At 71.1% G+C, this 56,279-nt stretch carries 53 protein-coding genes, 1 tRNA gene and 4 pseudogenes (2 of these 58 only partly in view); 21 read left to right on the plus strand and 37 right to left on the minus strand.

From position 1 onward, the window contains the following. Positions 1–392, minus strand: partial view of a dCTP deaminase gene (dcd, locus tag Sri02f_RS24335; RefSeq protein ID WP_109003417.1) — the 5' portion only. It extends 184 nt beyond the left edge of the window; the window shows 392 of its 576 coding nt (coding positions 1–392); it begins with the start codon at positions 390–392; its stop codon lies off the left edge, out of view. A gap of 104 nt (positions 393–496) precedes the next feature. Next, a complete protein-coding gene (locus Sri02f_RS43005; RefSeq protein ID WP_109003418.1) occupies positions 497–688 on the minus strand; it encodes a hypothetical protein in 192 nt (63 codons plus the stop codon). Between the two features lie 275 nt (positions 689–963). On the opposite strand from Sri02f_RS43005, the gene Sri02f_RS24345 reads away from it, so the two are divergent. Then, a tRNA-Gly gene (locus tag Sri02f_RS24345) sits at positions 964–1,034 on the plus strand. Between the two features lie 299 nt (positions 1,035–1,333). On the opposite strand, the gene Sri02f_RS24350 is transcribed toward Sri02f_RS24345, so the two are convergent. Further along, positions 1,334–2,524, minus strand: a complete 1,191-nt coding sequence (locus tag Sri02f_RS24350; RefSeq protein ID WP_245970773.1) for a serine hydrolase domain-containing protein — start codon at positions 2,522–2,524, stop codon at positions 1,334–1,336. A gap of 528 nt (positions 2,525–3,052) precedes the next feature. Between Sri02f_RS24350 and Sri02f_RS24355 the strand changes: the two genes are divergently transcribed. Continuing rightward, positions 3,053–4,030 carry a TolB family protein gene (locus tag Sri02f_RS24355; RefSeq protein WP_109003419.1) on the plus strand — a complete coding sequence of 326 codons (978 nt, stop codon included), beginning with the start codon at positions 3,053–3,055 and terminating at the stop codon, positions 4,028–4,030. On the opposite strand, the gene Sri02f_RS24360 is transcribed toward Sri02f_RS24355, so the two are convergent. The 4 genes from Sri02f_RS24360 to Sri02f_RS24375 form a co-directional block, all read right to left on the minus strand. Continuing rightward, entirely contained in the window at positions 4,018–4,605 is a 588-nt protein-coding gene (locus Sri02f_RS24360) for a hypothetical protein (protein ID WP_109003420.1), read from the minus strand. The genes Sri02f_RS24355 and Sri02f_RS24360 overlap by 13 nt on opposite strands. A gap of 634 nt (positions 4,606–5,239) precedes the next feature. Further along, positions 5,240–5,518, minus strand: coding sequence for a hypothetical protein (locus Sri02f_RS24365; RefSeq protein ID WP_109003421.1), 279 nt, complete (start codon positions 5,516–5,518; stop codon positions 5,240–5,242). A 251-nt stretch (positions 5,519–5,769) separates the two neighbouring features. Continuing rightward, on the minus strand, positions 5,770–5,961 hold the full coding sequence (locus Sri02f_RS24370; protein ID WP_307721052.1) for an ANTAR domain-containing protein: 192 nt from the start codon (positions 5,959–5,961) through the stop codon (positions 5,770–5,772). Positions 5,962–5,970: 9 nt separating this feature from the next. Beyond that, the gene (locus Sri02f_RS24375; RefSeq protein WP_109003422.1) at positions 5,971–6,396 is read right to left on the minus strand and encodes an STAS domain-containing protein; all 426 of its coding nucleotides are present in this window, start codon (positions 6,394–6,396) and stop codon (positions 5,971–5,973) included. Positions 6,397–6,866: 470 nt separating this feature from the next. On the opposite strand from Sri02f_RS24375, the gene Sri02f_RS24380 reads away from it, so the two are divergent. Continuing rightward, entirely contained in the window at positions 6,867–7,532 is a 666-nt protein-coding gene (locus Sri02f_RS24380) for a GAF and ANTAR domain-containing protein (protein ID WP_109003423.1), read from the plus strand. Between the two features lie 51 nt (positions 7,533–7,583). Here Sri02f_RS24380 and Sri02f_RS41790 read toward each other — a convergent pair whose 3' ends face one another. From Sri02f_RS41790 to Sri02f_RS24395, 4 genes and pseudogenes are all read right to left on the minus strand, one after another. After that, positions 7,584–7,754: a hypothetical protein gene (locus Sri02f_RS41790; protein ID WP_167467605.1), complete on the minus strand. Its 171-nt coding sequence runs from the start codon at positions 7,752–7,754 to the stop codon at positions 7,584–7,586. A 154-nt stretch (positions 7,755–7,908) separates the two neighbouring features. Next, positions 7,909–8,502, minus strand: coding sequence for an alkaline shock response membrane anchor protein AmaP (gene amaP, locus Sri02f_RS24385; RefSeq protein ID WP_109003485.1), 594 nt, complete (start codon positions 8,500–8,502; stop codon positions 7,909–7,911). 10 nt (positions 8,503–8,512) lie between these two features. Further along, positions 8,513–9,204: pseudogene (locus tag Sri02f_RS24390) on the minus strand (DUF6286 domain-containing protein). After that, the gene (locus Sri02f_RS24395; protein ID WP_109003424.1) at positions 9,201–9,647 is read right to left on the minus strand and encodes a hypothetical protein; all 447 of its coding nucleotides are present in this window, start codon (positions 9,645–9,647) and stop codon (positions 9,201–9,203) included. Before Sri02f_RS24395 ends, Sri02f_RS24390 begins: the two are co-directional and overlap by 4 nt. A gap of 141 nt (positions 9,648–9,788) precedes the next feature. Between Sri02f_RS24395 and Sri02f_RS24405 the strand changes: the two are divergent. Continuing rightward, a pseudogene (locus tag Sri02f_RS24405) lies at positions 9,789–10,406 on the plus strand (fatty acid desaturase); the annotation flags it as partial. A 185-nt stretch (positions 10,407–10,591) separates the two neighbouring features. Here the strand turns inward: Sri02f_RS24405 and Sri02f_RS24415 are convergent. The 6 genes and pseudogenes from Sri02f_RS24415 to Sri02f_RS24435 form a co-directional block, all read right to left on the minus strand. Then, the gene (locus Sri02f_RS24415; protein ID WP_109003425.1) at positions 10,592–11,731 is read right to left on the minus strand and encodes an HTTM domain-containing protein; all 1,140 of its coding nucleotides are present in this window, start codon (positions 11,729–11,731) and stop codon (positions 10,592–10,594) included. Continuing rightward, positions 11,721–12,257 (minus strand): DUF5819 family protein, encoded by a 537-nt coding sequence (locus tag Sri02f_RS24420; RefSeq protein WP_307721051.1) that lies wholly within the window; start codon positions 12,255–12,257, stop codon positions 11,721–11,723. The genes Sri02f_RS24415 and Sri02f_RS24420 overlap by 11 nt, the downstream gene beginning before the upstream one ends. Positions 12,258–12,570: 313 nt before the next feature. Beyond that, positions 12,571–13,890 carry an ice-binding family protein gene (locus Sri02f_RS24425; protein WP_109003426.1) on the minus strand — a complete coding sequence of 440 codons (1,320 nt, stop codon included), beginning with the start codon at positions 13,888–13,890 and terminating at the stop codon, positions 12,571–12,573. A gap of 172 nt (positions 13,891–14,062) precedes the next feature. Next, the gene (locus Sri02f_RS42080) at positions 14,063–14,764 is read right to left on the minus strand and encodes a hypothetical protein (RefSeq protein ID WP_174855694.1); all 702 of its coding nucleotides are present in this window, start codon (positions 14,762–14,764) and stop codon (positions 14,063–14,065) included. 98 nt (positions 14,765–14,862) lie between these two features. Next, positions 14,863–15,036, minus strand: a pseudogene (locus Sri02f_RS43890) (hypothetical protein); the annotation flags it as partial. Positions 15,037–15,321: 285 nt separating this feature from the next. Beyond that, the gene (locus tag Sri02f_RS24435) at positions 15,322–15,957 is read right to left on the minus strand and encodes a DUF5994 family protein (RefSeq protein ID WP_109003427.1); all 636 of its coding nucleotides are present in this window, start codon (positions 15,955–15,957) and stop codon (positions 15,322–15,324) included. Positions 15,958–16,549: 592 nt separating this feature from the next. On the opposite strand from Sri02f_RS24435, the gene Sri02f_RS24440 reads away from it, so the two are divergent. Further along, the gene (locus tag Sri02f_RS24440; RefSeq protein WP_109003428.1) at positions 16,550–17,797 is read left to right on the plus strand and encodes a PP2C family protein-serine/threonine phosphatase; all 1,248 of its coding nucleotides are present in this window, start codon (positions 16,550–16,552) and stop codon (positions 17,795–17,797) included. Positions 17,798–17,913: 116 nt separating this feature from the next. Here Sri02f_RS24440 and Sri02f_RS24445 read toward each other — a convergent pair whose 3' ends face one another. Further along, a complete protein-coding gene (locus Sri02f_RS24445) occupies positions 17,914–18,834 on the minus strand; it encodes a helix-turn-helix domain-containing protein (RefSeq protein ID WP_109003429.1) in 921 nt (306 codons plus the stop codon). 821 nt (positions 18,835–19,655) lie between these two features. Between Sri02f_RS24445 and Sri02f_RS24450 the strand changes: the two genes are divergently transcribed. After that, on the plus strand, positions 19,656–20,456 hold the full coding sequence (locus Sri02f_RS24450) for an FkbM family methyltransferase (protein WP_109003430.1): 801 nt from the start codon (positions 19,656–19,658) through the stop codon (positions 20,454–20,456). Positions 20,457–20,988: 532 nt separating this feature from the next. Here Sri02f_RS24450 and Sri02f_RS24455 read toward each other — a convergent pair. From Sri02f_RS24455 to Sri02f_RS24470, 4 genes and pseudogenes are all read right to left on the minus strand, one after another. Beyond that, entirely contained in the window at positions 20,989–21,399 is a 411-nt protein-coding gene (locus Sri02f_RS24455; protein ID WP_109003431.1) for a PIN domain-containing protein, read from the minus strand. Beyond that, entirely contained in the window at positions 21,396–21,617 is a 222-nt protein-coding gene (locus Sri02f_RS24460; protein WP_174855695.1) for a type II toxin-antitoxin system VapB family antitoxin, read from the minus strand. The genes Sri02f_RS24455 and Sri02f_RS24460 overlap by 4 nt, the downstream gene beginning before the upstream one ends. 161 nt (positions 21,618–21,778) lie before the next feature. Beyond that, positions 21,779–22,249: pseudogene (locus tag Sri02f_RS24465) on the minus strand (tyrosine-type recombinase/integrase); the annotation flags it as partial. 48 nt (positions 22,250–22,297) lie between these two features. Continuing rightward, a complete protein-coding gene (locus Sri02f_RS24470) occupies positions 22,298–23,269 on the minus strand; it encodes a hypothetical protein (RefSeq protein ID WP_109003432.1) in 972 nt (323 codons plus the stop codon). Positions 23,270–23,541: 272 nt separating this feature from the next. Between Sri02f_RS24470 and Sri02f_RS24475 the strand changes: the two genes are divergently transcribed. The 6 genes from Sri02f_RS24475 (at position 23,542) to Sri02f_RS24500 (ending at position 29,129) form a co-directional block, all read left to right on the plus strand. Then, entirely contained in the window at positions 23,542–24,051 is a 510-nt protein-coding gene (locus Sri02f_RS24475) for an SRPBCC family protein (protein WP_109003433.1), read from the plus strand. Between the two features lie 119 nt (positions 24,052–24,170). Further along, positions 24,171–25,076 (plus strand): helix-turn-helix domain-containing protein, encoded by a 906-nt coding sequence (locus Sri02f_RS24480; RefSeq protein WP_109003488.1) that lies wholly within the window; start codon positions 24,171–24,173, stop codon positions 25,074–25,076. A 735-nt stretch (positions 25,077–25,811) separates the two neighbouring features. Continuing rightward, positions 25,812–26,315 carry a hypothetical protein gene (locus Sri02f_RS24485; protein WP_109003434.1) on the plus strand — a complete coding sequence of 168 codons (504 nt, stop codon included), beginning with the start codon at positions 25,812–25,814 and terminating at the stop codon, positions 26,313–26,315. Positions 26,316–26,482: 167 nt separating this feature from the next. Beyond that, complete coding sequence (locus Sri02f_RS24490) at positions 26,483–26,836, plus strand: hypothetical protein (protein WP_109003435.1); 354 nt, start codon at positions 26,483–26,485, stop codon at positions 26,834–26,836. A gap of 100 nt (positions 26,837–26,936) precedes the next feature. Further along, positions 26,937–27,461, plus strand: a complete 525-nt coding sequence (locus tag Sri02f_RS24495) for a hypothetical protein (RefSeq protein ID WP_109003436.1) — start codon at positions 26,937–26,939, stop codon at positions 27,459–27,461. 273 nt (positions 27,462–27,734) lie between these two features. Beyond that, positions 27,735–29,129 (plus strand): hypothetical protein, encoded by a 1,395-nt coding sequence (locus tag Sri02f_RS24500; protein WP_109003437.1) that lies wholly within the window; start codon positions 27,735–27,737, stop codon positions 29,127–29,129. Between the two features lie 103 nt (positions 29,130–29,232). Here Sri02f_RS24500 and Sri02f_RS24505 read toward each other — a convergent pair whose 3' ends face one another. Together Sri02f_RS24505 and Sri02f_RS24515 are read right to left on the minus strand one after the other, a co-directional pair. Continuing rightward, complete coding sequence (locus tag Sri02f_RS24505; protein ID WP_245970761.1) at positions 29,233–29,451, minus strand: TetR/AcrR family transcriptional regulator C-terminal domain-containing protein; 219 nt, start codon at positions 29,449–29,451, stop codon at positions 29,233–29,235. A 73-nt stretch (positions 29,452–29,524) separates the two neighbouring features. Then, positions 29,525–29,920, minus strand: coding sequence for an MmcQ/YjbR family DNA-binding protein (locus tag Sri02f_RS24515; protein ID WP_109003439.1), 396 nt, complete (start codon positions 29,918–29,920; stop codon positions 29,525–29,527). A gap of 287 nt (positions 29,921–30,207) precedes the next feature. Here Sri02f_RS24515 and Sri02f_RS24520 point away from each other — a divergent pair, with 287 nt between their 5' ends. Then, positions 30,208–31,029, plus strand: a complete 822-nt coding sequence (locus Sri02f_RS24520; RefSeq protein ID WP_218029893.1) for a helix-turn-helix domain-containing protein — start codon at positions 30,208–30,210, stop codon at positions 31,027–31,029. Positions 31,030–31,147: 118 nt separating this feature from the next. Here the strand turns inward: Sri02f_RS24520 and Sri02f_RS24525 are convergent, their stop codons facing one another. Then, positions 31,148–32,194: a saccharopine dehydrogenase family protein gene (locus tag Sri02f_RS24525; protein WP_109003440.1), complete on the minus strand. Its 1,047-nt coding sequence runs from the start codon at positions 32,192–32,194 to the stop codon at positions 31,148–31,150. Between the two features lie 200 nt (positions 32,195–32,394). Here Sri02f_RS24525 and Sri02f_RS24530 point away from each other — a divergent pair, with 200 nt between their 5' ends. The 3 genes from Sri02f_RS24530 (at position 32,395) to Sri02f_RS41345 (ending at position 34,585) form a co-directional block, all read left to right on the plus strand. Continuing rightward, positions 32,395–33,375, plus strand: coding sequence for a helix-turn-helix domain-containing protein (locus Sri02f_RS24530; RefSeq protein WP_109003441.1), 981 nt, complete (start codon positions 32,395–32,397; stop codon positions 33,373–33,375). Between the two features lie 172 nt (positions 33,376–33,547). After that, the gene (locus tag Sri02f_RS24535) at positions 33,548–34,216 is read left to right on the plus strand and encodes a Type 1 glutamine amidotransferase-like domain-containing protein (protein WP_109003442.1); all 669 of its coding nucleotides are present in this window, start codon (positions 33,548–33,550) and stop codon (positions 34,214–34,216) included. 204 nt (positions 34,217–34,420) lie between these two features. After that, positions 34,421–34,585, plus strand: a complete 165-nt coding sequence (locus Sri02f_RS41345) for a hypothetical protein (protein WP_159106775.1) — start codon at positions 34,421–34,423, stop codon at positions 34,583–34,585. Positions 34,586–34,622: 37 nt separating this feature from the next. Here the strand turns inward: Sri02f_RS41345 and Sri02f_RS24540 are convergent, their stop codons facing one another. Further along, positions 34,623–35,894, minus strand: a complete 1,272-nt coding sequence (locus tag Sri02f_RS24540; protein WP_109003490.1) for a hypothetical protein — start codon at positions 35,892–35,894, stop codon at positions 34,623–34,625. Between the two features lie 364 nt (positions 35,895–36,258). Here Sri02f_RS24540 and Sri02f_RS24545 point away from each other — a divergent pair, with 364 nt between their 5' ends. After that, on the plus strand, positions 36,259–36,738 hold the full coding sequence (locus Sri02f_RS24545) for an SHOCT domain-containing protein (RefSeq protein WP_109003443.1): 480 nt from the start codon (positions 36,259–36,261) through the stop codon (positions 36,736–36,738). Between the two features lie 242 nt (positions 36,739–36,980). Further along, positions 36,981–39,635, plus strand: coding sequence for an RICIN domain-containing protein (locus tag Sri02f_RS24550; protein WP_109003444.1), 2,655 nt, complete (start codon positions 36,981–36,983; stop codon positions 39,633–39,635). Positions 39,636–39,735: 100 nt separating this feature from the next. Here Sri02f_RS24550 and Sri02f_RS24555 read toward each other — a convergent pair whose 3' ends face one another. From Sri02f_RS24555 to Sri02f_RS24570, 3 genes are all read right to left on the minus strand, one after another. Beyond that, positions 39,736–40,479 (minus strand): hypothetical protein, encoded by a 744-nt coding sequence (locus tag Sri02f_RS24555; protein WP_109003445.1) that lies wholly within the window; start codon positions 40,477–40,479, stop codon positions 39,736–39,738. Next, positions 40,476–44,744 carry a CHAT domain-containing protein gene (locus Sri02f_RS24560; protein ID WP_159106776.1) on the minus strand — a complete coding sequence of 1,423 codons (4,269 nt, stop codon included), beginning with the start codon at positions 44,742–44,744 and terminating at the stop codon, positions 40,476–40,478. The genes Sri02f_RS24555 and Sri02f_RS24560 overlap by 4 nt, the downstream gene beginning before the upstream one ends. A 107-nt stretch (positions 44,745–44,851) precedes the next feature. Then, on the minus strand, positions 44,852–45,430 hold the full coding sequence (locus tag Sri02f_RS24570) for a TetR/AcrR family transcriptional regulator (protein ID WP_109003448.1): 579 nt from the start codon (positions 45,428–45,430) through the stop codon (positions 44,852–44,854). A gap of 91 nt (positions 45,431–45,521) precedes the next feature. On the opposite strand from Sri02f_RS24570, the gene Sri02f_RS24575 reads away from it, so the two are divergent. Beyond that, a complete protein-coding gene (locus Sri02f_RS24575; RefSeq protein WP_109003449.1) occupies positions 45,522–45,968 on the plus strand; it encodes an anthrone oxygenase family protein in 447 nt (148 codons plus the stop codon). A gap of 26 nt (positions 45,969–45,994) precedes the next feature. Then, complete coding sequence (locus tag Sri02f_RS24580) at positions 45,995–46,462, plus strand: DUF5990 family protein (RefSeq protein ID WP_245970763.1); 468 nt, start codon at positions 45,995–45,997, stop codon at positions 46,460–46,462. On the opposite strand, the gene Sri02f_RS24585 is transcribed toward Sri02f_RS24580, so the two are convergent. Then, on the minus strand, positions 46,459–47,844 hold the full coding sequence (locus Sri02f_RS24585) for a transcriptional regulator (protein ID WP_245970764.1): 1,386 nt from the start codon (positions 47,842–47,844) through the stop codon (positions 46,459–46,461). The genes Sri02f_RS24580 and Sri02f_RS24585 overlap by 4 nt on opposite strands. A gap of 245 nt (positions 47,845–48,089) precedes the next feature. Between Sri02f_RS24585 and Sri02f_RS24590 the strand changes: the two genes are divergently transcribed. Further along, the gene (locus Sri02f_RS24590) at positions 48,090–48,638 is read left to right on the plus strand and encodes a DUF4232 domain-containing protein (protein ID WP_109003451.1); all 549 of its coding nucleotides are present in this window, start codon (positions 48,090–48,092) and stop codon (positions 48,636–48,638) included. A gap of 120 nt (positions 48,639–48,758) precedes the next feature. Here the strand turns inward: Sri02f_RS24590 and Sri02f_RS24595 are convergent, their stop codons facing one another. From Sri02f_RS24595 to Sri02f_RS24625, 7 genes are all read right to left on the minus strand, one after another. Further along, on the minus strand, positions 48,759–49,274 hold the full coding sequence (locus Sri02f_RS24595) for a DUF4760 domain-containing protein (RefSeq protein ID WP_109003452.1): 516 nt from the start codon (positions 49,272–49,274) through the stop codon (positions 48,759–48,761). A gap of 83 nt (positions 49,275–49,357) precedes the next feature. After that, a complete protein-coding gene (locus Sri02f_RS24600; protein ID WP_109003453.1) occupies positions 49,358–49,909 on the minus strand; it encodes a CGNR zinc finger domain-containing protein in 552 nt (183 codons plus the stop codon). A gap of 91 nt (positions 49,910–50,000) precedes the next feature. Then, positions 50,001–50,231: a hypothetical protein gene (locus Sri02f_RS24605; protein WP_109003454.1), complete on the minus strand. Its 231-nt coding sequence runs from the start codon at positions 50,229–50,231 to the stop codon at positions 50,001–50,003. Between the two features lie 134 nt (positions 50,232–50,365). Beyond that, positions 50,366–51,451 (minus strand): alpha/beta fold hydrolase, encoded by a 1,086-nt coding sequence (locus Sri02f_RS24610; protein ID WP_109003455.1) that lies wholly within the window; start codon positions 51,449–51,451, stop codon positions 50,366–50,368. 188 nt (positions 51,452–51,639) lie between these two features. Then, a complete protein-coding gene (locus Sri02f_RS24615; RefSeq protein WP_109003456.1) occupies positions 51,640–52,965 on the minus strand; it encodes a phosphatase PAP2 family protein in 1,326 nt (441 codons plus the stop codon). Between the two features lie 281 nt (positions 52,966–53,246). Beyond that, the gene (locus Sri02f_RS24620) at positions 53,247–54,599 is read right to left on the minus strand and encodes a COG1361 family protein (RefSeq protein WP_109003457.1); all 1,353 of its coding nucleotides are present in this window, start codon (positions 54,597–54,599) and stop codon (positions 53,247–53,249) included. Positions 54,600–54,800: 201 nt separating this feature from the next. Then, positions 54,801–56,279 carry the 3' portion of a sensor histidine kinase gene (locus Sri02f_RS24625; RefSeq protein WP_245970765.1) on the minus strand. Its footprint extends 93 nt past the window's final position, so the window shows 1,479 of its 1,572 coding nt (coding positions 94–1,572); the start codon falls outside the window, past its right edge; the stop codon is at positions 54,801–54,803.

The following is a 56,279-nucleotide window of genomic DNA, read 5'->3' on the forward strand; positions in this document are numbered from 1 at the left end:
GACAGTTCGAGCGTCACATGCCCGGAGAACCCGGGGTCGATGAACCCGGCGGTGGAGTGGGTGACCAGTCCGAGCCGTCCGAGCGAGCTCTTGCCCTCCAGTCGGGAGGCGAGGTCGTCGGGAAGCGAGATGACCTCGTACGTGGAGGCGAGCACGAACTCCCCGGGGTGGAGGATGAACGGCTCGTCGCCCTCGGGCTCCACGAGCCGGGTCAGGTCGCTCTGCTCGACGGAGGGGTCGATGTGCGGGTACCGGTGATTCTCGAACACCCGGAAGTACCGGTCGAGCCGGACATCGATGCTCGACGGCTGCACCATGGATTCGTCGTAGGGATCGATCCGTACGCGTCCGGAGTCGATCTCGGCCCGGATGTCCTTGTCTGAGAGAAGCACGCCCCGAGGATACGCAAGGCGCGCGGAGCCACCACAATCGGACGACTCCACGCGCCGAACCGCGAGTGCGTCGGTCCCCTGGCGGGGCGACCGCCGCCTGACGGCTACCGCTCCCCCGCGGCCACCGCTTCCTCGCGGTGATGCCGGTCGAGGGTCACCGGTACGGCGTTGCGCAACCGGGCGCAACGAGGACACCGTACGAGCCGCCCGGGACCGAGCCGCAAGGCCTGCTGCATCGGGAACGAAGCGGTGCTGAACACGTGCCCATCGGCACAACGGACGACGGTGCGCTCCATCAAGTCCTGTAGTCCCTTCCCCAAGAGCCGCGTCCGGCTGCTGCTCGCCGGACGCTGAAGGCCACATTACGGGACGAACAGGACGACCTCCCCGGCGGCACTCCGACCCCGCCCGACCCCGCTTCCACCGCACCACCGTACGCCCCAACTCCAGCCCCGTGTAGCCGGAATCCCTCCCCTTGAAACGCACTCAGGCCTCAGGGCTTCAACGCCCGAGGCCTGGCATGAGGTAGAGTGACGGAGCGTTCCGACACCGGCCGTGACCGGCGTCTTACGCGGGTGTAGTTTAATGGTAGAACATCAGCTTCCCAAGCTGAGAGCGCGAGTTCGATTCTCGTCACCCGCTCTTCTCGAAGCCCCAGGCCAGTGGCCTGGGGCTTATGTATTGGTGGGGTCTTTCGGCGCCGTTTCGGCAGGTGGAGCCTGGGAGGATCGGGCACGCGGAGGGCACGAACTCCCGGGGCATGTCGCAGAGCCGGCCGGCGGGAAGTCGCAGACCGCCGATGTTGCTCGAAGGGTCGGCACGCTCGCCGGTGAAGCCCTCAGCTTGCCGTTCACCCGACGAGACCGCTCGGCGTCGTGTGCCGACATCAGGAGGAGCGGCCGGGCGTGGGGTGGCCCGGCCGCGTGCCCGCACCGTTCGGGTCAGTTCGTGGCCGGGACCAAGGTGCCGAAGGAGGCGGCAGCGATCTGCTGGACGTAGCGAATCTCGGCGCCGTTGAGGTTGGTCGGATTGAGGGAGTAAACGATCTTACGGGAGAGGTCGCGGGTGGCGAACGCGCCGCTGGTGTAGCCGGGGCGGGAGCCGGTCTTGCCCCAGACCACGACACAGTTGGATGCCTTCACCCTCATGATGCCCATGGTCATGCAGGCACGGCCGGCGTCGGCCTCGGTGCGGCACTGGCTGCTGTGGAAGCTGGGGACGTCGGGGACGGTGAAGAGCTCGGCCTGCTGGGCCGGCGGGAGGAAACGGCCACGGAAGAGAGCGGTCATGAAACGGTCGAGGTCGGCTGGAGTGGAGATCATGCCGCCCTCGGCCCAGGGCCAGGGGCTCTGCTCCGTGACGTCCACCTGATGCACGGTGCCGTCCGAAGACGTGACCGTCAGGTAGCCGTGGGAGTGCGGGCCGGGCAGGCGCGGGTCGTCGGCATCGGGGACTCGGGTGTCGTGCAGTCCCAGGGGCTCGGTGATCCGAGACCGCACCTCGTGGGCGAAGGCGTGCCCTGTGATCTTCTCGACAAGGAGGCCGGCGACGTAGTAGTTCATCCCGTTGTACTGCTGCGCGGCGCCCGGCGCGAACTGCATCGGCTGCCCTGCCATCAGGTCGATCACCTGCTGCGGTGTGAAGCTCTTGAGACGGTTGGCGGCGAACCATTCGGGACTGCCGTCGCCGAAGTCGGGGCTGTCGGCAGCGCGAGGCAGGCCACTGGTGTGGTTGAGCAACTGGCCGACCGTGACCGGCGGTAGGCCGACGGGAAGGGCCCCCGGCAGGTACTGCTGGACCGGCTTGTCCAGGTCGATCCGGTGCTCGGCAGCGAGTTGGAGAACGATTGTGGCGGTGAAGACCTTGGAAATGCTGCCGATCCGGATGTGCGCGTCGGGTGGAACGCCCTGACGCGTCTCCAGGTCACCCACGCCGGAGGTGCCCGACCAGTGACCTGCGCGACCGGTGATCCGCAGTAGCGCACCGGTGACATCCGCGGCCGGCAGACCACCGATGGCTGCCCGAAGCTCGGCCGGGTCGAGCCGGGGAAGTGGCGCGGCGGACACAGGCGCCGGAGCCGCAGTGGCAGCAGAGGCCGGTACGGCCGTACTCGCGGCCAGGGCGACCAGCACAGCGCCGGACGCGACCAGGGCGGACCAACGGGGTCGAGAGAGGGAGCAGTTCACAGGGAGACTCTCCGAAGTGGTGGCGGTGAGACCGGCGATCGAACGGCCCTGCGACGAGTCTCTTCCGGCCCAGCAGCCCGGCTCATCAGGGAACGTCCCTGAGCGAACCCTGACCGCACCCCGACAGCTGAGGGGGGCAGGCGCGGGCGCGGACCGGCCGATGGTGCACGAAGACCGTCGGCGCGTCACGGTGCCCGGTTACCCGCCGGAGTGTGCGGCGTCTGCCCCCACCCCACCCCCACCGCAGGCCGGTTCGGTTTTCGGCGTCCGTCGCTGACGCCTTTTCATCTCATCCGACCCGTTATTGCACAGCTGTGACAGCGAGCGCACAGCTCCGTCATCCGCTGTGGGAAGACTCCTCTCATCGCGAGGGGCAGCGTGCCGAGCGGACCGGTTCGGTTCCGGTTCCGGGGACGGCAGGCGATTCCCGCGAGACTCTCATCGCAGCGACATGCACACCCTGGGGGAACCTCGATGTCCGCTCGTAACCGCCGGAGCACCGCAGCCGTCGTCACGGCGAGTGCCGCCGCACTCCTCACCCTGTGCGGCGCCGCCGCCACCGCCATGGCCGCTCCGTCCTCCGGCGGTGACGCCAAGGGTGGCGCCGCGATGGTCGCCGCGGCCGCGTCGGGCCACACGCTCACCGTGCCCAGGGGACTGACCATCAGCAACGGCACCCGCCACGTCGTCGTCAACGGCAGGTCCGTCGACTTCGGCACCGTCGTCCGTGACCTGGCCTGGAACCCCAACGGCAGCAAGGCCGCCTTCATCGACGGGCACGGCAACCTCGTCGTCTCCGACCCCGACGGCAGCCACCGCGTCACCGTCGCCGCCAACCCGGGCGGGCAGACCTGGTCCCACCCGACCTGGCAGGTGGCCGCCGCCGACCGGACCAACCAGATCCCCGCGAAGAACAACCTCATCTTCTCGGCCAAGATCCACGGCAGCACCGTCCTGGAGGGCGTCAAGGCCACCAGCAACCACGGCAGGCCGGCCAGGATCAGCCTGAACGGCGACCCGGGCGACGGCAACGTCCCCCAGACCGGCAATACCTGGCCGAATGTCGGCGGCGCCTACGGCTCGGCCGTCTACGAGAACACCGACACCGGCGAGGTCTACATCCGCGACGACTACCTGCGGCAGCAGGGCGGCGCGCTGACCAAGGGTTCCGAGCCCGCGCTCTCCCCCGACAACGAGGAGGTCGTCTTCGTCCGCTCCGTCCACGGACACGACCACCTCTTCGTCGAGGACTTCGGCGGCTCCACCGACATCGTCAAGGACGTCACCCCCAACGCCACCACCGACTACACCGAGCCCACCTGGTCGCCCAACGGCAAGACCATCGCCTTCCGCGCCCCCACCGGTACGTACACCATCACGAAGACCGCCCACGGCTTCGGCAAGCCGGTCAAGGTCTCCCAGCACACCGGCCTGCCCGCCTATCGCGGCTGACCGCCGCCCAACCGGCCGCCCAGGCGGGCGAGTTCCGCCTGGAGCTCCGGCAGGTGCTGGTCGGCGGTGTCGTGCGGCAGGTACTCGACCACGTCGAGAAAACGGAACAGGACCTGGGCCTTGGTGACGGCGAACTCGTAGTCGCCGTACCCCACCACGGCGCCCATCTCCCCCCGCACGGCGCCCCGGACGACATGCGCGGTCATGTCGTTCGGGCTTTGTGCCGTCAGCCCCCGCCGCGCGTTCGGGCGCGCCAGATACGGGCAGACCATCGAGGCGTAGAGCATGCACGCGCGGTGCCCCGGAGCCTCCAGGGTCGCCGCCATGTTGCGATACGGCCGCCCCGCGGAGAGCGCCTCGCGGATCGCGGCGCTCTCCGCGGCGCCCACCACCCGCCACACCGGCCCTTTGGGCATCAGGGTGTTGCAGACCGAACACAGCCGCTGTTGCGCGCACTCGGCGCTGCGTCCGTAGTCGGTGAGCGCGAACTGGGGGGCGTCGCCCTCCCACGGGGTGATGGCGGGTACGGGATAGCCACGGCTGTCACGAGGCCTGGCCTCGACGGTCGCCGGCATGGGAACGGAATCGAATCGCACACCTCATGTTCGCAGGAACTGCTTACGCGGCTTCCCGCTGATCATCTCGTCGAAGGCTCGTCCAGCCCAAGTCGGCGGAAGGCCGCCGGCGGCAGTGGAAAGAAGAGCCGGGCGGGGCTTGCATTCGCCCTGTGTGCTGGCGGCGTGCTGATCAGCCGGACATGGCGGAACGCCCATCCGGTGCTTCACGCCACCGCCATGCCGCAGGCCACTCCCGTGCAGTAGCCTCCCCACGGAGGGTGCCATGACTGGATGGGTCGCTTTGGGAGCCGGCTGCTTCGTCGTAGCCGTGGGCGTGTTGGCCTTGATCGGTCGGCAGGTCGCACCGCAAGCGCGGTCGCGTAGGTCTGGTTGGGGTCGGATCGCGATGGGGGGTGGCTTCGTTCTGGACGGCGGAGCCAGACTTCTCGGCGTTTCATCCGCAGTGGGGTTGGTCGTTTCCGCTGTTGCCCTGGGGCTCGTCGTGTTCGGTGCGGTGCTTCAGATCAGAGCAGGAGTGTTCGCCAAGGCTCGTCCTGCCGGCGACGTCGATTGAGCGGTGCCTCTCCCGCCGCCCCCTCTGGGCCCTCCGAGGTCGACGGGCGATGACCGACGACGATCGTCCGGACGCAGGTCAGCTGCGGTGTTCGTGGTCCCGGCGGTCCTCGCGCCTCCAGCGCGCCCGGTTCTGGCGGCTGTAGCGGCGGTCCCACCGGTCCTGACGGTCCCGGCGCTCCCGGTAGTCCCGGTAGTCCTGGAGATCGGAACCGTCGCTGCGGCTCCGGCCTCCGCCACGATCGCGGCCGTAGTGGGTCACGCCGTAGACCAGCAGCGCTGCGGCCACCCACCAGATGGGGTGAAGGAAGCCGAAGGCGAACAGGGCGCCGATCAGGACGAGGAGCAGAACGAACATGGCGGGCCTCCCCGGGAGTTGGACACAGCATCGGAACCGGGGTCTGGGGCCGCACACCCGAGCGTAGCCCTGACCGACGGTTGCGGATACCGTGCGACGTCAACGCGTCTGCCCGGCGTGTACGGCTGCTTGACACCTGTCTCGGGGAACTGCTGCGAGGGCTGGCGTGCGACATGCCGGCCCTGCCCCCGGCAGCGACCCCCTTTGTCCTGCTCGCCGCCGTGATGGCCCTGTAGCGAGCGCCAGGGTGGTCAGGCGACCAGCCCGGGGAGGGGTTCGGAGTCGTCGATGAAGGCGCGGGCCACATCGGACACTCGCCGGTTGTGCGCACGGGCGTAGCCGCGCAGGGCGGTGAAGGCCCGTTCCATGTCGACGCTCTGGCGTTCGGCGAGTCTGCCCTTGGCCTGTTCGATCAGTACGCGGCTGTTCAGCGCGGTCTGCAGCTGTTGCCTTCACCGCACCTCGCCCGAGAGGACAGCCACCAGCGGAGCACTCCGGTCCGGCAGGGCTGGAGGAACCGGGTCAGGGACGTCCCCGAGAGACGGTGGCAGATGTCCGAGCGGGGGGCCGAGAAGCAGGACGCCGCAGCCGGTGAGGTCGAGGATCCACCCGAATGACTGTGGCGGGTTGTGCAGTCGGAGGATCCCGCCGGCCTCCTTGGTCCGCTGCGCGGCGTAGAGGAAGGCGTTGAGGCCGCTGCAGTCGCAGAAGGTCACAGGGGTGAGGTCGACATCGACGACGCGGATGCCGTCGCTCAGGCATCGCGCCAGCGCTGCGCACACCAGCGGCGCCGATTCCAGGTCGATCTCACCAGCCAGGGTGATCAGTGCCCGTTTCCGTCGGTCATGACGATCGATGGTGAGCCGTGTGTGGGGCATGACGCCTCGGTTCAGAAGACCATCCGGCAGCGAACTGGGAACGCCCGGAGTCCCGGCTCGTCATGGCGCGCCGCCGACAGGGGCGTACGTGCGGCGGAGGCGGAACGACGGCCGGTCCGAGGGCCTGCGCAACAGGACATGGGACCCGCCCGGTTCTCCTCCAGGGAAGCGTCGGGAGACGGACGAGAGGTCCGCTCCGCGCAACCATCTGTGTCGTCGAACGACAAGCCACCGGGGTCTGGGACGCTTGTACGGCATGATAGTCCTGCCCCGGTGCGACAGTCGGCCCGAAGCCACTCCCTCTCAGTATGTGGACAATGCCGAAGGGCGAAGGTGCCCTCATACCCGGGGCCCTGCACGGTACTTGGACACCTGACGGGAAGGCCGCTGCTCGCGTCGGACTCAGGTCCGGATCTCGTGCGAGGGCTGTCGCGCCGTCCGTCGGCGGTCGGAGTCGGTTCGCGCAGCAGATGGCGTCGATGGCGCGGGATCTGCTGGCGCAGGAATCGGTGAACGCGACGCTCGCGCGGATCACCGCGTCGGCCACCGAGCTGATCGACGGCTGCGACGCGGCCGGCATCCTCGTCCTGCATGACACGAAGGTGGAGACCCTCGCTCCCACTGACCGGCTGGTCACCGACAGCGACCTGCTGCAGCAGCAGCTGGGGGAAGGGCCGTGTTTCGACATCGCTCGCCGTGCGCGGGGCGAGCGGATCTTCCGCATCGCCGACCTCACCGGCGAGCACCAGCGCCGGCCCGTCTTCGCCCCGCAGGCCCGCGCCCTCGGGGTGGGCAGCATGATGGGCTTCCTGCTGTTCACCGACGACGAGGAACTGGGCGTCGCGTTGAACCTCTTCTCCCGCGAGCCCGGCGCGTTCACCGAGGCCGGCGAGACGGCCGGCTGGATGCTGGCCTCGCACGCGGCGGTCGCCTTCTCCAGTGCCCGCGCCCACGCCCAGATGGAGCATGCCGTCGCCACCCGCCACGTGATCGGCGAGGCCATGGGCATCCTCATGGGCAGCCGCCACCTCACCGAAGACGAGGCGTTCGACGTGCTGCGCCGCTATTCCCAGGAGAGCAACGTCAAGCTCCGCGAGGTCGCCCGTCTCGTCTGTGAACAGGGCAGCCTGTACTGACCTCCACCCCCGGCGGCTCGCCCGGTTCCGTTCCGGGCATTCGGGAGCCGGTCAGCGGGCCGGGCGCCGGGTGGAGCGCCAGATGGAGCGGGTCGCCAGGTAGAGCAGATCGACGATCAGAAGCAGGACGCCGATGGACGTCAGGTAAAGCATGCCGTCGACGGCCGCGCCTACGGCGACCAGCGCGATTCCGGCGATGAGCAGGGTCACGAAGAGGAGCATGACGGCCTCCTGGAAGGGAACCGTGCGAGATCTGCGTGGTCTCCCGGCACGACACGCTGTGCGGCAGGATCAGCGCGAACTCGCCGCGGGCCGGCGCCTTCGCGCACCCCGCCGGCGAAACGAGTGCGCCGGGCAGCGTGCTGTCGGTTCGATCCTAGGCGGTGCGTTCGGCGCGGTGGCGGGCTTCCCGGAGTCGCACCTTCGAGGGAAGGCGGTCCAGGCCGGCCGAGTCTCGTGCGTGGGCGAGCGTCTCCCAACTCAGTCGCCCAAGAGTCGGCGCCGGATCGGCGTGAGGCTCCAACAGCAGCCGCACGCGTGCGGCCGGAGCGGTACGTCGGCCCGTCAGGCGGACATGAGCCCGCGAGACCCCCTCCAGAGCTTGTGCCTCTTCCTCGATGACCCTCTCCAGCGTGCGGCCGTCGAGTCGGGCAGGCGCGCCGTTTTCGCTGTCGACGAGGACATGGTCCAGGCGGTGTCTGCGTTGCGCGAGGAGCCACCACAGCAGCAGGCCCAGCAGCACGGCCAGCACCGCGATCACGGTCGGCCACCACCAGTCCTCTTCCCGCCACCGGGTGCGTCCCCAGGCGCCCAGCACCACGTCGTCCGGCCCGCGGAAGGGCCACCAGCCCGGCACGTCGAAATTCCAGTGGCGCTGCAGGTCCAGTGCGCCCAGCAGCACGCCGCCGCCCAGGGCGAAGAGTCCGAGGCCCAGAAGCCCGAGCAGCACCCGGTTCACCGTCTTGAGCATCAGGATCACCTCAGCCCTTCTTGGGGCGCCGGACGCGCACGGCCAGTGTGGCTGCCGGGCCAGGCCCAGGGACGCCACGGCTTCGCCCAGTTCGGCGTCCAGGTCCGCGCGGACCTCCTCGAGACCGCGGAAATGCGCCCGGGCCCGGGCCTTCACCTTCCGGCGGCCGACAGCGACCTGTGCCGACTGGACACCGGGCACCTGCATGGCCCGGTCGCGCAGAACCAGGGCGGCCGCGCGGCGGTCGAGCCCGGCTCGGACGTCCTCCGTCCCAGGAATGCCGGTGGGCCGCAGCATGGGCAGCAGCCGACGCAGTCCCGGCGTCACCGCCAGGAGGAAGAGCCACAGGCCGAGGACCATCGCCGCCGCGGCCCCGACGATCATCCAGACGTCGTCCAGGGGCCGTGTGGCCAGTTCCTCGGCGAGCCGCCGCCGCCATCCCATCGCGGCGCGGCCCGCCCGCACCGCGACCACGTCGTACAGGAGAAGTCCGACGGCCGCGGCGGACAGCAGGGCTGCCAGGGCCGCGGGAATCCGCCGCGACGACCAGAAGCGGTGCGCCGACCGGCCCGATCCGTCGATCGCCTTCGTCGCGCCCTCGGCCGCCCCGGGAGTGCCGTCGGCGGCCGGAGCCGCCGTCTGTCCCGGACCGGAGGAGAGGTCGCCGCCGCCGACCGGCTGCCGCGAGGTGTTCGCGCTCATCTCACCCTCTCCCGGTCCGTGTGTCGCGTATGAGCCGAGTGCAGGCGCTCGACCGATACCGCGAGGTCGGACACCTCCATGCCGGCCCAGCCCCTGATCCGTTCGGTGACCTCCCGGCGCACCGCGGCGCACTGCTCGCCGATGTCGGACGGGTAACCGAGCTCGACGGTGATGTGCAGCCGTGCCTCGCCGAGCACCGCCCGCGGTCCGGCGGCGGACTCGGCCTCCCGTCCCGCGCCGGTCCGTTCCGGCGCCCGCCGTACGGAAGTGCTCACGTGCGGCGGCCGGCGGCCGGGGGGTACGTGGCCGGCCGAGTCGGCGAACCGGCTCAGCGCCTCGCGCGCCACCCGGGCGGCGATCTTCGCGACGACCCGGTCGGTCACGGCGGTCGCCCCGCGCTCCTCGCGGGGGACGACCGGGCGCTCATCGGCTTCTCCGCTCACCGCCGCCAGTCTCCCCGAGACTGTCGCCGGTCGTCGCGGATCCCGGTCCTGCCGGTCCCGGCGGCGGACGAAGTCGCCCGGCTCGAGATCACCTTCAGTGAACCGCCCGATGACGAGACCGACGAGGCCCAGCACCAGCACCAGCACCAGCACCAGCACCAGCACCAGCAGGAAAGCCCAGAAGTCACCGAAATACGCGGCGAAACCCAGCGCCATTCCGGCCATCAAGCCCACCACGGCCCTGCTCATTTCGCGCTCCTTCACTCGGCGCTGGCCAACCGCTCGCTCAAACACCGAACGCTCGACGGCGCCCTGCTGTTCTCGCACTTCGCGGTCTACCTGGCCCTCCTGCTCTGGCTGCTGCCGCCCGGCATGGCGATCGCGTTCATCGCCGTCCACCAGGGCCTGTTCGGCGTCTACCTCGGCTCCCTCTTCGCTCCGAACCACAAGGGCATGCCGATCCTGACGGGCGACGACCGCCCGGACTTCCTCCGCCGCCAGGTGCTCACCTCACGCAACGTGCGCGGCGGCTGGTTCACGGACATCGCACTGGGCGGGCTGAACCACCAGATCGAGCACCACCTGTTCCCCAGCATGCCCAGCCCCAACCTGCGCAAGGCCCGGACCGTCGTCCGCCGCTACTGCGAGGAACTGGGCGTGGACTACGTCGAGACCGGGCTGATCACCTCCTACCGGCAGGCCCTCACCAGCCTCCATCAGGCGGGTGCACCGCTCAGGCACCCCGGCGTCTCCGCGTAGGTCCTGTCCGGCGGATCATGTCCGGAGCCGTAACCGGACGGCCGCCCATCACTCGCCCCGTGCCGGATCCGTGCCTGAAGGCTCGCCCGGCGCTCGCTTCGCTGCGGCGCCCCGCGCCTTCCGCACGGTGGCGTCGAGGCCGGCCGCGACTTCCTGCTGTCGCTCGTCGTCGGAGCGCCGGTGAATCAGCGCGGCCTTCCCGGGAGGCCGACCCGGTGCTTCGTGCCGGATGTGCCGCCCGGTCCGCCTTGCGCAGGCACGGCTTGGGGGCTTACTGCCTGTCCGGAGACCGGGCGTCCCCTGTCCGGCCGCCGCACCACGCGTCGGCAGAGGTGAGGCAGGAAGGCGTAGAAGCGGTCGGGAAGGAACACGGCGTCCGCGACGATCATCGCGCCGGAGAAGAGAGGCAGCCCCATCAGCACGGCGATGCCGATGTGCATGCCCAACAGCATGGCGAGGACGGGATATTTGAGCCTGCCGAAGAGCACGAACGGGAAGGCCACCTGCAAGAGCACGGTCAGGTAGCCGGCGACGGCTACCACGAGCGTGTGCTCGTCCACGAAGTGGGAGAGGGCGGGCCAAGGCCGGAAGAGTTCGAGGTTCAGGACGTAGTGCAACGCGGTTCCGCCGCCCCACAAAGCGCCCTGGACCTTGTACAGGCCGGCTGAACCATAGAGAAAGCAGACCTGTGCCGCGATCAGGAACATGCCGCAGTTGTGCACCACGGTGGTCAACGTGGTGCGGGCGTCGTGGAGTTCCCGCGCGAAGCGGCTCCTCGCCGAGGCCGGCGCGACGGCCGCACGCATGGTCCTCAGCCTTTCTCTGCGCGCATCCAGGGACCAGCGCCGGCCGCACGCGGTGAGGACGAGGTAGAGGGACATCAGCAGCACCAGGTTGTCACCCCCGTCCGTCATGAAGATCGCCCGGCTGTGGAACGAGATCACCACGACGGCGAAGAGGACCGACAGGACACGGGTACGCCAGCCCAGCAGGAACAGTCCGGACGCGACCAGCGCCAGCACATAGCAGAGCTCGAAGTAGACGTGACTGTCGGACAGGACCAGAACGCTGAACCAGCCCGTCTGCTCGAAGAGCTGCTGTGCCAGGGCGGGCGTCCATGGAGAGCCGGGGCCCCAGATCTCGTCACGGTGCGGGAACTCGCGCAGCAGAAAGACCAGATAGAGCAGTCCGTAGCCGATGCGCAGCACCGACGCCCCGTACAGGGACAGCGGGTGGCCGGTCAGCAGGTCCCACACGGCCGTGACCCGGTCGGCGAGCCACCGGACGGCGCCGGCGGACGCGGTCATCTGCGCCTCATTTTCCATGGCGGGTCACCTTCCACCAGGGCAGGAGCCGGTTCTCCACCGGCGTCGGCGGGTGATTGCCGACGGCCGGTCCGGGCACCGGGATCGGCAGCGTGACGACGCGGAGCTGAATGAAGTCGAAGACGCCGCCCTGGCGTGCGGCGGCCCGGTCCGCGGCGATGTTGCTCAAGTACTTCTGCATCATCAGGGCGCGCTCCGTGCGTGCCTTGTCGTCTCCTCCGTGCGAGTCGACGTAGCCGGCCCAGGCACGGCGCAGCATGTTCTGCGCGGTGTGGCTGGGGAAAGGGTGATGCTCGACCGCTGAACGGTCCGCGGTGGTGAGGTCGAACCAGGGACTCACGCGGACCGATCCGTCGGAGCCGGTGTGCGCGGTTCTCGCCAGAATCCGTCGGTTGACGGATTCGGGGTCCGGAGCGAAAAGCCGCCAATTCTGTTCGAAGAACGGATACACCCACGCGTTGACCAGCGGGCTGTAGCGTTTGGAGACGGTGTTGGTCGGCGCCACGTGAAGGAACACCAGAATCACGTGGACGACACTCGCCGCCAGACACAGAGCCACGGCGGTGTACAGCCCTGCTTTCAGTGCACGGGCGCTTCTCGGCTGCCCGGGGGGCACGGCCCTGGCGTCAGGACATTCCCGCGTGGCCGGACCGGAGTCGGACTGCTCGATTTCCTCCACGCCCGCTGAGTCGATTCCGCTCGACACCGCCCACCTGTCTTTCTCTATCAGCTGCTCGCGCCCGGCTTCTCGCTGACTGCCACCGACGGCGCGCGGCGGACTCGATGAGAATTCCGCCGCGCGCCGTCATCCGGTGAGCGGACCGACCGCGGTGCGCTGCCTAGCCCTCGTAGCTCTCGTGGCCCTTGGAGTGGTCGTCGCCCTCGTAGCCCTTGGGCGCACTGTCGTAGCCGTAGTTCTCGTCGGGCTGCTTGCCGTGGTCGTCCTGACCCTGGTCGTACTTGCCGTGCTCGTCCTGACCGTGGTCGTACTTGCCGTGCTCGTCCTGACCGTGGTCGTACTTGCCGTGCTCGTCCTGACCGTGGTCGTACTTGCCGTGGTGGGGCCCGCCGGGCTTGCCCTCGTGGTCGGGTCCGCCCGGCGCATGGTCGTGCCCGCCGGCGCCGTGGCCGCCAGTGGTGTTCCCGGCGGTGTTCCCCGCGGTGTTGCCGGTGTTTCCGGCAGTGTTGCCCGCGGTGTTCCCGGAGGTGTTGCCGGCGACGTTGCCCGAGGTGCCGCCGGTCCCGGCGATCGGTCCGCCCAGGAGGCCGCCGCTGACGAGACCGCCGCTGACGAGGCCGCCGCCGAGGAGCCCCCCGCTGGTGGTCGTTCCTGCGGTGGTTCCGGTCGTGGTGCCGGTGGTCGTTCCCGCGGTGGTGCCGGTGGTCGTCCCCGTCGTCGTTCCACCGGTGGTGGAAGTCGCGCACCCGCCGAGGAAGATACGGTTGTTGTCGAGCGTCACGGAGCCGTTACGGGCCAGCGCCCGCCCCTCGATGTTCGTTCCCGTCGTGACGCTGATCGAGGTCAGAGCCATGATGGTGCCCACGAAGGTGGACGTGGTACCGAGGGTGGCGGAACTCCCGATCTGCCAGAACACGTTGCACGCCGAGGCCCCGTTGGTGAGGAGCACTCGGCTGGAGGTCGCCGTCGTCAGGGCTTCGGGAATCTGGAACACCCAGACGGCGTTCGGGTTGCCCCCGGCGTCCAGGATCAGGTCACCGGTGAGTCCGACGCCGGAGACGGCGGTGTGGACGCCCGGAAGCAGTGTCTGGCCGTTGCCGATCCCCGCTGCGAGTGCGAAGTCCGTGGCCTGGCCGGCCGCGTTGTTGTACGCCGTGACCAGGTCGGACTTGGCCTGAAGCGCGACAGCGTCCGCGGCGTGCACGGCACCGAGTACCTGGCCGGGCGGGAATCCGGTGATGGACGGATTCGGGTGCGTTCCAAGGTCGTGGCTGATCAGCGAAGGGCCGGTGTTGGTGACTCCCTGCCCCGCCAGAACGGAGAAACTCGCGGCCGTGGCCAGCGGCACCGGCGTGGCGATTGCCAGTGCCTGAATTGGCGTCAGGGCGACCAGCACGACGGCAATGGTCGCGGCGAGGGCGGCAGCCAGCGCGCCGGACAAAGAGCGGCGGTCAGCCGCCTGAGGGATCTTCAGCTTCATCAAGGGGCCATTTCCTGTGGGGGCCGTGGCATGCCGGGCCCTACCGATCGCCCGGAAGCCTTGTCGCTGTCGCCGCATATTACGCAGCAATATCCCTACGCCAGCATATGCAGGGCAGGGGATATTCGCCGCTCATTCAAACAGCGCACAGCGCTGCGTAAATAATTTAAATTCACCATTCCGACTTTGCGGCAGGTTCTCGAATGGGCGACGCCCCGGGAACTGAACGCCCCCGCCAGACGTCGCACAGGCGGTGTTCGTCAGCCTGGCCGCGGGATGCGGTTTTTGCGGGCGAATCGGTCCGGGTGGGCGACTGTATGCGGCCGAGCCCGGGCAAGAGCACCAGGGCTCGGAGCGTCACGGGCTCCGACGACCGGAGAAGCTGCGGGTCCGACGGCCGAACCAGCCTGACGTCCTGCCGGCCCCACGACAGGAAGGCGTGGCAGACCGCCGAGTCGGCTTGTTCCACCGACATCGCCCCGAGCGAGGCGTGATGGTCGGCGAGCAGGCGATGCTGAAGGCGGCGGGCGAGGTCCTTGTCGTCCGTGTGCGGGTGAACCAGGTTCTCGACCTCGACGCCGTCACCTCCTGCGCCGCCGGCGGCCTCAACGCCTTCCTCATCGCATCCCGTCTTGCCACAGAGCCGGCACGTCGATACCGAGTTCGCCGTCGCACAGGCACTCGGCGAGCGCGTCGCACACCAGCGGCGCGTGGCCAGGTCGATCTCTCCCGCGAGGGTGAGGCCGCCGGCGCCGGAGTGCGCGGTCCGATGCGCTCCCAGCCGGGCAGTACACGCGTCCTGCCCGGCCGGGGTGACGCCGGTGGCGGCGCGAATCCGTTCGGCCGAGGCGTCGTTGCCGTCCCGTACGGCCATGGCCGTCGCGGCGCGAGCGAGCGCAGGAGCCGTCTGCGGAGGACCACCAGGAACAGGAAGCGGTCCTGGTCGCCCCAGGCGACGATCATGGTGTCGTCGCCGACGGTCGACCAGTCGACGCGGACGGTGTGTCCCTCGACGACCACGTGACCCGGCCGCTCGTCCCAGGCGCCCGCGTCGAGGCCGACACGGGCAAGGACCCAGCCGGGCTGTTCAATGCGGCGAGCAGCCCGGACAGTTGACGGTCGAAGTCGCGTGACCGCGGCCGTCACGCGCCGTCGAACGTCCCGGTGAGTTCGGGCGTCGTCTCCATCCGCAGGACCGCGGTACGGGGGAGCACCAGCTCCCTGCCGGTATCCGCCAAGAGCTTGGTGGCCATCATGGGGAATCACCTCGCTCGCTTCTGGGTGCCGCGTCCTCGCCAGGTCGCCCAGGAGCGGCCGCGTTCGAAGGCGGCCACGTGATCGCGTGCTGCCGATTGGCCAGGTGGATGAGGAGCACCCCCAGAGCGATCATCGCCATGACGGCGGCCACGGCCACGGTGGTCTCCGTGGTCCTCACATCCCCATCGGCCGGTTCGGGATCGTGGCGGGTGCGGCGCCTTGGTCTCCGTCCCCGGGAAGGGCTGCCGCGATCCGGGGCCGCGCGGCGGGATCGCGGGCCCCATGCCCGCCCTCGGAGTCCCAGACCGCTTCCACGGCACGGTCGGTCTCCGTCGCCGTCCGCAGACGCGCGACCTGCTCCATCAGCCGGCTCGCGGTCGACGTGCCCAGGGGGTCACTCGCGGCGGCCATCAACCACGCGGCCGAGGCGGCGTCCGTCCGCGGCGGGACCACCAGCAGGTTCCAGCGGCCCACACGGTACGAGAGCAGCAGCAGTTCGTGCGGATCCTGCTCAGGCAGGAACCAGCCCACCTTCACGACGTGCCCGGCGACGGGCACCGTCCGCGGGATGACCGGCCAGAGAGTGGGATTGACCGTGACCCGGGTGATCCGGCCCCACAGAGGGTCCAGTGCTGAGGCCAGGACCGGAAGTTCCGCTCCGAGATCGCGAGAGCGGGGCCACCATGCGCCGTCCAGCAGAGCCGGCCGGGTGCCGATGGGAGCCAGCGCCAGGCGGAGTGACGAAGAGGTGGGCGAGGACGACGGAAACCGGTCGTGGGGTGTCGGCGAGAGGGGGACGGTCGCAGTCATGACGCGGACCCTGCCCCGGGCCGACCTCGGTCGGCCCGGCCTATTCGTTCGCCGAAAACGACACGGGCATGGAGGCCGGTGCACGGAATGTCCTCGGTATCTCGAGCCTACTCCTCGGCCAAGCCGAGCGGACGGTTCCGTCGTCGGGTGAACTTCCCCGCACGCAGACCGACGAGGTCCGGGGCGCGAGACCCACTGACAACCAGGTGCCGGAAATGTCCGTCAGGCATACCATGAGAGCGGGTCGGCACACTCTCACGTGCGATCGGCCCGGAAGGGCGGCCCCGGTGTGTTGACGCCGGGGTCGTTGGAGCACGGCGGAGGCGGTCACCGAGAGCGGCGCGCCGTCCGGGTGCCGCCACCTCGCCGTCACGGCCCCGTCGGGAGGCATGAGCGGTATCCCGAACCCGGCTCGCTCATCGGCCGGCGGGCTCTCGACCTCTTGTGCCACGAGCCCCCTGCGGTGACCGGCCTCGAGGGGCGACATGGCGCCCATGGCGTGATCGGCACCGCCCTGCCTGTCGGGTACATCCTGTGGACGCAGCCGCCTCCGTCGGGTTGCCACAGCCGGGACGAAGGGAAGCGGACAGCGATGACGAACGCTGGGCGCAAGCCGGACCGGCTCGGGGTGGACCGGTCGGAGGGGTTCGGCGAACGACTGCTCGGTGTGCTGCTGGACCGCGCCCACGAGATGCCGCCGGAGCTGATCGCCCCACTCGTCGCGGAAGAGGTGGCCAGGGTCGGAGGGCGGGAGGTGTCGATCCTGCTGCAGGACTACGAGCAGGTGCTGCTGGTGCCACTGCCGGGCCGGAGACTGAGGGTCGGAGGTCCCGAGCCGGTCGAGAACTCCCCCGCCGGCGAGGCGTTCCTGAGCCACAGAACGGTAGAGGTGCCGGAGGAGGGCACAGGCAGCGTGCGGATGTACCTGCCGCTGCTGGACGGCAGCGACCAGATCGGGGCGATGGCCGTCACCATGGACAGCGTCGACGACGATGATCGGCGGTTGCTGCGCAGACTTGCCGGACTGGTCGCGGACATGATCGTCACGAAGGACGCCTACACCGACCAGTTCTTCCAGGCTCGCCGCAGTTCCCCGATGAGTGTGGCCGCGGAGATCCAGTGGTCGTTGCTGCCCCCGCTGACGATGACCGTTCCGCAGGTCGAGGTGGCCGGGATCCTGGAACCCGCCTACGACGTGGCCGGCGACAGCTTCGACTACGCCCTCAACGGCGACGTCCTGCATATGGCCATGCTCGACGCGATGGGGCACGGGCTGGACGCGGCGACCATGGCGACAGTGGCCGTCGGCGCCTATCGCCACACGCGGCGGGCCCACACGGACCTGTCCCAGGTCTACGCGTTCATGGACAGGGCCATCAACGAGCAGTTCGGCCACGACCACTTCGTCACCGCTCAGATAATGATCCTGGACATCACCTCAGGTCGGCTTCAGTGGGTCAACGCCGGCCACCCGGCTCCGCTCCTGATCCGTGACCGCGCGGTGGTGGACCGCCTGGAGAGCCCGACCACGTTGCCGGTCGGCTTCGGCGGTGAGGAGCCAGTGGTCAGCGAGCGGACGTTGCGACCCGGGGACCGGTTGTTGTGCTTCACCGACGGCCTGATCGAGGAACACCAGGCCGGCGGGGCACAGTTCGGGGAGGATCAGCTCATCGAGTGGACCGACCGGATCCTCCACGGACGCACCCAGATACGGGCGGTGGTACGAGCGCTCTCCCACGCTCTGAAGCAGGAACGCGGCGGCACCACGACCGACGACGCGACCATCTTCCTCGTCGAGTGGCGCGGCGGCGACGCCGATCACCTCGCCACCCTCGATTGAGCCCGCCTCCGACGCACCGGTCTCGGCCCGTCCACCGATGCCCGGCAGGGGCCCGGGACGCCCGGCACCGTGCACGTGTGTCTGAGGTCCCGTGTCCCGCACTGTGACGACGGCGCTCACGTCGGCAGAAGCCGTCCGGCAGAGATCCGCTCCCGCGGCGGCAAGCAGGGCTTGCTCGCCAGGGCGGTGTACGTCTTGGCGGTGTCGGTGATGACGTCGCGGCTACTGTCCGGGGTGAGGGCCCGGGCCTGAAGATGCTCGTGCATCACGCCGTAGTACTGCACGTCGGACGCCTTCTCCAGGTAGAGATCGCTGGTGAACCGTTCCAGGTACACGACCCCCGCCTCGGCGCCGTCGGCGAACCGCAGGACGGAGAACTGTCCTGCCAGGCCCGGGTGGGCGCCCGCCGTGTAGGGAAGGACCTGCACCGTGATGTGCGGCTCGGCGCTGAGCGCGTGCAGGTGCTCCAGTTGTTCACGCATGACATCCGGGCCGCCGACGACACGGTGCAGGGCCGATTCGTCGAGGATGGCCCACAGTCGCAGTGGGCAGGACGGGTCGTAGATCCGGTGCTGACGGCGCAGCCGCACCTTGAGGCGCGTGGCCGCCTGTGCGGGACTGAGCCGAGGGATCGTTTCCTCGATGACGGCCTGGGCGTACGCGGGGCTCTGCAGCAGGTCGGGCACCATCATGGGCGCGTGGGTGTGCAGGGAAGCGGCGTCTGTCTCCAGGCCGATGTAGACGCTGTCGGAGAGGTCGCCGTAGGGGTGCCACCAACCCCGCTGACCGGATTCCCTGGCCATCTCCGTCAGAGAGTCGATGACCTGCTGATCCGTCACCTCGTAGATCGCGCACAGGTCGCGCACGTCACGCGGGCTGATGGCGCGGTTGCCGTTCTCCAAATGACTGATCTTGGGCTGGGAGACCATGAGCCGCTCAGCCACTTCCGTGCTCTTCAGCCCACTGGCCATACGGAGCCGCCGAAGCTCGGCCCCGAGGCGGCGTCTCCTGACAGTGGGATTGGTCTTCGCCGCCACGCGCGGTGTACCTCCGGTCCAAATGGCAGTGTCAGCCCGCAGGTTGCCATGGCACAGAGGTTGTCGATCACACGCAATGCCGTCCCCGCCGCCGGCAGCCGAAACGGACTCTTACCTTGGCATTTGCCGTGGAGCGGCGATGAGGGCGATGGCGATCGCGCCGCCACCCACCGGCGGCAGGCAGTACGTACCGAGCGCGGAAAAGGGCGCGTTGCGCGAAGCCGTCGAATCGAAGCGGGAACGAAGAGCCCGGTCCGCAACGGCACTCCACGCGCGCCGCCCACGTGACCTGACAGATCCCTCCGCGCCCCCGCACAAAGACGTCGGGCATCCCTGTTCAGTCGCGACGGCTTCGCAAGGTCGGCCCTTGCTTCGACGAGCCCGAACACGAGCAGGGCCGCATCGCACGGGCCATGTCCTCCGCTCAGCGTCGTGCCCGTAGCGTGCCCTTCAGAGCGGCCAGCCACGGTCGGCAACGGTGCCACCAGCCACTCACACTTGCGATGACATAGCGAATCTGTGCAGGTCAGAGGCGATTCGGCCACCCAAGCGCCGTCGCTTCCCAAGCTGAGAGCGCGAGTTCGATTCTCGTCACCCGCTCCACCACGAACCCCCGGGCCGATGAGGCGAATTCAAGGGGTCTGTTGTGACGCCCCGGCCGGGCCCCAGTCGCTCCGCCGAGGGGACACCGGACAAACCTCGTGGCGGGCGTCCGGTAGCCGGCGCCCGCGGCCGACACGGCCGCACTGCCAGGCGAGGGAATCGGCCGAAGTGAACCGCACGGGTTGGATTGCCGTCCCAGTGCTGATAATGACGTTGTCATGGCCATGAATGTGATGGAACTGCACAGCATCAATCCTTGGGAAGTGTCCTTCCTGCGCGAGGAGGTGGGCGGCTACTTCACCCACGGCATCGTGTGCACGCCGGGCGCGACGGTACTCGATGTGGGCGCCAACATCGGCGTGTTCTCGGCGGTCGTGTACGAACGGCTGGACGGGGACGTGCGGATTTATGCCTTCGAGCCGTTGCCCCCACTCCACGCGACACTTGAGCGCAACGCTCGCGACTTCTTCAACGGGCGCCTGACCCCGCTCCCTTACGGCTTGGCGTCTCGCGAGGACGAGCTCGATTTCAGCTACGTTCCGGCCGCCACGATCTTCTCCTCTTCCTCGCGAGATCAGGGGAACATCGAGGCTGAGCGGCGCCGAGTCACCGCCAGCATTGTCGAAATGATCAGTCAGGGCGGCCTGGGACCGGTCCTGCGCCGCGTACCCCTCCCCATTCTCACTGTTCTCGTCGGCCGCAAGCTGCGGGTGATGCGGCGCCTTGAGACGCACCGGGTGAAGGTCCGGACCCTGTCATCGGCGCTCGACGAGCAGGGCATCGACCGCATCGACCTGCTCAAGATCGATGTGGAAGGCGCCGAACTCGAGGTACTCAGGGGCATCGAGCAACGACACTGGCCGCTGGTGCGCCAGGCCGTGGTGGAGGTGGAGCGCTGGCGGCAGAACCGCGACGCGGTCTGCACGACCCTCCTCACACACGGCTTCACAGTCAGCACCGAGCAGAACCCGGTCCAGCAGGCCGGCGACATAGGCATGGTGTTCGCGATCAGGCCCTGACCGCTTGTGGCACCCGGCACTCGGTGGTCGATGCATGTGCCGGTCTCCCCCGCCGGGCGGCCACTCAGGGGAGATCCACGCTGCTCCGGGAGAACCACGGCAGGAGCCCAGCCCACGGCACCCCCGAGCCACCCCCACCCCCACGCCCGGCAGACCCGCTCCGCGATCGGACGGTCTCGACCTCGGCTACGCAGCGGTGATGCGGTGGGGTGACCGCCCGTTTGTCCACCGAGACCGGTCAGCCGTCCCTCCGTGTCCTCCGCCAGGACGGCAACCCGCTTCCCACTCAGAGCGCGGGCTGCCCGCCCGCCGCTGGGCATCAGCGGATCCGTCTGCTCATGCACCGACGCATCTCCGACCAGGCGCCGCTCAGGAGGCCAGCAGTCCATATGCGCCGAGAAGCGCTCCCCAGAAACCGCGAACGGGCAGCCGACGGTCGCCACTTTGGGACACCAGGGTACGTCAAATGACGCTTCAGGCCCCGATGGCCGACCTTCACGCTTTCCCGTCCACAACCTGTGGGGAAAGCACCTCAGGTGACGTCGTAGACATTGTGCTGGAGCAGATCGGTTGCGTGCCGGGCGATGGCCCGGTAGTCGGCGTCGTCGTGGAGGACAGCCAGGCCGTGGTGGGCGGCGGTGGCGGCGATGACGAGGTCCACCGCCGAGGCGCTGCGATGCTCCCCGGCCTGGGACATACGGTGTTGCACCGCGCTGATCCAACGCCCCGCGTTCTTCGGCACCGACACGTCGGGATAGAGGTCGGTGAACATCTCCGCGATCTCGTCGTACTCACGGCCGTTCCGGGCGCTGTACAGGAACTCGGTTCGCTGCACGTAGCAGGATGCGATGGCACCGGCGTCGATCGCGTCGTACCAGGCCGACTGCAGCTTTGGTTCGCGGAGCAGCCGGACCAGGCCGGAGGTGTCGAGCAGGTAGATCACCGGCTGTGCTTCTCCGCCCGGTGCAGGCGCTCGGCGTCCTCGACGGCACCCCAATCACGCGCCCGCTCGAAGTGACGGCTGATGCGCGCCGCACGCTCCTGCTGTTCGGCGTAGAAGTGCAGAGCCAGGTTGACCGCCTCCTTCTTGGTCCTGACCTTGGCCAGAGCCATGGCACGCTCCAGGGCGTCATCATCGATGTCGATCTGGGTCACAGACATACGAGCACCTCCTGCGCAATGTTGGTGATGTACATAGAAGAGTATGTGACCAACATTGATGACGCCACCTTCGAACGTCAGGTGTGCAATCGCAACGGAAATTCTCGTCACCCGCTCCACGAACAAGGCCCAGGTCATCGACCCGGGCCTTTTTGCTGCGCTCAGCGATCATTCGTCGCGTGCCAGATTCGTGCCAGATTCGTGCCAGAAGGCTTGTCCGGGGCTCTCCCGGCCGCGGCGGCTCGCGCCTTCCGTACGGTGGCGTCGAGGCCGGCGGCGACTTCCTGCTGTCGGTCGTCGTCGGAGTGCTGGTAGATCAGCGCGGCCTTCTCGGAGGACTGGCCGGCGCGGACCATCGTGTCCTTGAGGGTGGCACCGGATCGGGTGGACAGGGTGTGCCCCGTGTGGCGGAGGTCGTAGAACCGGAAGCCCTCGGGCATGCCGACGGTCTCCCGAGCCTTACGCCACCTTCGCCCGAAGGTGCTGCGCCGGAAGGGAACACCCCTCTCTCCCACGAACAGCAGCCCGTCGGGCCCCGGCTCCGCGAACGACTCCAGGTGCCGGCGGAGCTCCCGGTGCGGGAATGCGGGAAGGAACACGGTCCAACGCCCGGCGTCCGCCCTTGTTTGCCCCTGCTCCGTGTGGGGTGGGTTTCTTGGAGCGAGGGCCGGCGCGGGGTGTCAGTCGTTGAGGTGGACGGTGATCTCGTTCGGGTCCTTTCCGGTGAGGTAGGCGGCGCTCATGATGTAGGCGGTGCCGCCGCGCAGGGCGATGGAGGTCGGGCCCTGTAGCCCGTCGGCGGCGGTCAGGACGGTGGTGTGGGTGCCATCGGGCTGGACGAGGGCGACCTGGTTGACGGTGTCGAGGGCGGCCAGGATCTGGTCGCCGTGGCCGGTGAAGGCGAAGTCGTCGATGCCGGTCAGGCCGGTGGCGGTGATCTGGACCGGGCCGGCGGTCCTGTCGGGGCGGATCGGGATGCGCACGATGGTGCCCTTGTCCAGGTTGGTGGCCCAGATCGCGCCGTTGTGGACCTTCAGGCCGTTGGCGCCGAGGAATCCGGCCGGGGCCAGTGCGGGGTCGGTGGACCAAGCGGTGGCGGTGCCGCCGGCGGCGGGCACGCTCCAGACGGCGCCCTCGGAGTCGGTGATGTAGAGGGTGTGGGTGCGAGCGTCCAGGGCCAGGCCGTTGGGCAGGCTGTTCGCGGGCATCGCGGCGATCCGCTCGGGCCGGCCGCCGGGGTGCATGCGCCACACGCCGGTGAGGTCGGCGGTGCCGGTGGCGTACAGGAAGTACAGGGTCCCGTCGTGGTCCCGGGTGATGCCCACGGTCAGCGGGAAGCCCAGCGCCGGGGTGTGCACGCCGCCGTCGGCCGGCAGGGGCATGGTGGCAAGGATCCGGACGGCGCCGCCGCGGGTGACCTCGGCGACCTGGCGGCCCTTGGCGAAGGTGACGTACTGGTTGCCGTGGCGGTCCAGGGCGATGTTCTCAGGCGTCTGGCCCGCGGCCAGGTTGAAGTGCACGGCGGTCCGCGGGTGGCCCAGCGGGGCGGACGCGGCCGACGCCTGGGTCGCGCCGATGGTCGCGACCAGGCCGGTGGCCACAGCGGCGGCCGACACGGCGGTCTTGGAGAGCTTGGAGAGCTTGGTGAACATGGTTCCTTCGCAGGTTCCGGGCATGCGGCGGCGATGCCGACGCACAGGAAATGGATGGGTCCCGCCCCGGGCGCCAGGGCCACGGCAGGCAGCGGCCGCTACCCGGCCGTCCCCCGCAGGGACTGCTCCGAGTATTCGGTCGGGGCGGAAGGCGCAACCACTCCCTGGCGGGGATACGCACCGCCTGGGCTGGCCGCCCGGTGGGGCCGGCGCTGGAATGGACGTCGCCGCACCAGCGATCCGCAACACAGCCCAGCCCCCAGGAGGACCCTTTGAGCACCAGCGTCAGAGAATCCGACCCCGTCGAAGCCCAGGACGCGTCAGAGTTCGCCTTCACCCGCCGGGTGTGGGTCGATGCCGCACCCGACCGGGTCTACGGCCTGGTCAGCAACGTCTCCGCGATCGGCCGGTGGAGCCCGACGGCGAGCGACGTCGCCTTCGATCCCGGCGCCGGACCCGAGACCGGCGCCTGGTTCAGCGGCACGAACCGCCGCGACGGCAGGCAATGGACCACCCGGTCCCAGATCGTGACGGCCGTCCCCGGCACCGCGTTCGCGTTCGTGGTCGGCGGCGCCGCCGACGGCATCGTGCACTGGAGCTGGACCTTCCACCCAGCGGGTCGCGGAACCGTCGTCGAGCAGTCCTGGCGACTGCTGCGCCTCGACCCGGTACTCGGCACCGACCGCGCCGACCTGGAGCGCCTGCGCGACTTCATGGCCGACAGCGTCGACATCACCCTGCTCTCCCTCGCCCAGTGGATCGCCGAAGAACACCGTCCATGAACACCGGGCCGCCCCGGGCCACTCCGCCGTCGGCGCGTCCACGAGGATCCGACCAGGCGGCGGTGCCTGACACCGGCAGGGAGTGGTCGGCTGCCGTACGGCTGCCCATGCTTGGGGCCATGGACAGACGACGACAGCTCGGCGAGTTCCTGCAGACCCGCCGCGCACAGCTGCGACCGGAAGACATCGGCCTGCGGGTGTTCGGCGATCAGCGCCGGGTGCCGGGACTGCGGCGCGAGGAACTCGCCCTGCTGGCCGGGGTCAGCGCCTCGTACTACTCCCGGCTGGAACAGGGCCTGTCGTCCAACGCCTCCCCGCAGGTCCTGGGCGCGATCGCCCAGGCCCTGCGCCTGAACGACGCCGAGCGCCGGCACCTGCACGCCCTGGCCGACGGCGCGAAGACACAGCCGACCGGACGCCGACCGGCACCGGAGAAGGCAGGCCCGGCGGTGCGGCAGCTGCTGGACGCCCTGGCGGACGTCCCGGCCCTCGTGCTCGGCCGGCACAGCGACGTCCTGGCGTGGAACCGCGCCGGACACGCGCTGTTCGCCGGACATGTGGACAGGGGCGGCCCCGACCGCCCCGGGCAGCGGCCGAACATGGCCCGCCTGGTATTCCTGGACGGGCACACCCGCGAACTGTACGAGGACTGGCAGGCCAAGGCCCGGGCCGTGGTCGGGACGCTGCGCCTGGCCTCCGGTCGGTTCCCGAACGACCCGGCGCTGGCCGCGCTGGTCGGAGAGCTGTCGGTGAACAGCGCCGAGTTCGCGGGCCTGTGGGCCGACCACCGGGTCAAGGCCGGCGACACGGCGCTCTACCAGATGCGTCACCCGCTGGTCGGCGCCATGACCGTCACCCAACAAGCCCTGCGTACCGAACAGGACCAGCACGTCGTCATCGCGACCACCGAGGCCGGCTCACCGTCGCGGGCCGCGATGACACTCCTGGTCCACACCGCGGCCACCAGCCCGGACCGCTCCGAGCCGGCCACCGAGGAATCCCGCGCGGTGCCGCTGCCCGAGTAGCGGGCTCCCGGCACCCCCTCCCCCCCTTCTCCGCCCTCCTGTCTCACTCGGCAGCCGTCCCGGTCGTGTGCCGCCCGGTTCCGACGGAGCCCCGCACTCGTGCCTCCGACGGAGCCCCGCATGCCATGGCACAGAGGTTGTCGATCACACGCAATGCCGTCCCCGCCGCCGGCAGCCGAAACGGACTCTTACCTTGGCATTTGCCGTGGAGCGGCGATGAGGGCGATGGCGATCGCGCCGCCACCCACCGGCGGCAGGCCGTACGTACCGAGCGCGGAAACGGGCGCGTTGCGCGAAGCCGTCGAATCGAAGCGGGAACGAAGAGCCAGGTCCGCAACGGCACTCCACGCGCGCCGCCCACGTGACCTGACAGATCCCTCCGCGCCCCCGCACAAAGACGTCGGGCATCCCTGTTCAGTCGCGACGGCTTCGCAAGGTCGGCCCCTGCTTCGACGAGCCCGAACACGAGCAGGGCCGCATCGCACGGGCCATGTCCTCCGCTCAGCGTCGTGCCCGTAGCGTGCCCTTCAGAGCGGCCAGCCACGGTCGGCAACGGTGCCACCAGCCACTCACACCTGCGGCGACACAGCGAATCTGTGCGGGTCAGAAGCCCTTCATGCCGCAATCCTCCCAAGCTGAGGACGCCACAGCGCAATCACACGCCGTGCTGTACGGCAGCCTCCCACGCACCCGACCATGGCCGAGGGCAACTCCATAGCCCGAGGAGGAGAGCGCATGGCGGACGGGGAAGCGGCAATCCGCGCTGTGGCGCGCCGCGCTGACCACGTGTACTGGGTACGGGAGTGGCCCGACAAGCCGACCTGGCGGGACCGGCTTCGCCGATGGATGGACCCCGCGTCGTACCACTTCGACCGGACCGCCACCCCGCCGGAACCCTGGGTCGACCGGCCCGCCGGCTACTACGAGCGAACAGGCTGGCGCATCCGTGCGGCCTACGTCAGATCCGACCTGGCTTTCGAGGTCGAGTACGTGGTCTGCAATCCGTGCAAGATCGGCTGGGTGGAAGCGCCTTACGCCTACGAGGGTTATAAGCGCTGCGGCCTCGCCTCAGCCGCTCTCCGGTCCGTGCGCAGTGTCTACCCGGGAGTCCAGTGGCACACGGGCGGCGGCCATGTCCGCGAGGCCGAGCCCTTCTGGAGTGCTGTCGGCGTCGGCGTGGCCGGCGGCTACACCCAGCGAGGAAGATGCCGTCATGTGGAACCGCGGCGAGCCCAGTGAGCATGAAGACACTCCCAGGTCCGTGACCAGGGCACATGTGATGGCCGCCCCCTCTCGGTTTCCGTCTCGTTCAGCCCGTTCACGGCCGTTCAGGCGAGACCAGGGGCGGTACACGCTCAGACGTCCGGCCGTCCATGAACGCAGGTCGAGGCAAGTAGCTTGACGCCGTGGACGATGAAGAGATCCCCCTCAGGCTCACACGCGATCAAGCGGTCGTGCTGTCGGACTGGCTCTACCAAGTCATGTTCCGGTCCAACGACCTTGAGGGGATCGTGCACGACCGAGCCGTCTGGTCGCCGATCCACGCGATCTCCGGGACGCTGGACAAGACGCTGAGCGAGATCTTCATGCCCGACTACGGCCCACGTCTTGAAGCAGCCAAAGAACGTCTCCGCGCCGATCTGTACGGGGAAGCTGACGATCCGACGACCGCGGGCCAGGACACGGCCGACGCACCACGAGCGCACCGGATCGAGCGGGGAACAGCGCGGAACCCCGGTGAAAGCGAGCGAGGGCGATGAGACTCGGTACCGGGTGAACGACCACCTCAGCAGCCGTACTCGCCGCGAATGTCCGCAGCTTCCCAAGCTCGTGGTCAACCGTTGCCGGTAGCCTGGGGCGGTGTCGATCGATCGTGGGTCTGAGGGGGCCCTTCAACTGAAGTGGCAGCTGGTGGGCCACGGTTGGGCACGGTGCCACCTGGCTGATGGCGCTCAGGCGGCGTCGGTGATCGCCAGTTACTGCACCGACGCGTTGGCGGACCTCGTAGCCGGAACAGGCGAGCTGTATGGGCAGCAGCGTTCAGCCCGGTTCTTCTTCGACGCGGAGCCCCAAGAGATCCGCTGGGTGCTCCGCACAGTGGATGACGCGATCGACGTGACCGTCTACACGTTCTCCGACATCGCCGTCAGCCCTGACCTTCCGGACTCCGACGGCGCGGTGATGTGGCAGTCGGCCCATCCGCGACCCACATTCGCTCACGCTGTTTTGACTGCGGCCCACAGTGTGCTCAAGGAGCACGACGAGGCCGGCTATCTCGCCAGATGGGCCATGCATCCCTACCCCGTCGCGCTGGTCCAGGATCTCCGCAGGCTGCACATCCGCGACGACGTCTGCGACCTGCCCCACGACCTGTCGTGCCCGTAGGGGCACGCGGGGCCGTCGACACAGAGGGAAAGCACGGTGTTCTCGGGGCTGGTGGAATCCGCGGGTCGCGGCCGAACCGCTCTCGCCATAGGCCCTGTTGAGGCTCGCCGAGCCCTGTCCGGCCCGATCCGGCCCGGCCCGTCCGCGAGGTTCGCTCGACTCTTCATTAATTCTCATGCGTCGCACTACGGCGCCCCCATACGATCCCGTGGCAGCCCGCACACCAGTGCGCATACGAGCACCGTGTGCGGGCATCCAAACAGGAGGGACCACTTGACCACGTCCTTCGGCCCGCGCCAGCGTGCCGTCCTCGCCCTTCTGGGAGCCCTCGGCCTGTCACTGGCCGCGGCCGTGTCGCCCGCGAGCGCGGCCGGCGGAACTCCCACCGCACCCACCCAGTTGTTCAACGGCAACCGGAACTGCTCGACCGACGCGGACCGGCCCACGTACCTCTGGGCCGGCGGCAACGTCGTCGTCGAGGGCATCCCCGGGACCACCGACGCCGCCGACAACTCTCCGATCGGCGTTCGCTTCCAGGTCTGGCCGGTCGCCGACCCGTCGCACGTCGAGACGGTCACCCATGACCGCGCCGTCCCCGGGTTCGAGTCCCGCAGCCTCCTGCCCGGCGACATGCTCGCCGACGGGCAGACGTACGCGTGGCGGGCGCAGACGGTGGCGGGGGCCGCGGCCTCGGACTGGTCCGCTCCCTGTTACGTCACGATCGACGACACCCGCCCGGCGAGCGCGCCCCACGTCACCTCGCCGAACTACCCGCCGAACCGGTTGAACCAGGGCGGCGACCCGGTCCGGTTCACGTTGAGCGCCAACGGCGACGACGATGTCACCGGGTTCCAGTACTCCTGGACACAGCCCGTCCCGGTCGTCGTCCTCGCGGACATCGGCGACCACGGCATCCCGCAGCCCCGCGACCTGTACGCGGACTCGGCGCACTTCGTGCGCGCCGACGCCCCCGGCGGTTCGGCCACGCTCGACCTGGTTCCGCCGTACAGCGGCGGCGGAACCCTGTCGGTGCGCAGCCTCGACCGGGCCTTCAGCCCGTCGGAGACGACCAGTTACCGGTTCCTCGTCGGCAACACGGCGCCCACCATCGCCCCGGCCGACCCGTCGCCCGAGTTCGGCGACACGACCACGTTCACGCTCCGGCCCGACGCCGTGCTCCAGTCGAAGAGCCCGGTCGTCAGTTACTCCGTGCGCACCTTCGGCGGTCCGGACGGCGACAGGACCTTCGACGTCGCGGCAGCGGCCGACGGCACGGCGACGACGGAACTCACGATCGACGGCATCACCGGCGAGCGTCTCGAAGTGACCAGCAGGAGCGCGAACGGCTGGCTCAGTGACGCGGCATCCTGGGGCATCGACTACGACACGACTCCCACCGTCGCGTCCGACGTCTACCCCGAGAACGGTTCCGGCGGCGGGGCGGGCGTCCCCGGCTCCTTCACGTTCACGCCGAGGGTGCAGGGGATCGTGAGCTACACGTACTCCTTCGATGCGGGACCGGAGGTCACGGTCGCCGCGGGAGCCGACGGCGCCGCGCACATCGACTGGACCCCGGACTCGGACGGCGCTCACGACCTCCAGGTCTACGCGACGACCCGTACCGGCATCCCGTTGGCCGCCTACTACTACTCCTTCACCGTGGACTGAGTCCGCGAACCGGCAGCCGACCGCCGTTCGGCCACGCCCGGGCCCACCGCAGCCGGCGGTGGGCTTTCCGCGGCCGGCCGGCCGCAGCCGCCGCGTCCCGGGTTCAGGACCCGGCGCGGTAGCGGGTGAGCATGAGGGCGACGGCTTCGTCCACGACCGCGGTGTCGGTGGGGTCGGGCGGCACGAAATCGGTCCGTACGAGCTGGGGCCACAGGAGCCGGCCGCAGATCACGCCGAGGAACTGCTCGGCCACGGCGGATGCCGGCTGTGTCGCTCCGTCGGTCGAGCGGAAGACGAGCGTGCCGGCCTGCTCTTCGGCCAATATCCGTGGCTGACGTCGGGAAGGGCGAGGGCCGCGCGGCGGACGGTGTCCTGGAGCCGGTCACGGGCCGCGCTCACCGGGCCGTCCGCGTGCCGGTGCCGTAGGTGCGCGGGTCGACGGGCCGCTCGGCCCTGGGCAGGTGGGCGACGACCAGCCGGTAGGAGTCGGTGACGAGCTCCCTGACGAGCTCCTTGTCGACGTCTTCACCGCTCTCCAGGGTGATCCAGTGCTTCTTGTTCATGTGGTAGCCGGGGGTGATGTGGCTGTACTGCTCCCGCAGGGCGCGGGCCTCGTCGGGATCCGCCTTGAGGATCACGACGGGACGCCCCGGGACCTCGGTCATCAGCATGAACACCTTGCCGCGCACCTTGAAGACCTCCCAGTCGGGGCCGAAGGGGTGCTCCAGCCGGGCTCCGGGGAGTTCCTCCGCGCAGTCGGCGGCGGTCTTCTGCAAAGTCGATCCGTTCATGGGCGGTGGGCCTCCCGGATGGTGCCGGACTGCGACGGCGAAGGGCGCGGAGGGCGCGGACGGCGCGCCGCGCGGTTGCGGCGGCACGTCCCATCCTTCCCTCGAAGCCGGCACGGCGGACGTTAGGCTGCGGACACGTGATGGTCGACAAGCGACACCCCAGACCGGGCGATCAGACCGGACCGGGCCGACAGGCCGGACAGGTCAGGCCGGGCGGGCAGGCCGGACCGGGCGCGGTTCCGCTGTACGGTTTCCAGCCCCCGGTCGGTACTCCCTACGGGCTGGAGGTGAGTACCGTCGAGGAGTTCTTCGCCCAGCACGACGACTGGCCGTGGAACCCGCCCCGCCCGGGCCGGGCCACCTTCCATTACCTGATCCTGGTCACCGAGGGCGAGTTGGCGCACGACGTCGACCACGTCACGCGGACCGTCACCCCCGGCCAGTGGCTGTGGGTGCGTCCCGGGCACGCGCAGTGCTGGCACCCTCCCGGGGCGGCCCGCGGCCCGTTCATCCTGTTCGAACCGGACGTGCTGCGGCCCGACCTCGCCCGTCTCATGGCCCCGCTCACCGCGCACGACGCCCCTGCCGTGCTGAGCCCGCACCCCGACGACGGCGCCTGGCTCCAGCAGACGGCACTCCAGCTCCTGGACGAACACCGTGCACTGGGGCGCCGCCCCCTCGACGTCCACCACGCCCTGCGGCGCAGCCTGCTCGAATCGCTGCTGCTGCGGCTGGCCAACTCGCCGGGCATCGCCCCCGCCACGGCCGGCACCGGCCGTGCCGACAGGTACGGACGCTTCCTCGACGTCCTGGAGCTGCACTTCCGCGAACTGCACCACGCCGCGGACTACGCCGCACTGCTCGGCTGCTCGGTCCGCACCCTCAGCCGCGCCGCCCGGGACGCCACCGGCAAGGGGGTGCGTGAGCTCATCGACGAGCGGCGCCTCCTCGAAGCCCGGCGCCTGCTGGGAAACGCCCGGTGGGACGCCCGGGCCGTGGCCCTCCACCTCGGCTTCACCGATCCCGCGAACTTCGGCCGCTTCTTCCGCGACCGCACCGGCCTCACCCCGGCCGCGTACGCGGCCCGCGACACCAGGACCGATCCGTGAGCAAGAGCGCGGCGGCGGCCCCGCGGACTCCGCGCCGTCCGGCCAACGGACGCTCCTGCTGCGGGACTCCGCAACTCCGGGACTCCGGGACTCCGGGACTCCGGGACTCCGTCGACGCTCAGGAGACCGTCTGCTGCCGGCGCAGCTCGAAGGAGATGTGCGGGGACAGCGCGCGGAGGAAGTCGGGCGCGTCGAAGACTTCGCCGGCGGAGGCGACGCCCGCGGTGCGGGTCCGGCCGGTGAGGATGCGGTGGACCGCCTCCACCACGAGCGGTGCGCTGACGGCGTAGATGTCCCGGCCGCTTGCCACAGCGCGCCGTTCGACGCCGCCGGAACGTACGACGGCGTCGACGACGAAGGTCTGGTCGGACCGCCCGTCCTCGTCAGCCGCGGTCGGCGCCGGTGTGTCCGGGGCTGAGAGATCTCCGGCCGCCTCGGTCGTCATGTGAGTGCGTACCTCGGGGATGGCGAGATGGCTGGGGATGGTGACCACGTCGGCCATCGTGAACTCCCCGATGACCTCCCTGGCGCCCATCGGCTCGGGGAAGGGCCACTTCAGGAGAGCCGGCTTGTCGTCGTGGTACTCCAACCGCCCACCTGTGTAGCGGACGCGCCGGCCGCCCCGACGCTCGCCGGAGACCGCACCCGCGGCGCGCGTCCCGGCGGTGGGGCGCCAACTGCTCAGTCCGTAGGCGATGTTCGCCTCGTCGGCCGTCGTCCAGTCCCCCATCGCGGCGGTGGCCAGCAGATCGCCGAGGCCGCCGTAGAAGGCCATCGCGGGGACGATCACCACTCCTGCCGCGTGGGCGCGGTCAGCGAAGTGCGTGAACGTGTCGACGTTGGCCTCGATCTCGGCCGCCACATCGACATAGGGGATCCGGGCGCGCAATGCCGCCTCGATCACGGGAGCCGCCGTCGTCGCGAAGGGCCCGGCGCAGTTGATCACGGCGTCGACACCGTCCAGGGCGCGGTCGAGCGAGACAGGGTCGTCGACCGAGGCCGGCCGGACCTCGAGTCCCGGGCCGGATGCCGCCAGCGCCCGCAGCTTGCCGGCGTCGCGTCCGGAGAGAACCGGGACGAACCCGCTCTCCCGCAGCTGTGCCACCACGAAGCGTCCGGTGTGCCCGTACGCGCCGAACACCGTCACCGTCTGTCCCGATCCCATGGGCTCTCCCCCGCGCTCGAATGATCCGCTTGATCCGCTTGATCTGCGTGATCTGCGTGATCTGCGTGATCCGCTTGATGTGCTTCATTTGCGTGATCCGCTTGATGTGCTTCATCTGCTTGATCCGCTGCGAACATCCTTGCGGGGGCCGGCGCTCCACCGTGAGTGTCCGGAACGACGTACCCCGTACAGTTTCGGACATGGGTACCGTCGCGCTGGCCGTCACCGAGGGCATGCTGCACTTCGAACTGTCCATGGCGTACGAGGTGTTCGGCGCCGCTCCGGCCGGCGTGACCGTCCCCTGGTACGACGTCGAAGTCTGCGGCTCGGACGCCGTGCGGGTCGGCCGCTTCCGGCTGGAGCCCGACCAGGGGCTCGACCGTCTCCGGCATGCCGACACCGTGATCGTCCCCGGCTGGGCGGACACCGACGAGGATCCGCCCGCCGATCTCATCGACGCGGTGCGTGCGGCCCACGAGGCAGGTGCGCGCGTGGCCTCCCTGTGCACGGGCGCGTTCGTGCTGGCCGCCGCCGGCCTGCTGGACGGCAGGCGCGCGACCACACACTGGGCGCACACGGGGGCCCTGGCCGCCCGCCACCCGCGGGTGGAGGTCGATCCGGACGTGCTCTACGTGGACAACGGCAGCGTGCTCACCTCCGCCGGCAAGGCCGCCGCGATGGACCTGTGCCTGCACCTCGTCCGCCTCGACCACGGCTCGTCCGTCGCCAACGCCGTCGCCCGCCGCCTGGTCGTGCCGCCTCACCGAGCGGGCGGCCAGGCGCAGTTCGTCGCCGCCCCGGTTCCCACCCGGGACGACCACCCGCTCGCCGCGCTGTTCCCCTGGGTGATCGAACGCCTCGACCAGCCGCTCAGCGTGGAAGACCTGGCACGCCAGGCAGGGATGAGTTCGCGCAATCTGGGCCGTCACTTCAGCGCGGTCACCGGCACCACCCCTCTGCGATGGCTGCTGACACAACGGATCCGCCGCGCCCAGGAACTGCTGGAGACCACCGACGACGTCGTCGACGCCGTCGCGGCAGCCACCGGCATGGGCACCGCCGCGACGCTGCGCCGGCACTTCAACCGCACGGTCGGCGTGCCTCCGGACGCCTACCGCCGAACCTTCCGTTCACGGCCCGGCACAGACCCGACTGAGGACCACCGCCGACGTCAAGGCTGACGGGTCCCGGCCGGACGTCCCCGCTCGGCGAGCCTGGCGGACGGCGGCTCGTGCCATCCCAGGGCGGCGGACGGCCGCCAGGCCAAGCCAGGCCAAGCCAGGCCAGGCCGTGGGGGGATCGGGGGATCGCGTGCTCGTTGCGTGTGTCCGCCGGCCGTGTTTGGCTCGTCCGATGAACTTCCTGTTGACGGCGAGTGGCCTGCGCAACGAGACCCTGCGGGATGCGCTGCGGGACATGCTGGGAAAGCCGTTCGGATCGGCGAACATCGTGTTCGTTCCCACGGCGTCGGTCGCCGAGCCCGGGGACCACGGGTGGTTCGTCGCGGACATGAACCGGCTGCACGGCCTGGGCTGGCGGGAGTTCGACGTCCTGGAACTGAACGGTCTTCCCCGGCAGATGGTGCTCGACCGGCTGCTCCACGCCGACGTCATCTATGTCGAGGGCGGCAGCCACTACCACCTCGCGCGCAGCATCAGCGGCAACGGCCTGGCCGCCGGCTTCCTGGAGGCGCTGGAGAGCCGGGTCTATGTGGGGGTCAGCGCCGGATCGATGATCTTCAGCCGTCATCTCACCGCGCACTCCGCCGACGTCATCGGGGACGCCCCGGACCTCCATGCGCTCGGTGCGACGACCGTGGAGCCGCCGTTCGGCCTCTTCGACTGGTATCTCAAGCCCCACCTGTACTCGTCGGATTTCCCCGAGCGGGACGACGCCTGGGCTGACCGCATCGCTGCGCGGGCGGACTTCCCCCTCTACTTCATCGACGACGAGACGGCCGTTCGCGTGAGGGACGGCAAGGTGGACGTCGTCTCCGAAGGCCGGTACCGGTTCCATCCGTGACTCGACGCGTGGTGACCGGACGAGCACGCCGGTGAGATGAGGGGCCGTGCGGTCAGGCGGGCCGGACGGGGGCCACTTCGACCTCGACGAGCCGGCGGCCAGGTCATGCCCGGCCTGCACGAGCAGGCCGTCGGCCACTCGGTGAGCGCCGCAGCGCCGTTCACGCACTAGGGTGTCGGCCTCGCCGCTTCTCCTGGGGGACCCTTGAAGCTCATCTGGCTCCTGCTCGGCCTGCTCCTCGCCGGTCTCGCCGTCGGGGGTGTCGTGAGCGCCACCGACGAGGCCGACACCGTCTCCGTCGTCGGCGACCTGGTCATCAGCGCACTCCTCGGCTGGGCGGCGCTCGCTGCAGGGAAACGCGCCCGCTGAGTCTCCGCGGGCCACCGCCACAGGGGCAGCCCGCCACTCACGGGGTGGGGGCGGGGGCCCGGGAGTCGGGGGACGGTGGTGCGGAGTCGGCGTCCAGGAATTCGCGGATCGCGAAGCCCGCCAGCACGATGACCGTGGTCCACACCACGACCATCGTGGTCGGGTAGGTCCAGGTGAACAGGACGATCGCGGCGACCACCACGATCGTGATGCCGATCCAGCGCTTGAAACGGTGCACGAACCGCCCGACGGCCCCCAGCCGGAGACCGCTGGAGACCGCCACGCCGCGCAGCGCGCCGATGCTCCTGACGCACCCCTCGCGGACGAGGACGGCGGGCCGGGCCGGGCCGCTGAGGAAGGCGCCGACGGCGGTGATGAGGGCGACGGCGCCCAGGGCCCGTACGGCGGCGCGCAGGAACCTGATCAGCGCGTCGTACACGGCTCCGGCGGCGGCCGGGGACGCGCCCGGGGGCAGATGGTCGAGGTACACGTCACGGAACACGGTGAGCGTGATGCCGAGCACCAGCATGGCCGCGAACACCGCCAGCGCCACGCCGATCAGGGCGTGACGGCGGTTGAACGCGGTGTACACCCCCGCCGCGGCCACCAGCAGGGCGATGACGGGCAGCCAGCCGCCCATGATCTCCAGGATCCGCATATAGGTCTTGATCTTGCCGATGTCCTTCGACTGGACCACGACGAAGTCCGTGTGCACATCCGGGATCTTCGCGGCCACCGCGAGGCCGGAGTCGACCAGCCGCTGCTTGACCTGCGCCACGATCGGCGCCACGTCGATGGCCACCTCGTCGTTCTTCAGCTTGACCGCGCCGCCGCCTTCGCCCGTCAGGGCCTTGTCGACGGTCGCGTGCACCTTGCGGTTGCCCTCCACCCAGACCGTTTTGAAGGCGCTGCTGGTGACCACCCGTTCCACGGTGCCGCTGACCAGCTGCTTGAGACCGCTCGTGATCGGCGCCTCCAGGTTGCCGACCAGCTGGGCCGCCTTCGGCGGGACACCCTTCTCCGTCACGGTGTCCTGCAGCTGCTTGACCAACGCGTTGACGTCGATCTTCGCCAGCACGACGTCGGTGACCCGGTTGGTGACCGCCTTCTGCACATCCGGATCGGAGGCGAGGGGCCCCACCGTGGCGACGTAGCGGTCCGTGTCCCGCACGATGCTGTTGGCCCAGACCGCGACGACGGACAGCAGGGACAGCAGGGCCGCGAAAAGGATCAGCAGGGCCGAACCCGCGGAGCGGAACGGGTGATGCCGGGCAACCCGCGGGCGCGCTTCGCTCTCCTGGGCACCCACCCGGTGCCGCAGTTCTTCCAGTTCCCGGCGCTCCCGGTTCGAGAGCGGCTCGCCGTCTGTGTTGGCCATGGACACCAGGAGATGCCCGCGCCGCCGAACACGCGACGCAGGCGGGCCCGACGGGTGAACGGCGCCGGACGTGCGACCGGTGCGGTGCGGTGCGGCGCTGCCATGGCACAGGGGCCGCGGGACGGGGCGGCACGTGCCCGCGCCGGGTCACCCCTCAGGTTCACGCCTCAGGTTCACCCCTCAGGATCACCCCTCAGGATCACCCGCGAAGGGTGAGGCACCGGGCCCCGGCCGTGCCCACGCTGAGGACAGCACACAACGGCGACCGGGCGAGCGTCCGGGACGGAGGAGAGACATGGGTGCGCAGACGACGCAGACGTACCTTGCGTACGACTACCCCCTGCTGAGTGTCTTCTGGAGCATGCTCCTGTTCTTCCTGTGGATCATGTGGTTCGTGCTGCTCTTCCGCGTCGTCGTCGACATCTTCCGGGACGACGAGATGAGCGGGTGGGCGAAGGCGGGCTGGCTCGTGTTCACCGTGCTGCTGCCCTTCCTGGGCGTCTTCGTCTACGTGGTCGCCCGTGGCAAGAACATGGGCCGCCGGGAGATGGCGCAGGCCCGGGCACAGCAGGACGCCTTCGATGCCCGCGTCAGGGCCGCGGCGGGCGGCGGGGGCGGGTCCAGCAGCGTCGACGAACTCTCCAGGCTGTCCGAGATCCGCGCGCGCGGCGACATCACGGACGAGGAGTTCAGCAGGGCGAAGGAGCTGATCCTGACCGGCCACGGACCGGCCGGCAGCTCGGGCACGTCCGCCTCCTCCGTCTACGGACGCTGACAGCGGGGACGGGGACCGGGCGGGCGCGCTGCGCCGTGGACGGCGGTCCGGACGGCGGCGGTCCGGACGGCGGCGGTCCGGACTGCCGTCGACGGGCGTGTGGCCACCGGGTGTCCCGCGAAAGTTTCTCGGCCCATGGCAACCCTTTGCGGCAGCTGTGACCACTAGGCAGCGGATCCGGCCAGTTCCGGTGTCCGGATCCGCTTTCGCTCGTGAACAGCTCGCAAGGAGAACGCCTCCCCATGAACAACCCCACGAACGGCGGGCGCCGCGGGCGTCACCGCCGTCGCTGGACCGCCACCGCCGTGCTGATCGGTGCTCCCCTCGCCGTCGTGCCGTATCTGCTGTTCGTCCAGGAGGACTCGCAGGCCGCGACGGTCGACGGCAGCGCCTACTACCGGCTGGTCTCCGTGCGCAGCGGCAAGGTGCTGGACGTCGACGGCTTCTCCACCGCCGACGGCACCCGGGTCCAGCAGTGGACCGACCAGAACACCGCCAACCAGCAGTGGAAGCTGAAGCCGAGCGGGGGCGGCTACTACGAGCTGGTCAACCGCAACAGCGGCAAAGTGCTCGGCGTAGCAGGCGACTCGACCGCCCGCGGGGCCGCCGCCGAGCAGCAGACCGACAGCTCCGCCGCCTCCCAGGAGTGGCGGATCGACGAGGTGAGCGGGTCCGGTGCCGTCACCCTCACCTCCCGCAGGAGCGGCCAGGTCCTGGACGTCAGGGGAGGCTCCGCCGCCGACGGCGCGGCGGTGACCCAGTATCCCGGCAGGGGGAGCACCAACCAGCAGTGGAAGCTGGTCAAGTCGGCCGGGACCGCGGCGGCCGGGACCGGCAAGGCGCGGACCACCGCCGCGACCGGACCGTACGTGTGGAAGAACGCCCAGGTGGTGGGCGGCGGTTACGTCACCGGGCTGGTGTTCAACCAGCGGGAGAAGGGTCTGCTGTACGCGCGTACCGACATGGGCGGCGCCTACCGCTGGGACACCGGGGCCGAGCAGTGGATCCCGCTGACCGACTGGGTCGGCGAGAAGGACTGGAACCTGCTGGGCATCGACTCGCTGGCCACCGACCCCGTCGACCCCGACCGGCTCTACCTCGGGGCGGGCACCTACACCAACGAGTGGGCCGGCAACGGCGCGATGCTGCGTTCCACGGACCGGGGCCGCACCTTCCAGCGCACCGATCTGCCCTTCAAGCTGGGCGGCAACGAGCCCGGCCGGGGAGCGGGCGAACGGCTGGTGATCGACCCGGCGGCCCACGGCACCCTGCTGCTGGGCACCCGCAAGAACGGCCTGTGGCGCAGCACCGACTACGGCGTGACCTGGAGTCAGGTCTCCTCGTTCCCCGTCAAGGACGGGGCGAGCAGCGGAGCGGGCATCTCGTTCGTGACGTACGGCCCGGCCGGCAGCCGGACGGTCTACGTCGGCGTCGCCGACAAGTCCGCCTCCCTGTACCGCTCCACCGACGGCGGCGGCACCTGGCAGGCCGTCCCCGGGCAGCCCACCGGCCAGATGCCGCAGCACGGGGTGTTCTCGGGTGACGGCTCGCTGTACCTGACGTACACCGACGCTCTCGGACCCAACGGCGTGACGGCGGGCTCGGTGTGGAAGTACACGCCGGCCGGCGGGGTGTGGAAGAACGTCTCCCCGTCCAGCGGCAGCTACGGGTTCTCCGGTCTGGCCGTCGACCCGCGCAAGCCGTCCACGGTGATGGTCACCACCCTCGACCGCTGGTGGCCCGAGGACGAGGTCTACCGGAGCACCGACGGCGGCGCGACCTGGAAGGCACTGGCCTCGAAGTCGGTGCGGGACGCCTCCGCCGCGCCCTATGTGGGCACCGGCATCGGGCACTGGATGACCGCCCTGGCCGTCGATCCCTTCGACTCCGGGCATGTGCTGTACGGCACCGGCAACGGCATCTGGCGCAGCAAGGACGTGACGGCGGAGGACAGCGGCGGCGCCAGCCACTGGACCGCGGGAGCCCGGGGGCTGGAGGAGACCGCGCTGGCGGACGCGATCGCCCCGCCCGGCGGCGCCACCCTCATCACGTCCATGGGCGATCAGGGGGGCTTCCGGTACGGCGGATCCCTGACCGAGGTGCCCGCCGGGCGGCTGCAGAACCCGATGATGAGCAACAGCACCGACATCGACTTCGCCCAGTCCAACCCCTCGGCGATGGTCCGCGTCGGCCGCGGCGGGGCGCAGGACGGCGCCTACTCCACCGACGGCGGCAGCAGCTGGCACGGCTTCAGGACCGAGCCGGTGGGCAGCGCCGACAGCGGCCGTGTCGCGATCTCGGCGGACGGCTCCACCGTCGTATGGACCGAGGCCGGGCAGGCCCCGTACCGCTCGACCGACATGGGGGCGAGCTGGTCGAAGGTCGGCGGCCTGGGCGCCGACGCCGTGGTCGTCGCCGACCGCTCCTCGGCCAGGACGTTCTACTCGCTGTCCGGCGGCGTCCTCTACGCCGGCGCCGACGGCGGCGCGACCTTCACCGCCCGCGCCACCGGACTGCCCTCCGGCCGGCTCGTGGCCGTCCCCGGCGTCGCCGGGGACCTGTGGATCGCCGGCGGCTCCAAGGGGCTGCTGCACTCCACCGACGGCGGCCGCACCTTCACCACGCTGAACACGGTGCAGTCCGCCTCCGCGCTCGGCTTCGGCAAGGCCGCTCCGGGGGCTTCGTACCAGGCCCTGTACCTGATCGGCACCGTCAAGGACGTCACCGGGGTCTTCCGCTCCACCGACAAGGGCGCCACCTGGCTGCGCGTCAACGACGACGCCCACCAGTGGGGCAGCTTCGCGAGCGTCGGCATCGTCAGCGGCGACCCCGACACGTTCGGGCGCGTCTATGTCGGCACCAACGGACGCGGCCTCCAGTACGGCGACCCGTCCTGACCCGACCCGACCCGACGCCGGGCGGGGCCGCAGGCCGTGCGCCTGCGGCCCCGCCCGGCTGCGGCTTCGTGCCGCTCGGGCGCGCCGGGGCCGCTGCGTCTCAGACGTCGCCCGTCCGTGAGGCGGGCGCCGGGTCTTCGGGGCGGGTGGCGGGGCGGCGGCGCAGGTCGATGGTGCGCAGTGCGGCGGGGAGCTCCGCCCGGTAGGGGATCAGGCCGAAGCGGCGGTGCTTGACGGTCGCCGCCACCGTCAGACGGGCCTGGACGGGAGCGCCGGCTGCGGCCTTGACGATCAGGGTGAAGGTCTCGTCGCCGATCAGGGGATGCCGGCTGGTCGCTTTGACGCGCCATTCCGGGTCGCTGTCCCTTTCGCCCATTCCGACGACGAAGACCTCCTCCCGGCCCTGGCCGGGGGTGACTTCGAGCGTCGACTCGACGATCGCGAGTCTGGCGGTCAGCCCGACGGTGGTGGCCCGCTCGACCGGGTGGGAGCGCTTCTTGGGGGAGACCGACCAGGCGATCGGCTGCCGGTCGGCGGGTTCGCCGGGGGACTCCAGAAGCACGCCGACGGCAGCGTCGGCGAACGGGTCGCCGTTCGCCGGCGGCCGGAAGGCGCAGGTGAGGCTGAGGAGGAGGTAGTCGCTGTGCGGCGCCTGCGCGGTCAGGAAGCCGAGCCACTCCGCCTCGCCCGCCGCTGCCTCCTCAGCCGTCAGGGGGTGGACGACGGCGGTGCTGAGCGACACCCGCCCCTCGATGCGACGGCGCGGGGCGGGCGACTGCAGCCTGGGCACCTCCGTCAGGTCGACCTCGTGCAGCGGGGTCAGGGGCAGGTCCAGCAAGGTCACGAGGCAGCTCCGTGGGTCGGGTCGGAAGGGCGCCAGTCGCCGATGAAGCAGAACGAGCCCCAGTCCCGGAAGGCCGGATGCCGGGCGCGGACGGCCGACTGCGCGGCGCGGAAGGCGGCCCGCCGGTCCGGTGTCCGCGCGAGGCGCTCGTAGAGCCTCCCGAAGAACTCCGTGGCCACCTCCGGGTGCACCGGCCACAGGCATCCGATGACGGCCGAGGCGCCGGCGGACAGGAACGCGGCGGGCAGGCCGCGCAGGTTGTCGTTGACGTCGAACCGGCCCAGCGCGGATTCGCAGGAGCTCATCGTCACGAGTTCGACGCCCCGCAGGTCGGCCCGGAGGATGTCGTGGGCGAAGACACGGCCGTCGTCGTCCGCGTCCGGCGACAGGAACAGGCACTGGTACCACGACGCCCACTCGTTGTGCGCCCCGTGCGCGGCCACGTGGACGTATCGGGCGTCGGCGAGTTCGCCGAGGAGCCGCCGCGGTGTCGCCTCGGCTCCCAGCACCGCGTGGCCGCCCATGGCCGCGGCGACCTGGACGGCGTGCGTCTCCAGGGCGTCCTGCGCGAGGAGCCCGTGCCGGGCGCCCCCGGCCGCGGACGCGAAAGCGACGAGGCCCCGCCCGGACGGACGGCTGCGGCCGGACGCCTGCGCGCGGAGGAAGCCCAGGCTCGGCACCTGCGTGACGGTCCAGTCCTCGGCGAGGGGACGGCCGTCGACCTCCAGGAGGTGGTAAGGGAGGTAGTGCAGCGGGCCGTTGGGCCAGATGCACAGGTGCCGCTTCCCCTGGGCCCGCCAGCCGTCCAGCGAGGCGGTGAACGCCGCCAGATAGGGGACGCTGCCGTCCCTGAGCTGCGCCTGGGCGTCACGGCTGACCGGCCGGTGCAGCGGATCGGCGACGACGGCCTGTCGCAGGGCGGCGACGTGGAAGGCGACCGGGTGGGCGGAGAGCGTGTGTCGCGCGCGGGTGAAGCGAATGAGCCCGGCTTCGAAGTCCGCCAGGAGCACGGTGTGGTGCTCCATGTCCTCGCGGGTCACCGCCATGCCGGACAGCGAGGTCACCGGCGCCTCGGCGCCGTCCCGGTCCGCGTGGCCGAGATACAGCGAGAGCAGCACCGTGTCCTTTGGCAGGAGCGACCGCAACTCGTCGGGAGACATCATCGGCATGCGGTCCATGCGGCCGGAGGCGAGGAGTTCCTGGCTGATCCAACGGTCCGCGGCTCGCTGCATGTTGCGGTGCTCCGTCCCGGCGTCGCCTCCGGGTTCGGACTCGCCGGTGCCCACGTAGAAGAGCATCGCCTCGTCGGGGCCCGGCAGTTCGGGCTCGCTCGGCGGGCCGGGCAGCCGTGCCTCGTCCGCCTTGACGCGGGCCAGCAGCCGCGAGAGGCGCGGGGAGGGCGCGAACGGGCCGGGCCGCCCGGTGACGACCGTGAAGTCGATCCCCTTGGCGGCCTGGTGGATCGCCGCCATCAGGCCGTACGAGACGGTGGGGCCGCCGCTCAGTTTGACGACCAGCCGCTGGTACAGGTCCCGGAGCTTCCAGCCGACGACCTCGTCGACGCCGCCCCGCAGCCACACGGCGGCGGGGACGAGTGCCGCCACGGCCGCGTCGGCGCTGCCGTCGTCGGCGGCCAGCGCACCGCGCAGCGCGGCGTCGAGGCTGTTCAGCGCCATGTCGGTCTGGCCGCACGCGGCGTAGGCGGCGACCGCGTCGGCGAAGTGACCCGCGGCGACGGCCTCCTGGCCGGTGACCGACGTGTACAGCCCCATGTCGTACGAGAGCGTGCCGTCGAGGTGGTCGAGTGCCGCGCGGAGCCGGCCGCACAGCTCCGGAGCCAGCTCCCGCGCCTGTGCCGTGAGGGCCCGGCCGATGTGCCCCTCGCCGTTTCCCCGGGCGTGCGCCGCGAGGTGGATGAAGGTCGCCGCGCGCTGCTCGGGGGACCAGCCGTCCCGGTCGGCGACGGTACGGAGTCGTCCCGCGGCCTCCGCCACCCGGATCGGCCCCGGGGAGCAGCGCAGACGGTCGCCGGCCAGACAGTGCACCTCGCTGGCCCAGCGGCGCCGGCGGTAGGAGTCACCGGGCAGTTCCGGCAGTTCGCGGTCGGCGGCCTCGATCAGCCGGAACTCCAGGTCGGGCCGGCGGGCCTCCTCGGCGAGGGTGAGCGCCTCGGCGAAGACGCTCGCGGCCTCGCGCACGCCCCGCTGGTCCCGGATCGCGGCCAGCGGCACGGGCAGCACGTCCCGGACGTCGCCGGGCAGGGAGAGCTCGCCCAGGAGGCACAGGACTCTCAGCAGGTACAGACGGGTGAGGGGGTCCTCGACCGGATCCAGCACGTCGAACGCCTCGCGGGCGACCACGCGCATCTCCTCGTCGTGCGACTCCTGTCGGAGACCGGCCACCATGGACAGCGCCTCGGCCAGCGCTTTCAGGGCGCGCCCCCGCTGGTGCCCGTGCGACAGGCCGGCGGCCTCCCGCAGGTACCGGACCGCCTCCTCGGCGGCGACCAGCGGGGCAGGCATGTCCGCCGTCTCCGGGGCGACGGAGTCGTCGGGGTGGACCGAGCGGCGCCGAGCCTGGCGTTCGCGCCACAGATCGTGGGCCGACTCGAAGGTCAGCCCCGACATGTGCCCCATGTAGGGGCTCACGCGCAGCAGCCCGGCGGCGAACAGCGTCTCCGCGAGTTCGGCGACGTCCTCGGCGCGGCCGCTGCCCCGCAGCACGGCGATCTGTTCGTCCGCCACGGCGCAGACGCGGCGGAAGAGCAGCCCGTCGGCCTCGTCGACCAGCGCGAGCCGTCCCGCTTCGACGTAGGCGTCGGCCGCCCACCACCAGGGCGTTCCCTGTCCGGCGGTCCAGCGGGGACGCGCGGCCTCCAGCGCGAGGGTCAGCGCCGGCACCGCTTCACGCGGCTCGCCGGCCCTCACGAGACGCAGGGCCCCCATCACGACGGACACCACGGCGGCCTTCGAGAGCGCGAAGGACGGGTCCTGCACCCGGCGCACGGCCTCGCTCTCGGTCAGCACGCGCGCCGAGAGCTGCCCGGCGAGGGTGACCAGGGCCATTGCCTGCCGCCGGACCTCGGGATCCTCCGCACGGGACGCCCGGCCGCCCCGGTCACCGCCCCCGGCAGCGGGAGCGGGAGCGGGAGCGGGAGCGGGAGCGGGAGCAGCAGCTTGAGCGGCAGCGGCGTCGACCTGCGAACCCCCGTCGGCCCCAGCGGCCCCGGCGGCCCCGCCGGCCCCATCTGCCCCATCTGCCCCATCGGCTCCGTCGGTCCCGCGGGCGCGGGAGGTTCGCTCGAGAAGGAGTCTCATGGCTCTGCTCAGGCCGGCCAGGTGCGCCTCGCGAGGGGGGCCGTTCGTCAGGTCGACCGCCTCCCGCAGCCACCTCACCGCCTCGCGCAGCAGGGCTACGGCGTCGTCCTCGTCCCCCGCTGTCGCCCGCCCCGTTTCAACGCGCCGGCCGAGGCACGCGCCGAGCCCGGCCGCCGCCCGCGCATACGCGGACGCGTCCCCGGCGGCGTCCGTGACGGCATCCCGCCAGACCCGCTCGGCCGCCACGAGATCCCCGACGTCCCCCGCAGCCTCGAAGCGCCGGACGAGGGCGTCGGCGAGGGACGTCCGGCGGCTCACCCGCCGATGGGCCGACGGCTCCGGGAGAGCGGCGACCCGGGCCAGCAGTTCCACCGCGGCGTCGGCGTCGGCGCCGCGTTCCGCCCGCGGACGGTCCGGGAGAGCGGCGCGGTGTCGGAGCGCAAGGCCGTGGAGGGTGTCGCGGTAGGCGTTGTCACCACTGTCCGCGACGGTCCCGAGCAGGGCGAGGGCCTGTTCGAGAGCGGCGGCGTCACCCGTCTCCTCGGCGTCGACGATCAGATCCGCCGCATGTTCCAGCGGGTCGCTCCACGGATCGTGTCCGGTCTCCTCGGCGAGCCGGGGCCACAGCTCACGCGGCACCCGGCGGTGATCCACCAGGTAGAGCAGGCCGAAGACACCGATGGCCGTCTCCAGGTCCCCGGCGGCGCGGGGGCCGGGCCCGTGCGCCACGGAGCGGGTCCGGTAGAACGCGGCAAGGGTGTGGAGGAGGTCGGGGTCTGCTTCCTCGAGTCGCCCGGCGACCGAGGCGAAGAGGTCCGCCGCGAGGGCCAGGGCGTCGTCTTCGAGCACGCGCTGCGGGGCCCCGCCGGCGCCGAACTCCCGCACCCGGTCGGCCAGCCCACTGAGGCGTGCGTCCTCCACGAATCCCCCGTCCGTCGGAGCACTCATCGTAGTGAGGACGGCACGAGCGCTCCGGAGGAACCGTGGATCCGGCGATGCCCCGGGCGGGCAGCCGTGCCCGAGGGCCCCGGCCGCGGGCCCGCCGGGACGGTGTGTCAGAGCACGGCGAGCCGGTCCACCAGCAGCTCCACCCTCCGCTCGGCGTCCTGCGGCGGCAGCCGTCCCGCCCTCGTCAGGGTCGCCAGCCCGTGCAGGGCGGCCCAGAACACCTCGGTGAACAGCCCCGGGGCGACGCCCTCCCCGGCGACCTCGCCCAGGGTCTCCAGCAGGGCCGCGAAGGCGTCCTTCAGTGGCTCCGGGGTGTCCTCCTGGGCGTAGGGGAGACCGCCGTCGAGCTGGAACAGGGCGTCGTAGACCGCCGGGTTGCGCTCGGCGAAGTCGAGGTAGCCGCGCGCCAGGGCGGCGACCCGCGCGCGCGGACCGTGCGCGGCGGCGGCCGCGGCCCGCACCGCCGTGGCCAGCTCGGTGGCGCCCTCCAGGGCGACGGCGCCGATGATCTCGCGTTTGCCGCGGAAGTGGCTGTAGAGGACGGGCTGGCTGTATTCGATGCGTTCGGCGAGGCGGCGGGTGGTGACCGCGTCCCAGCCCTGTTGTTCAGCGAGTTCCCGGGCCGTCGCCACGATGAGGCGCTCGCGCTCCGCCCGTTCGCGGGCCTTGCGTTCCTGTACCGACATAAAACGATCCTAGCACCGCTAGACAATCGAGCGGCAGTAGGTCTAGCGTTGCCTCATCAGCTAGCAGCGCTAGATCCCAGGAGGGGTCGTCATGCTCAACGCACTCGAGGTCTTCACCACCGTGGTCGTCGGCGTGATGGTGGGGGTGGAGTTCTCCGTCCTCTTCGTCATCAACCCGATCCTCAACGCCCTCCCCGAGGACAGCGGCCAGCTCGGCCACGCCCACGGGGGCCGGATGCTCGGCGCCGTGATGCCGTTCTGGTACGTCGGCTCGCTCGTCCTCGTCGCCGTCTGGGCCGTCGCCGGACGGCAGCACCACGGCACCGGCCTTGTCGTGACCGCCGGAGCGCTGCTGATCCTCAGCGTGGTGATGTCGCTCCTGCTGCTCGTCCCTATCAACAACCGGAACAAGACGTGGACCCCCGAGAACCGGCCCGAGGACTGGAAGGAGCAGTTGGACCGCTGGCTCCGCTTCCACTACGTCCGCGTCGCCGTCATCATCGCCGCCTTCACCCTTCTGGTCACCGCCCTCGTCTGACCTCGCGGTCGGGGATGATGGCCGTCATGCGCATCCGCATCGACGCCGTCGACCTGCCCGGTCTCTCCCGCCCCGGCTCCGCCGACGGGGACCCGCCCGGCCACGGCAACATCCATGTCGCCGTGCAGCGCCGCGACCGTCCCGCCGAAGTCCTCGAACCGCAGCCCGGCGACGCGCCGTCCGCGACCTGGACCCTGGAGTGCACCGCCCGCACCTCGCCGAACGGCACCGAGGTCGAGGGGCCCTACGTGCAGGACCGTCTGGGGCGACGGTTCGTCTACCTGTCGTGGGGCACGGTCGACGCGTCGGGCGTCTTCACGATGTTCCGCCGCGCCAAGCTCATGCTCGACGTCATCCCCGCCGACGTGCTCGCGGCCGCCGCACGTGAGGGCCTGCTGGTCGGACGCCTGGGGCTGACCGACCAGCAGGGCGGCCCCCTGTGCGCACGCGTCGAGCCCCCGCACATCGCCTGGACCGCCGAACGCGCCGGCTAGGGCCCGCCCGAGGGGCCGGTGCCGTCCTCCACACGGATCCACTCGGTGCCGCCGAGCAGGTACTCGTGGAGGGGACGGCCCCGGCTGCCGCTGGTGCGGAAGGGCGTGCCGTGGTCGTCGATCCGGACGGTCCCCTGGCGGCCGCCGCTGGACCACTGCAGCTCCACGTACCACTTCACGTCGTGGGCGCGGGCGTGAGCGGTGATGTACAGCACCTCGGGATCGGACCGGCTGACCTTGTAGGGGACACCGCGCTGCCCGGCCCTCGGCACGATCGTGGGGTGGGCGGCGTCGAGATCCGTGGCGAACGACCTCGTCTCCACGCCTCCGCCGCAGCCCGACGACCCCTCGTACGCGTTCCAGGCCGGGGGCGGGCCCGAGTCGACGACGCGCACGTGCAGCGACTCGATGACGACGGTTTCGTCGCCGGTGCCCTGAACGGTCAGCGCCACCCGCTGCCCGTCGGCGGCGATGGCGCCCTGCGCCTTCACCCAGCCCGGCACGTCCTGTCCCATCACCGGCGGCGAGACCTCGCCGGGAGGCCGGTCGATCAGGTACCTCCCCTCGCACTGCGGGTCTTCCCAGGCATACGTGCGGGTGCTCACCGTCAGCGGAACCGCGGCGCCGTCGTGGGCGCGGCCCGTGCCGTCGCCGCGCGCCGACGAGGTGGCGTCGGTCGCCCCGGAGGACGGGGTCGCAGACGGGGCCGGGGAGCGGCTCGGATGCGCCGAGGGGGACGCCGGAGTCGACGGACGGCCCGGGGAGGAGGCGAAGGCCCGTTGTCCGGCGGCGGCCGCGGTGCCGGTCCCCCGGCCGTCGCCCGCCAGGCCCGGCCCCCCGCCCGTCAGGTCGAGGGTGAGCGCGGTGGTCACGGCGACGGCGGCGACGCCCGCCGCGATCAGGGCCCACCTCCTGCGGACGGTCCGGACGGGCGCCGGCGAGGGGCCGTCCGGCACGGCCGCCCCCGGGGACGGTTCGGCGGCGGACCCGGGCGGGTCACCGCGCCCGCTCATGACGGTGGGGACGGACGCGGTCGGCGGCGCCGTGCCCTCGGGTTCCGCTCCGTTCGTCGGCGCTCCGTTCGTCGGCGCTCCGGCCGGCTGCGCGTCCGCCGCGGCGCGCCGGGCGCGTTCGCGCGCCGCGTCCGCCAGGACCCAGCGCCGGTGCAACTCGGCCAGCTCATCGGGCGTCGCCCTGCACACCCGGGCGAAGCGTGCGAGCGCCGCGTTGTCGCCCGGCACCCCTTCCCCCTTGCAGTACCGGTGCAGCGTCGAGGTGCTCATGTGCGACCGCTTCGCCAGAGCTTCGTAACTCAGCCCGGATCGCTGCTTCAACTCGCGCATCAGCGCCGCGAATTCAGCGATCTCCTCCGCCGCCTCCACCGGTCCTCCATTCCGTCCGACATCCCAGGGGGGTCACGTTTCTCCTGGTCAGAGCCGTTCACGCATCCCGGCGTCCCGAACTTCCCGAGGGAACGGCGGACGGGACGCCGCAGGGCACAGGCTTGGGTCATCCAAGCACGGCGCCCCGCCGGACACGGTGGTCGGCCCCGTCCAACTCCCTTTCGCCTGCCCGCGTTTCCGGCGCGCCCACCGGCGCGCCACGCATCACAGAAAGCAGTCCCGCCATGCGTATCTCCACTCGTCCCGTCTCCCGCGCGTCCGCCTCGTCCATGGTCGTCGCCGCCGCCCTCGCGCTCGTCGGCGTCCAGGCCGCCGGGCAGACCGCCGCCGCCGCGACGAAGGAGGCCCCCTCGGTCGTCACCTGCACCACGGCGAACACCAAACTGACCGTCACCGAGGTGTCCCGGCCGATCAACCACCTGCTGCTCAAGGCCACCAACACGGGCGCCAAGCCCTGCTACGCCTACAGCGCCCCCTACCTGCGGGCCGGCGCCGACGCCCAGGCCGTGATGGCATGGGCCGACGAGACCACTCCGCAGGCCGTGGTGACGCTCGAGCCCGGCCACTCCGCCTACGCGGGCGTCCTGACGTACTCGCCCGACGGTGAGGGCGGCAGCACGGCGAAGACCCTGGGCGTCTTCCTGGCCGACCGGAACGGTGACGCGATGGCCGGGGAGAAGACCCTGAACCTGCCGAACGGCGGTGTGTTCTTCAACAGCGCCGCCACCGTCACCTACTGGCAGGACAACGCGGCCGACGCCCTCTCCTGGTAGCCGCCCCGGCCTCCCGGCCTGCCACGTCCCGGTCTCCCGCGGCCGCACGTCCGCGGGGGCCGGGCGCGCGCGGGCGGCGCCCACGGCCCGGTGTTCACGCTCACGGCCCGGTGTTCACGCTCACGGCCCGCTCAAGGTCCAGCGCGCGAGTCGGTCGCGCACGGTCGCGGGCGGGTGCCTGCGCACCAGGTGGTAGAGGTTCTCGTAGTAGCCCTGCCAGTCGGCGCCCTGGTCCAGGCCGGCCGCGCTCCTGCGGGCACGATGGGCGGTCACGAGGGGCTCCATGCACTCCCAGGTGGAGATCACCGAACCGCCCAGGTATCCGGAGACCGGGCCGATGTCGACGATCTCGTGGGCCACGAGCGCCCCCAGGTTGTCGTAGAACCACGCGAGGTCCCGTACCAGCTTGAGCTCGTCGGGAGTGAGGCTCTGCAGGCCCTCCGAGACGTCGCGGCCGGGCAGCTGCTGGTGCACGAACCAGCGTGCCTGCGCCAGGTGGTCGCTTCTGTGCTCGCGGAACAGCTCGACCAGGACGGGCAGCGTGTTGGCGTGCCCGGCCAGTTTCAGCTGACGGTACGACGCCGCGCCCGACACCAGCAGAGCGCCGACCGACACCAGCAGTGCGGTGATGTTCACCAGTCCCCCAGACAGCCGCGCACTCCGAACGGCACCTCTGAGGCTGCCCAGCTCCGGCAGCGGGGACACGCGTCCCGGCGGGCTCAGCTCAGGGCGCTCTTCTTGCGGGCCCGGTACGCGGCCGCCTTGATCTTGTTGCCGCAGGACTCCATCCCGCACCACTGCCGGCGCACACCCCGCGAACGGTCGACGTAGGTGCGGGTGCACTCCGGGTTGCCGCACTCCTTGAGCAGGGGCACATCAGGGCCGCTCAGCAGTTCGACGGCCTCGCGCGCGACCATGGAGAGGGCCTCTTCCGGCGTCGCCTGCGTCCATCGGCCCGCCGGAGTGAGCTGGGGCACCGCGGGCGGCTTGCGCGCCGCGTTGTTGAGCACGGTCAGCGCCGCCCCCTCGTAGCCCTCCCCCAGCCGACGGGCGGTGATCAGCCGGTACATGGCTTCCCGTACGGTCGCCGCCTGCTCGACGTCGGCCTCCTGAGCGGGTGAGACCGCGTCGACGAGGCCCGACTCCACGTACCATGCGTCCAGCCTGTCCGGCGTCGCGAACATCTCGAAGCGCACCGTGCGACGGGCTCGGAGAGTGGCGGCGAAGTCGAGCGCCGGGTTTCCGCAGACGAAGACATGGTCGAGGTTCACGTCACCATCCTGACAGGTGACCGAGGCGGCGGGCAAGAATCGTCGCCCGCCCCCTCACCGGCCCTCGCCCCCTGCCCGCCTCCCGGTCCTTTCACAGGCCCAGGTCCGCGGCGAGGCAGGAGAAGGACGTCCACGACCTCTCGGGATCCCAGGCATGGCGCGCGGGATCGCCGGGGGCGACCGACTGCCCCGTCACCATCTCGTCGTAGCGGATGCGTTCGGGAAGCCTGCCGAAGCGGGCCCGGCGGGTCGCCGCCGAGGCGTCCCCCGCACCCTCCGCCGTGCCGTCCGCCGTGCCGTCGGTGACGTTCTCTCGCTTCATGGTCCGACTCCGTTCCGTTCCCTCTGGGATGTGCGCTGTGGGCTGGACGCCGGGTGCTGGGCGCCATGCGGGCACGGCGCGGGCGTCGCGGGTTCAGGTGTCACCTGTCGAGGAGGTGATGAGCGTCCGCCGCGTCAGAGACGGTCCACGTCCACGACGGCCTGGGCGAAGGCGGCCGGCGCCTCCTGGGGCAGGTTGTGGCCGATGCCGGTCAGGGTGCGGTGCTCGTACGGGCCGGTGAAGCGGTCGCGGTACGCGGCGCCGCCGCCGGGCGCGGTGAAGGGGTCACTCTCGGCGTCGAGGGTGAGGGCGGGGACCCCGATGACCGGCCGTGCGGCGAGCCGCTTCTCCAGGGCGTCGTAGCGGCGCTCCCCGTCGGCCAGGCTCAGCCGCCAGCGGTAGTTGTGGATGACGACGGCCGCGTAGTCGGGATTGTCGAAGGCTGCCGCGGTGCGCTCGAAGGTGGCGTCGTCGAAGGCCCAGGTCGGCGAGACGGTGTCCCAGACCAGCCTGGTCAGATCGTGCCGCAGGGTCTTGTCCTCCATGGCCAGCCGCCCTCGCTCGGTGGCGAAGTAGTACTGGTACCACCAGGCGTGTTCCGCCCCTGGTGCCAGCGGCCTCAGGTTGGCCTCGCGGTCGGTGACGAGGTACCCGCCCACCGACACGAGAGCCTTGCAGCGCTCGGGCCAGAGCGCGGCCACGATGTCGGCGGTGCGCGAGCCCCAGTCGAACCCGGCCAGGACCGCCTGCTCGATCTTCAGGGCGTCCATCAGGGCGATGACGTCGAGGGCGATGACCGACTGCTGCGCGTTGCGCATCGTCCGGCGGGAGAGGAAGCGCGTCGTGCCGTGCCCGCGCAGGTAGGGCACGATCACCCGGTAACCCTCGCCGGCCAGCAGCGGGGCGACGTCGACGTAACTGTGGATGTCGTACGGCCAGCCGTGCAGGCAGATGACCGCGGGGCCGTGGGCGGGGCCCAGTTCGGCGTAGCCGACGTCCAGCAGGCCGGCCCTGATCCGCCTCGGCCGGGCGAAGGCGGCGGGCGCGCCGGGGCCGGCCGCGGGCACCGCCGACGAGGCCGTCGAGGGGGCGCCGCTTCCGGCTCCGGTGGAGGCGGACGCCGGCTGCGCGGCCCACAGCCCCGGCTGACCGACCGGCGAGACGGCGGCCGCACCCGCGCCCAGCCCCAGGACCTTGCCGAGGACACGCCTGTCGATCATGTGAAGCCCTCCGTGAGTCGCCGCGCACCGGCTGGTGCGACGACTGACTTTCACACGCCGCTCGTCACCGGTCAAGTCGGTGACGTCATTTGGGTGCCACAAGGGCATGCGCGACGCGCGCGGCATAAGAAAACTGCGTGTCACCGTTTGGAACGGTGACGCGCAGGAAGGGGTGAGCGCGGGAGGGATCAGACCGGCTCGGGCAGTGGCTCCCGCTGCCGGGGCACAGCGGCGCTCGGCTCCCAGGACGCCGTCGTCCGGACGTAGGCGTAGACGACGGAGGCCATCGCCAGGACGAGGAGGGGGCCGTAGAACCACGGGTGCCGGGCCATCTCCAGGGGCACGAAGCGATACGACACCAGGAGCGCCGTGAAGACCGTCGCGCCGAGAGCGACCAGCCGGACGCCCGAGCGGTCCCAGCCGCGGTCGTAGGCGCGCAGCGCGCCCTCGATCGTGAGCGTGAAGACCACGCCGGCGATCAGGTCCGCGCCGTAGTGGTAGCCGAACCCGAGCGTCGCCGCGAGCGTCGCGACCAGCCAGAACGCCCCCGCGTAGCGCAGGACCGTCGGGCCCTTGCGGGAGTGGATGAAGATCGCGACGGCCCACGCCGTGTGCAGGCTGGGCATGCAGTTGCGCGGGGTGACCCCGTCGAACGGCATGGGGTGCGGGGCGCCGAGCGGCGACGGCGTCGTCGGCCACAGATCGGCCGCCGCCCACTGCACGCTGCGGTGCGACTCCGTCCACAGACTGACGTCCACCCAGTGCTCGGTGCCGTTGCCGTAGGCGAAGATCGGGCCCACCACCGGGAAGATCATGTAGAAGACCGGCCCGATGAGGCCGATCGCCAGGAAGGTGCGCACCAGGTAGTGGGTCGGGAAGCGGCGCTCGACCGCCACGTTGCGCAGTTGGTAGAGCGCGACGACCACCGCGGCGACCGGGAGCTGGCCGTAGACGAAGTCGAGGAAGTTGAAGCCGATCGGACCGGTGGCCGTGACGATCCGGCCCACCAGCCACGACGGGTCGCCCAGGGCGTGGTCGGCGGTCGCGACGTACTGGTCGAGCACCATCGGCCGGGTCTTCGAGGTGATGAGCAGCCAGGTGTCCCCGGTCTTGCGTCCGGCCATCAGCAGCAGGGCCAGTCCGACGCCCTTCAGCAGCAGGACCCGCTCACGGCCGGTGCGGCGCGTGACGGCCAGGACGGCGCAGCCGAGAGTCACCAGCAGGGCCCCGTTGCCGAAGGGGTGGCCCTCGGTCACCTTGATGCCGGCCGCCCAGCGGACCACGAAGAAGACGAGGTCGACGCCGAGCGCGGCGCCGAGCGCGACGAACCGTTGCCGCCAGGGCAGGACCACCAGCATCAACGCCATGCTCGCGTACAGCAGGCCACCCGACTTGGGCGGGAACACCACCTCCCGCACCTGCGCGGTGAGCGGGCCCGGCAGGCCCAGGTGGCGTGCGACGAGCTCCAGCGAGAGAAGGAATCCGAGGACCACGACGCCCGCCGCGACCGTCATCACCACTCTTGGCCGACGCCACTCGGAGATCGCACTGCTGCTCTTTATTCGCGCGGACGTCCGCGGTGGCATCGATATCAATTCTCTGACCAGTGTGTGAGTTTCGGCGGGCTGGGCTGTTTCGTCCCGCCGAAGGGCGGGATTCGTCCGTGAAGGGCGGGCAGGGGGAGTTCGTCGCGAGATCGAACATGTTATCGGAGCACTGGGCGGCTTTCGCCGAAATGGAGAGCATAGAAGAAACCCCCAGGTCATGGACCTGGGGGCAGAGCCGGGGGACGGCGTCAGGCGGACGGGTTGACGATCACCTCGGCCGAGTCGTTCTCGCTCTTCGGGTCGAAGGCGCCGGGCACGTCGGTATGGGTGTGGACGACGACGTGACCCGTCGCGTCGGGCACGACCCGGTCGATGCGCAGCTGGAACGGGAAGTCGACCTTCAGGTGCGGCTTGGCCGAGGTCGGCAGGGTGCAGGCGTAGTGGCCGACGGCCGGGTCGTCGCCGGAGGTCCAGGCGCCGTGGCAGGTCCTGGGCACGGACGTGGCGGTGGTGCCCGGCGGGAGGTAGTAGTCCATCACGGCGACCGGCTCGCCGGATGCGACGTTGGCCACCCAGGCCGGGCCGTGGTTGACGAAGCGGAACCCCGCGGTGACGGTGTCGCCGGCCGCGCCCCTCGCCCGGTCGCCGCGCACGGCGAAGTCGGCGGTGTTGGCGGCGTCGATGTGCAGGGCGCGGCCGTTGTCGGAGGAGTCGAGGTCGGGGACGTCGCCGCCGGGATCGACCCCGTAGTCGAACCGTTCGTAGAGGGCGCGGCGGGTGACGGCGAGGCGCAGCGGCTCCGGCAGCCCGACGGTGGCGCCGGGCGCGACCTCGGTGTCGAAGGAGCAGGTCGCATAGGTCATGCCCGGGTACTGGGCGTCGGGCTCGTCCGGCCCGGTGTAGGTGCACTGCGGGTAGCGGGTGACGATGCCGAGGCCGTACGTCGCCCACATCTTCACGCTGAAGCCGTGGGCGGTCTCGTTGCCGGTGTTGGTGACGGAGAACGGCACGGTGAGGCGGGTGCCGGGCACGGCGTCGGTGACGTCCTGCGGGGCGGTGACGCCGAGGTCGGGGCCGGAGCCGACGGTGACGAAGGTCTCGGCGGAGCCCTGCGAGGCCGAGAGGGTGCCGTCGGGGCCGCCGGTGGCCTCGGCGGAGTACTCGATCGCGCCCTGCGCTCCCGCGGCGGCCCCCGCTGCGGCCCGCACCCTCAGGTGCACCTGCGCGTCGTAGCGGACCGGCACCGCCCCGGTGTCGCACACGGCGACGGTGCCGGCGTCGTCCGGCGTGCAGTTGTCGGGCCAGGCCACCTCGGCGATCCCGGCGAGCCCGGAGACGTCGACGGTCAGCCGTCCGCCGGTCACGGTGTAGTAGTCGTTGTAGTGGGTCAGACCGAGCGCCAGGGACCGGTACTGGGCCGCGCCGTCGGCCGGAGCGACGGTCACCGCCTGCTCGTACGGCGCCTGTATCTGCAGCTGATCGCTCTGCGGCGCGTCGTCGGCGAGGGCGATCCCGCCGCCGGGACCGACGGCGGCCAGCGCCCCCACGGCTGCGGCACAGGCGCCGCGACGCAGCGCACGTGCGATGGAGACAGAACTCATGACATCCCCCAGTTGGAACAGACCAGGCAGGTGGAACAGACCGCGGAACAGACGGCGGAACGGACCAGGAAAGAGATCCCGGCGCAGTGGCCCGCGCCGGGCGCGAATTGGACGACCCGCGCCTGCGGAAGGTTGTAGCCGGGGGCCGCGTGACGCGTGGTTCTTACCGTCTTCTAGATCACCGTCCTCCGGCCTCCCGGATCACCGGCTTCCGGACTCGCCGTCGGCGGGGAGGCGGACGGTGAACGTGGTCGAGCCGGGGGCGCCGGCAAGGGTGACGCTGCCGCCGTGGGCCTCCGCGACCGCCGCCACGATCGACAGCCCGAGGCCGGCGCCGGCGCCGCCGCCCGCGTCCTCGGTGCGGCGGCGGTCCGCGCGGGTGAAGCGTTCGAAGACCTTGGGGCGGATGTCCGCGGCGATGCCCGGTCCGTCGTCGTGGACCTCCAGCACCGCCGTCCCGCCCGCCGTGCCGCCCGTTGTCCCGCCCGCCGTGCCGTTTCCTGCCCGGTCCCCGGTCGGAGCGTCGGTCTTCAGCGAGATGGTCACCGTGGTGCCCACGGGGGTGTGCAGACGGGCGTTGGCCAACAGGTTGGCCAGCACCTGGTGGAGCCGGTGCGCGTCGCCCGGCACCGTCACCGGCTCCTCGGACAGCTCCAGCGTCCAGCGGTGTCCGGGGCCCGCGGCCTGCGCGTCCGTCACCGCGTCCAGGACCAGACGCGTCAGGTCGACCGGACGGCGCTCCAGGGGGCGCCCCGCGTCGAGGCGGGCGAGGAGCAGCAGATCGTCGACCACCTCGCCCATGCGGGACGCCTCCGCCTCGATGCGCTCCAGGGCCCGCACCACTTTCCGCGGCACCGGGTCGGGGTGCAGCAGCGCCAGTTCCGCGTGGCCGCGGATCGACGCCACGGGCGTGCGCAGTTCGTGACTGGCGTCGGCGGCGAAACTGCGCAGCCTTTCCTCGCTCGCGTGCCGCTTGGTCAGGGCGTCCTCGACATGGCCGAGCATGGCGTCGAAGGCGCCGGCGACACGGCCCACCTCGCTGCGCGGGTCGCTCTCGCGCACGCGGCGCGGAAGCGTCACCTCGCCGCTGGAGAGGGACAGCTCACTGACCCGGGTCGCGGTCGCGGCCACCCGGCTGAGGGGGCGCAGCGACCAGCGCACCCACAGCGCCCCGGCGACTCCGGCGACGGCGAGCGCCGCGCCGAAGACGACCGCGGCGACCAGTTCCAGCCGGTGGACGGCGGCCTCCACGGACTCCGTGGGCAGCCCGGTGACCAGCACGTCGCCGTCCCTGCCGCGGACCGCCATCACGCGGTAGTCGCCGAGCGAGGACAGCTCGGTCGTCCGGCCCTCGCCGTCGGTCGGCAGCGCGGCGAGCTTCCTCGCGTCCCGCGCGCTCAGCGAGACGGGCACCGTGCCCGCGCCGTGGCCGGACGACACCACCGCGGCGTTGGTGACGGCGCCGCCGACCAGCCGCGCGCCGAAGGTCCCGGCGGCCTGCCGGCGGGTGTCGCCGTCCTCGTCGCCGTCGTGATCGGAGGGCAGCGGCGCGCCGTGCTCCAGGCTGGCCGGGAACCGCACGCCCGCCGCGCGCAGCTGCTGGTCGAGACGGCCGGTGAGGAAGCCGTTCAGCTCCACCACCGCCGCCACCCCGACGGCCGCGCAGCCGACCGCGAGCAG

Source organism: Streptomyces rishiriensis (genome assembly GCF_003112535.1).
GTDB classification, from domain to species: domain Bacteria; phylum Actinomycetota; class Actinomycetes; order Streptomycetales; family Streptomycetaceae; genus Streptomyces; species Streptomyces rishiriensis.

Coding starts and splice junctions, on each gene's coding strand:
- Sri02f_RS43005 (WP_109003418.1), bottom strand. CDS start 688: ATGGAGCGCACCGTCGTCCGTTGTGCCGATGGGCACGTGTTCAGCACC.
- Sri02f_RS24355 (WP_109003419.1), top strand. CDS start 3,053: ATGTCCGCTCGTAACCGCCGGAGCACCGCAGCCGTCGTCACGGCGAGT.
- Sri02f_RS24360 (WP_109003420.1), bottom strand. CDS start 4,605: ATGCCGGCGACCGTCGAGGCCAGGCCTCGTGACAGCCGTGGCTATCCC.
- Sri02f_RS24365 (WP_109003421.1), bottom strand. CDS start 5,518: ATGTTCGTTCTGCTCCTCGTCCTGATCGGCGCCCTGTTCGCCTTCGGC.
- Sri02f_RS24375 (WP_109003422.1), bottom strand. CDS start 6,396: ATGCCCCACACACGGCTCACCATCGATCGTCATGACCGACGGAAACGG.
- Sri02f_RS24380 (WP_109003423.1), top strand. CDS start 6,867: ATGGCGTCGATGGCGCGGGATCTGCTGGCGCAGGAATCGGTGAACGCG.
- Sri02f_RS41790 (WP_167467605.1), bottom strand. CDS start 7,754: ATGCTCCTCTTCGTGACCCTGCTCATCGCCGGAATCGCGCTGGTCGCC.
- amaP (WP_109003485.1), bottom strand. CDS start 8,502: ATGCTCAAGACGGTGAACCGGGTGCTGCTCGGGCTTCTGGGCCTCGGA.
- Sri02f_RS24415 (WP_109003425.1), bottom strand. CDS start 11,731: ATGGAAAATGAGGCGCAGATGACCGCGTCCGCCGGCGCCGTCCGGTGG.
- Sri02f_RS24425 (WP_109003426.1), bottom strand. CDS start 13,890: ATGAAGCTGAAGATCCCTCAGGCGGCTGACCGCCGCTCTTTGTCCGGC.
- Sri02f_RS42080 (WP_174855694.1), bottom strand. CDS start 14,764: ATGGCCGTACGGGACGGCAACGACGCCTCGGCCGAACGGATTCGCGCC.
- Sri02f_RS24435 (WP_109003427.1), bottom strand. CDS start 15,957: ATGACTGCGACCGTCCCCCTCTCGCCGACACCCCACGACCGGTTTCCG.
- Sri02f_RS24440 (WP_109003428.1), top strand. CDS start 16,550: ATGACGAACGCTGGGCGCAAGCCGGACCGGCTCGGGGTGGACCGGTCG.
- Sri02f_RS24450 (WP_109003430.1), top strand. CDS start 19,656: ATGGCCATGAATGTGATGGAACTGCACAGCATCAATCCTTGGGAAGTG.
- Sri02f_RS24460 (WP_174855695.1), bottom strand. CDS start 21,617: ATGTCTGTGACCCAGATCGACATCGATGATGACGCCCTGGAGCGTGCC.
- Sri02f_RS24470 (WP_109003432.1), bottom strand. CDS start 23,269: ATGTTCACCAAGCTCTCCAAGCTCTCCAAGACCGCCGTGTCGGCCGCC.
- Sri02f_RS24480 (WP_109003488.1), top strand. CDS start 24,171: ATGGACAGACGACGACAGCTCGGCGAGTTCCTGCAGACCCGCCGCGCA.
- Sri02f_RS24485 (WP_109003434.1), top strand. CDS start 25,812: ATGGCGGACGGGGAAGCGGCAATCCGCGCTGTGGCGCGCCGCGCTGAC.
- Sri02f_RS24515 (WP_109003439.1), bottom strand. CDS start 29,920: ATGAACGGATCGACTTTGCAGAAGACCGCCGCCGACTGCGCGGAGGAA.
- Sri02f_RS24525 (WP_109003440.1), bottom strand. CDS start 32,194: ATGGGATCGGGACAGACGGTGACGGTGTTCGGCGCGTACGGGCACACC.
- Sri02f_RS24530 (WP_109003441.1), top strand. CDS start 32,395: ATGGGTACCGTCGCGCTGGCCGTCACCGAGGGCATGCTGCACTTCGAA.
- Sri02f_RS24535 (WP_109003442.1), top strand. CDS start 33,548: ATGAACTTCCTGTTGACGGCGAGTGGCCTGCGCAACGAGACCCTGCGG.
- Sri02f_RS24545 (WP_109003443.1), top strand. CDS start 36,259: ATGGGTGCGCAGACGACGCAGACGTACCTTGCGTACGACTACCCCCTG.
- Sri02f_RS24550 (WP_109003444.1), top strand. CDS start 36,981: ATGAACAACCCCACGAACGGCGGGCGCCGCGGGCGTCACCGCCGTCGC.
- Sri02f_RS24560 (WP_159106776.1), bottom strand. CDS start 44,744: ATGAGTGCTCCGACGGACGGGGGATTCGTGGAGGACGCACGCCTCAGT.
- Sri02f_RS24570 (WP_109003448.1), bottom strand. CDS start 45,430: ATGTCGGTACAGGAACGCAAGGCCCGCGAACGGGCGGAGCGCGAGCGC.
- Sri02f_RS24575 (WP_109003449.1), top strand. CDS start 45,522: ATGCTCAACGCACTCGAGGTCTTCACCACCGTGGTCGTCGGCGTGATG.
- Sri02f_RS24580 (WP_245970763.1), top strand. CDS start 45,995: ATGCGCATCCGCATCGACGCCGTCGACCTGCCCGGTCTCTCCCGCCCC.
- Sri02f_RS24590 (WP_109003451.1), top strand. CDS start 48,090: ATGCGTATCTCCACTCGTCCCGTCTCCCGCGCGTCCGCCTCGTCCATG.
- Sri02f_RS24605 (WP_109003454.1), bottom strand. CDS start 50,231: ATGAAGCGAGAGAACGTCACCGACGGCACGGCGGACGGCACGGCGGAG.
- Sri02f_RS24610 (WP_109003455.1), bottom strand. CDS start 51,451: ATGATCGACAGGCGTGTCCTCGGCAAGGTCCTGGGGCTGGGCGCGGGT.
- Sri02f_RS24615 (WP_109003456.1), bottom strand. CDS start 52,965: ATGACGGTCGCGGCGGGCGTCGTGGTCCTCGGATTCCTTCTCTCGCTG.
- Sri02f_RS24620 (WP_109003457.1), bottom strand. CDS start 54,599: ATGAGTTCTGTCTCCATCGCACGTGCGCTGCGTCGCGGCGCCTGTGCC.